This is a genomic window from Streptomyces blastmyceticus, from assembly GCF_039521185.1.
In the GTDB taxonomy this organism is placed as follows: domain Bacteria; phylum Actinomycetota; class Actinomycetes; order Streptomycetales; family Streptomycetaceae; genus Streptomyces; species Streptomyces blastmyceticus.
Window position 1 is genome coordinate 1,053,137 of the sequence record NZ_BAAABW010000026.1, and the last position, 46,442, is coordinate 1,099,578.

Sequence of the window (46,442 nt, forward strand, 5' to 3'; positions counted from 1 at the left end):
CGTGAATTCCTCTCCGCGGAGCTGGGGTTCTCCCGGGCGGACCGGGACACCAATGTGCAGCGGATCGGCTTCGTCGCCCAATTGCTCGCGGCGCACGGCGTGAAGGTCCTGGTGCCGGTCATCGCCCCGTACGCGGACTCGCGCGAAGCGGTCCGCAAGCGCCACCAGGAACAGGGCACCGGCTATGTGGAGGTGCACGTGGCGACGCCGGTGGACGTGTGCTCCGTAAGGGACGTGAAGGGTCTGTACGCGAAGCAGGCCGCCGGGGAGATCGCCGGGCTGACCGGTGTGGACGACCCGTACGAGGAGCCGGCCGACCCGGACCTCCGCATCCGGGCGCACGAGCAGAGCGTCGACGAGTCGGCGGCGGCCCTGCACGCCCTGCTGAGCGAGAGGGGACTGGCGTGACCGGGATACCCGACAACAGCCTCTACGCGCTGTCGCACCTTGACACCCTGGAATCCGAAGCGGTGCATATATTCCGTGAGGTGGCGGGTGAGTTCGAGCGGCCGGTGATCCTGTTCTCCGGCGGCAAGGACTCCATCGTGATGCTGCACCTGGCACTGAAGGCGTTCGCGCCCGCGCCGGTGCCGTTCGCCCTGCTGCATGTGGACACCGGGCACAACTTCCCCGAGGTGCTGGAGTACCGCGACCGCACGGTCGCCGAGCACGGTCTGCGGCTGCACGTGGCGTCGGTGCAGGAGTTCATCGACGACGGCCGGCTGCGGGAACGCCCGGACGGCACGCGCAATCCCCTCCAGACCGCGCCGCTGCTCGAGGCGATCGAGCGGAACCGCTTCGACGCGGTCTTCGGCGGCGGGCGGCGCGACGAGGAGAAGGCCCGCGCCAAGGAGCGCGTCTTCTCCCTGCGGGACGAATTCGGCGGCTGGGACCCGCGGCGCCAGCGGCCCGAGCTGTGGAACCTCTACAACGGCCGGCACGCGCCCGGCGAGCACGTCCGCGTCTTCCCGCTGTCCAACTGGACGGAACTGGACGTGTGGCAGTACATCGCCCGCGAGAAGATCGAACTGCCCGGTATCTACTTCGCCCACGAGCGCGAGGTCTTCGCACGCCAGGGCATGTGGCTCACGGCCGGCGACTGGGGCGGCCCCAAGGACACCGAGCCGGTGGAGGTGCGCCGGGTGCGCTACCGCACGGTGGGCGACATGTCCTGCACCGGAGCCGTCGACTCCGACGCCGTGACCATCGAGGACGTCATCACCGAGATCGCCGTGTCCCGGCTGACCGAGCGGGGCGCCACGCGCGCCGACGACAAGATGTCCGAGGCCGCGATGGAAGACCGCAAGCGCGAGGGGTACTTCTAGCCATGACAGCGATCGACTCCATGACCGACACGGCCATGGCCACCACCTCACTGCTGCGCTTCGCGACGGCCGGGTCCGTGGACGACGGGAAGTCCACCCTGGTCGGCCGGCTGCTGCACGACTCCAAGTCCGTCCTGGCCGACCAGCTCGAAGCCGTCGAGGACGCCTCACGCCGGCGCGGCCAGGAGACACCCGACCTGGCGCTGCTGACGGACGGGCTGCGGGCGGAGCGGGAGCAGGGCATCACGATCGATGTCGCGTACCGCTATTTCGCCACCCCGCGGCGGCGGTTCATCCTCGCCGACACCCCCGGCCACGTGCAGTACACCCGCAACATGGTGACGGGTGCGTCCACCGCCGAGCTGGCCGTGGTCCTGGTCGACGCCCGCAACGGCGTCGTCGAGCAGACCCGCCGCCACGCCGCCGTCGCCGCCCTCCTGCGCGTGCCGCATGTGGTGCTGGCCGTCAACAAGATGGACCTCGTCGATTACGCCGAGCCCGTCTTCGCCGCCATCGCCGCCGAGTTCACCGCCTACGCCGCCTCGCTCGGCATCCCCGACGTCACCGCCATCCCCATCTCCGCGCTCGCCGGCGACAACGTCGTCGAACCCTCCGCGCACATGGACTGGTACGGCGGCCCCACCGTCCTCGAACACCTGGAGACCGTGCCCACCGGCCACGACCCCTCCACCGACCCCGCACGCTTCCCCGTGCAGTACGTGATCCGCCCGCAGTCCGCCGAACACCCCGACTACCGCGGCTACGCCGGCCAGATCGCCTCCGGCGTCCTGCGCGTCGGCGAGCCGGTGACCGTGCTGCCCTCGGGCCGTACCAGCACGATCGCCGGGATCGACGCCCTGGGACGCAGCACCGACATCGCCTGGGCGCCCCAGTCCGTGACCGTCACCCTCACCGACGACATCGACGTCTCCCGCGGCGACACCATCGCCCCCACCACCGGCGCCCCGCAGGTGACCCAGGACGTCGAGGCGACCGTCTGCCACGTCGCCGACCGGCCCCTGGCCCCCGGCCAGCGGGTCCTGCTCAAGCACACCACCCGCACCGTCAAGGCGATCGTGAAGGCCATCCCCTCACGCCTGACCCTCGACGACCTCTCCCAGCACCCCGACCCCGGACAGCTCACCGCCAACGACATCGGCCGCATCACCCTCCGCACCGCCGAACCCCTCGCCCTCGACACCTACGCCGACTCCCGCCACACCGGCTCCTTCCTCCTCATCGACCCCGCCGACGGCACCACCCTCGCCGCCGGCATGGCGGGCGAGGCGTTCGGCGGCAGCCGGGGCGGCATCGGCCGATGTGCCGGCCGATGACCGTGCTCCCGCCGCTTGCCCGTCCCCGAAGACCCGCAGCACCGCCGGGCGTGTCCTAGCCGTACGCCCGGTCCGTCGAGAGGAACCGCCCCGTGCCTGCCGCCGCTCGTCCCGCCGCCCGCCGCCTCGTCGCGGCCGCTGCCGCCGTCCCCCTGCTGATCGGCGCACTCGGCGCCTGTGGTTACGGCTCGCAGAAGGACTCCGGGAGCTCCCCGGGCAACGCCGACAAGAACACCACGGCCCGGGGCAAGGCGCTCTCGGCCGACACCGTCAGGATCGGCTACTTCCCCAACATCACCCATGCCACGCCGCTGGTGGGCGACCACGAGGGGATCATCCAGAAGGAGCTCGGGGGCACCAAGGTCCGCACGACGACCTTCAACGCGGGCCCGTCCGAGATCGAGGCGCTCAACGCGGGCTCGATCGACATCGGCTGGATCGGCCCGTCCCCGGCCATCAACGGGTATGTGAAGTCCAAGGGCAAGAGCCTGCGGATCATCTCCGGCTCCGCGTCCGGCGGGGTGAAGCTGGTCGTCGACCCCAAGAAGATCTCCTCCCTGGACGACGTCAGGGGCAAGCGGATCGCGACGCCGCAGAAGGGGAACACCCAGGACGTGGCGTTCCTCAACTGGATCGCCGAGCAGGGCTGGAAGGTCGACCCGCAGACCGGCAAGGGTGACGTCTCCGTGATGCGCATCGACAACAAGGTGACCCCGGACGCCTTCAAGTCCGGTTCCGTCGACGGCGCGTGGGTGCCGGAGCCGACGGCCTCGAAGCTGGTCACCGAGGGCGGGAAGGTGCTGCTGGACGAGTCCGCGCTGTGGCCGGACAAGAAGTTCGTGATCACCAACGTGGTCGTGTCGCAGAAGTTCCTCGACCGGCACCCCGACGTGGTCGAGGCCGTGCTGCGCGGCTCGGTGAAGACCAACGCCTGGATCACGGCGAATCCGGACAAGGCCGAGGCGTCCGCGAACGCGGCGCTCAAGCAGCTCTCCGGCACGGCGCTGCCCCCGGAGGTGCTCGACCCCGCCTGGAAGAGCATCGAGGTCACCGACGACCCGCTGGCCGCGACCCTGGACGCGGAGGCGGCGCACGCCGTCAAGGCCGGACTGCTGGACAAGCCGGACCTGTCCGGCATCTACGACCTGACCATCCTCAACAAGGTCCTCAAGGCCGAGGGCAGGCCCGCGGTCGACGCCGCGAAGCTCGGCAAGCAGTAGCAGTCGTTCACCACCGCCCAGAACCCAGGAGGTGACCGGATGGCCCCGGCACTCACCACCGACCCGTCCGGTACGGCCGTCGTCGACGACGACATACCGGCGGCCGTCCGGATAGACCACGTGCACAAGAGCTTCGGCCGCGCCGGCGCGGCCCAGCCCGTACTCGACGACATCACCCTCGACGTGCGCCCCGGCGAGTTCGTCTGCCTGCTGGGGGCGTCCGGCTGCGGCAAGTCGACGCTGCTGAACCTGGTCGCAGGTCTCGACCGGCCCACCGCGGGCACCATCGAGGTGCCCGACGGCCGCCCCGCCCTGATGTTCCAGGAGCACGCACTCTTCCCCTGGCTGACCGCCGGCCGGAACGTCGAACTCGCCCTGCGGCTGCGCGGGGTGACGAGGGCGCAGCGGCGCCCGGAGGCGGAGCGGCTGCTGGAGCTCGTACGGCTCGGCGGCGCGTACGGCAAGCGGGTGCACGAGCTGTCGGGCGGGATGCGGCAGCGCGTCGCGCTCGCCCGGGCGCTCGCGCAGGACAGCCGGCTGCTGCTGATGGACGAGCCGTTCGCCGCGCTCGACGCGATCACCCGGGACGTGCTCCACCACGAGCTGACCCGCATCTGGTCCGAGACACAGCTGTCGGTCCTCTTCGTCACCCACAACGTCCGGGAGGCGGTGCGCCTCGCGCAGCGGGTGGTGCTGCTGTCCTCCCGGCCCGGCCGGGTGGCGCGGGAGTGGGTCGTCGACATCCCGCAGCCGCGCCGGATCGAGGACGCTGCCGTCGCGGACCTGTCCGTGGAGATCACCGAAGAACTGCGTGGGGAGATCCGCCGCCATGGCCAGCACTGACACCTCTCCGCAGGCGGAGTCGCAGGACCTCGCCGGTCTGGAGGCGGGGCTCGACGCCCTGGACTCCGTACGGGTCGAGCGCACGCCCTTCACCCAGATCCTGCTGCACAAGGTGCTGCCGCCGGTCGTCGCCGTCGTGCTCGTGCTGGCCGTCTGGAAGGTCCTGGTCCTCGCGCACGTCACCGACGACTACAAGCTGCCCGACCCGTCGGCGGTCTGGCACAGCCTCCGTCAACTGTGGCTGCGGGGCACGCTCTTCGACATCATCTGGACGAGCGTCTCGCGCGGGCTGCTCGGCTTCCTCGCCGCGCTGGTGCTCGGCACCCCGCTCGGGCTGCTGGTCGCGCGGGTGCGGTTCGTCCGCTCCGCCCTCGGCCCGATCCTGTCCGGGCTGCAGTCGCTGCCGTCCGTGGCCTGGGTGCCCGCGGCGGTGATCTGGCTGGGCATCACGGACTCGGCGATGTACGCGGTGATCCTGCTGGGCGCCGTGCCGTCCATCGCCAACGGCCTGGTCTCCGGCATCGACCAGGTGCCACCGCTGTATCTGCGGGCGGGGCGCACTCTCGGTGCCACCGGCGCCCGCGGCGCCTGGCACATCCTGCTGCCCGCCGCCCTGCCCGGCTACATCGCCGGGCTCAAACAGGGCTGGGCCTTCTCCTGGCGCTCCCTGATGGCAGCCGAGCTCATCGCCTCGTCGCCCGACCTGGGTCTCGGCCTCGGGCAGTATCTGGAGAACGCCCGCACCGACTCCGACATGCCCGGCGTCCTGCTCGGCATCCTCCTCATCCTCTTCGTCGGCATCGCGATCGACCTGATCGTCTTCAGCCCGCTGGAGCGCAGGGTGCTGCGCAGTCGCGGCCTGACGGCGGCGGGCCGGTAGGGAGCCGGGCCGTGGTCCTGCTCCTCGTCGCCCACGGCAGCCGCGACCCCCGCCACGCGGCGACGGTCTCCGCGCTCCGGGACCGGCTGGCGGCCGCCCGGCCGGAGCTGCGGGTCGAGGTGGGCTATCTGGACTTCTGCGTGCCGAGCGTGCCGCGGGTGCTGGAGCGGCTCGCGGCGGAGGGCGTACGGGAGGTGGTCGCGCTCCCCTTGCTGCTGACGCGCGCCTTCCATGCCCGGACCGACATCCCGGGCGTCCTGCGCGAGGCGACGGCCGCTCTGCCCGGGCTGCGCGTGCGCCTGGCCGGGGTGCTCGGCCCGTCACCGCTGCTGACCGCGACGCTCGAACGGCGGCTGTACGAAGCCGGGGTGCGCCCCGGCGACCGGCGCTCGACCGGGGTGGTCCTGGCGGCCGCCGGCTCCTCCGACCCGGAGGCGGGCGCGGTGATCGCGGGCGTCGCGCGGGAATGGGAGCGCGCGGCGGGCTGGTTCGCGGTGCGCCCGGCCTTCGCGTCCGCGGTCCCCCCGCGTGTGGAGGACGCGGTACGGGCCCTGCGCGCGGCGGGCGCCCGCCGGGTGGCCGTGGCCCCGTACGTCATCGCTCCGGGCCGCCTGCCGGACCGCATCGCGGAAGGGGCCCGCCTGGCCGACGCCTTGGGGGACGTGCTGGGGGCGGCGGACGAGCTGGTGTCGCTGGCGCTGCGCCGCTACGAGGAGGCGCCAGCAGGAAAGCCGGCCGTCGCACCCCGTGGGGGTGGGGAACGACGGCCGGCGTGAAGCGGAGAACAGCGGGACTTACTGAACGATCTTCAGCAGCTTGTTCGGCGTGCCCGCGCCCGGGTTGGAGATCTTGTCCGGGGTGGCACCCTGCACGAGCGCCGAGGAGACCTGCTCGGGCGTGGCGTCCTTGTGCCCGCTCAGGTAGACCGCGGCGGCACCCGCGACGTGCGGGGTGGCCATGGACGTACCGGAGATGGTCTTCGTGCCGGAGTCGCTGTCGTTCCAGTCGGAGGTGATGTCCGAGCCGGGGGCGTAGAGGTCGACGACGCTGCCGAAGTTGGAGAAGTCGGACTGCTGGTCGTCCTTGGTCGAGGAGGCCACGGTGATGGCCTCCTTCACCCGGGCCGGGGAGCTCTGGCCCGCGTCCGTGGACTCGTTGCCGGCCGCGACGGCGAAGGTGACGCCGGAGGCGATCGCCTTCTGCACGGCCGCGTCCAGCGCCTCGTCCACGCCGCCGCCGAGGCTCATGTTGGCCACCGAGGGGCCCTTGTGGTTCTTGGTGACCCAGTCGATGCCCGCGACGACCTGCTCGGTGGAGCCCGAGCCCTGACCGTCCAGGACCTTGACGGCCACGACCTTGGCCTTCTTGGCGACGCCGTGCTCGGTCCCGGCGATGGTGCCCGCGACGTGGGTGCCGTGGCCGTTGTCGTCCTCGGCCTTGTCGCTCTTGTCGACGGCGTTGAAGCCGTAGGACGCGCGCCCGCCGAAGTCCTTGTGGCTGATGCGCACGCCGGTGTCGATGACGTACGCGGTGACGCCCTCGCCCGCGCTGTCCGGGTAGGTGTACTTGCCGTCGCCCTTGGTCTCGGTCTGGTCGATCCGGTCCAGACCCCAGGAGGGCGGGCTCTCCTGTGTGGCCTTGACGGTGAAGCGGTGGTTCTGGACGACCTTGTCGACGGCCGGGTCGGCGGCGAGCCGCTTCGCCTCGGTCTCGTCGAGGCCGCTGGCGGAGAAGCCGTGGACAGCCGAGTCGTACGTACGGTTGAGCTTGCCGCCGTACCGCGCGGCGAGATCCTTGCCCTTCGCCGAGACGGACTTGGCTCCGGCGCCCTGGGCGCTCGCGCCGTCCTTCAGCAGGACGATGTAGCTGCCGTCCACGGAGCCCTTGGCGCCGGCACCGTAGACGGTGCCCTCTGCGGGGGCGGGAGAGGCACCGGCGGGCAGGGCGAGCACCGTGATTCCGGCCGTGACGGCCGTCGCGGCGGATATCGCCAGAACGAGCCGTCGCTTGCCGGCGCGCTTGTGAGTTGCCATGACGAGGTTCCTCCTCGTGCGGATGTGGGGGGGGAATTGCGCGTGGGGCGCAATCGTCCGAAGTGACGGAAGACATCACTCCGGGCGCTTCGAAACCCTGTCAGGCTTGACGCGCTCAATTCAACATCCGAAGGAAGGTGTGACATACGCAACGTCTTTGCGGAAATTCAAACCCCGCTGAACGACGGCAAATTGGACAGCACACTGGCAATCGCTGCCACTATTTACTTGAAGGACATACGAGTGCCGGGGTCACAACTGGCTTTATGTGCAAGGGGTTTCACAGATGAGCCGATGACACCTGCGGTAACACCTGGACGGGGCCTGGGCGTTAGGCGCATGAGGCGACCGTCCTCTGCGGTGCACCCGGTGACCGGTCGTTTCCGGCCTCCGGCCCGCGCGGCCGCCTGTTCCGCGCCACGCGCGACCCGGTCCCGCCGAGCGCCGGGCGACAGGGGAGACTGTCAGTCGATCGGCTCGACAGCAGGTGAGGTACGACGTGGTGGAAGCGGCGGACACGGCATTCGGGGAACAGAGGGCGCGCGAGCTCCTCGCGGCGGCGGTGCCGGAGGTGGCCGCGGCGGACGCGACGCTGCTCTCCCTCGGCGAGAACGCGGTCTTCGCCGCCGGGGACCTCGTGGCCAAGGTGGGGCGCGACGCCTCCCTGCTGGACCGGGCCCGCCACGAGCTGCGCATCGCGGCGTGGCTCGCGGACAGCGGCGTCCCGGCCGTACGGGCCGCCGAACCCGCGCCCCGGGAGGCCGACGGCCACCCCGTGACGCTCTGGCACCGGCTGCCCGGGACCCTGCGCCCGGCCACCACCTCCGACCTGGCCGAGCTGCTGCGCGTGGTGCACGCCCTGCCCGAGCCGGACTTCACGCTGCCCGGGCGCGAACTGCTCGGCGGGGTCGAGCGGTGGCTGCGGCTCGCCGGGGACGCCGTCGACCCCGCCGACGCCGCGTATCTGCGCGAGCGGCGGGACGGCTTCGCGGCGGCGGCTGCCGCGCTGACCCCCCACCTGCCGCCGGGGCCGATCCACGGCGACGCCCTCCCCCGCAACGTGCACATCGGTCCGGACGGGCCGGTCCTGGTCGACCTGGAGACCTTCTCCGGCGACCTGCGCGAGCACGACCTGGTCGTGCTCGCGCTCAGCCGGGACCGCTACGGCCTGGACCCGGCGGCCTACGACGCCTTCGTACGGACCTACGGGTGGGACGTACGGGAGTGGGAGGGGTGCGAGGTGCTGCGGGGCGCGCGGGAGACGGCGAGCTGTGCGTGGGTGGCGCAGCATGCGCCGGGCAACGCGGCGGCTCTCGCGGAGTTCCGGCGGCGGGTGGCGTCGCTGCGGGCGGGTGATGCGGGGGTGCGGTGGCACGCGTTTTAGTTGACCGGGGCTGGGTGCGGCGCCGTTGCGCCTGCGGCGGGCTTGTTCCCCAGCCCCGCCCCTTCCCGAAACTGGGGCTCCGCCCCAGACCCCGAAGCACGCTGCGCGCGCTGTCCTCAAACGCCGGACGGGCTGGATTTCGCGGACCGTAGCCAGCGAAATCAGCCCGTCCGGCGCTTGAGGACGCGCCCGCAGGGCGCTCCCGCCGCAGGCGGCAGCGGACCCGCACCCGGGGGTCTACCCCACGCGCAACGGCCAGTGGGGGTCGACGACCGCTTCCGGGTTGCCCTGGCGGCGGAGCCACTTCTCGAAGTTCGTGGCCCATTCCGCGTACCAGCGCACCTGATCGGCGTGGAGGGACCAGGGCGACGCCTCCGCTATGTGCGGATACCGCTCGGCCACCGCGCGAGCGACGCGCACCGCCGCGAGCGCGTCCGCGCCCGCCTCGTGCGCGTCGTCGAGCACGACGCCGTACTCCCCGCAGACCGCTTCGAGGGTGCGCTTGCCCTTGCGGTAGCGGTCGACGGCGCGGTCCATCGTGTACGGATCGACGACGGGACCGGTCTCCCGGCCCGCCGCTGCCTCGCCCAGGCGCTCGCCCAGCGAGGGCAGGCCGTGCCGCCGCAGCTCGGCGGCCAGCAGGGAGAGGTCGAAGCAGGCGTTGTAGGCGACGACCTGGGCCCCGGCCGACCAGTGAGCGGTCAGGGTGGCCGCTATCTCCTCGACCACCTCGCGCGCCGGCCTGCCCAGCGCCGCGCGCTCGGTCGTGATGCCGTGCACGGCCGCGGCCTCGGCCGGGACGGGCACGCCGGGGTCGGCCAGCCATTCCCGGCGGCCGATCGGCTCACCGACCTTGGTCTCGACGACGGCCGCCGTGACGATCCTCGCCTCGGCCGGATCCGTGCCCGTGGTCTCCAGGTCGAAACCGATCAGCAGCTCCTGGTGCCACCCCATCGCGGTCCCCCTTCGTGGTGCTTCCCCCGACTGGTCCCCAGCGTCGCACGCACCACTGACAACGCCCCACCGGGCCCGCGCGCCCCACGGGACGTCAGTTCCCTTACCGGCATTCAGGACACAGGGCGCGAATCCACCCAAATACTGTCGAATTCCTCGCGGTAGGTCTCGAAGAGCCCGTGCTCGGGCTCCCGCCCCTCCCGCACCACATTGCCGCCGCCGCGCAGCACCAGCACCGGTGCCTCCATGCCGCGCGCCTTGCGCAGGTACGACTGGACCACGGCGAGCCCGTCGGAGCCGTCGCCGTTGACGAGGTAGGCGGTGAAGCGCGGGGTCTCGTCGAAGACCCGGATCTCGAAGGCCGCGGTGTCCCGGAGCCGGTCCCGGACCCGCCGCATGTGCATGATGTTCATCTCGACGGACCGGCTCATCTCGCCCTTTTTGATGCCCAGTTCCCGCTCCCTGCGGCGCACGGCGCTGCTGGCGGGGTTGAGGAAGAGCAGCCGGGCCCGGCAGCCCGCCTCGGCGAGCCGGACCAGTCGCCTCCCCGAGTAGTTCTGCACGAGGAGGTTCAGGCCTATGCCCACCGCGTCGAGGCGGCGGGCGCTGCCGAAGAGGTCCTCCACGGGCAGCTGGCGCTGGAGCCGCACCCGGTCGGGGTGGACGCCCACCACATCGGCGTAGCGGTCGCCCACGAGGTCCTCGACGGCGTCGATGGGCAGCCGGTCGGCCGACGGGCTGCCCGCGCCGCTGCCGCCGCCGAGGATGTTCAGCAGTCGCGCGGAGGCCCGCTCGGCCTGGGCGAGGACCGTCTCGGAGAGCGCGCGGTTGCGGGAGACGACGTTGCGCGTCACCTCCAGCTCGTCCAGTGCCAGTTCGAGCTCGCGCCGGTCGTCCAGGTACGGCTCGAAGCACGGCCAGTGCTGGACGAGCAGTTCGCGCAGCTGAGGGAGGGTGAGGAAGCTCAGGACGTTGTCGTCGGCCGGGTCCAGCAGATAGCCCTTGCGGCGGCTCACCTCCCGGACCGCCACGGCCCGCTGGACCCACTCCTGCCCGGCCGGGCCGGCCGCGGCGACGACCCACTCGTCCTCGCCGTGCACCGGCTCGTAGACGGGCCGCAGCACGGCGGCGACGACCGCGCGCAGCCGCTGCTCCACCAGGTTCAGCCAGATGTAGGCCCGGCCGGCCCGCCGGGCGCGGGTGCGGACCTCGCTCCACGCCTCCGCGTCCCAGTCCAGGGCCGCCCCGATCTCCACGGGACGCGCCAAGGACACCGCGCCGGGTGGTGTGTCGGCCGAACCGTCAACCCCGGGACAGCCGTCTCCAGGGGGCAGCTCCAGCCCGCCCGAGCTCACCAGTGCACCGCCTTCCGCCCCCGTCCAACGATCAAGGCAGACTACTGCGCGGGCGGGAGGCGCTGCACCCGGACACGGCTGGCCTTCCGTCAACTCTCCCGCTCCGGGTAGGTGTTGTGAGCGGCCCGCGCCGGAGGAGTGAGCCGTTTCATAGCCGTGGGGGGCGCGCGGTCGCCCCGACGCGTCCCGATACGCCCCGGATGCCCCCGGGAGGCGGGCCGCGCACCGGAACCGGCCATTACGGGTCCGATACCGGCCGGTCACCCGGTTGGACGAGCCGAAGAGAGCCGTGGTTGCGCTCCTTTTGGGGAAGATCTGGCGAAAGGGCGGCTCGGCGGCCACGGTTGGGCGAGGATGCCGGTTCGGCTCCGCACCGGAGCCCACGGCGGTGTCGTGGCAGGAGCTCGTGGCGCCCGCGCAGAGCCCGAAGAGCAGAGCCCGAAGAACCGTCAGAAAAGTGGAAGAGTCGACTCATGCAAGTCTGGCCGGGACAGGCGTACCCCCTCGGCGCCACGTACGACGGCGCCGGCACCAACTTCGCGGTCTTCTCCGAGGCCGCCGAGCGGATCGAGCTGTGCCTGCTGCACGACGACGGCTCGGAGACGGCGGTGGAGCTCCGGGAGAGCGACGCGTTCGTGCGCCACGCCTATCTGCCGGGCATCATGCCGGGCCAGCGGTACGGCTTCCGCGCGCACGGCCCGTACGAGCCGGACCGGGGCCTGCGGTGCAACTCCGCCAAGCTGCTGCTCGACCCCTACGCACGGGCGGTGAGCGGCGCCGTCGACTGGGGCGAGGCGGTCTACGGCTATCCGTTCGGGCGGCCGGAGAAGCGCAACGACATGGACTCCGCCCCGCACATGATGACCTCGGTCGTGGTCAATCCGTACTTCGACTGGGGCGACGACCGGCCGCCGCGCACCGACTACCACCGGACGGTCATCTACGAGGCCCACGTCAAGGGCCTGACGATGCGCCACCCGGCGCTGCCGGAGGAGGTGCGCGGGACCTACGCGGCGCTGGCCCACCCGGCCGTCATCGAGCACCTGACGGAGCTGGGGGTCACCGCCATCGAACTGATGCCGGTCCATCAGTTCGTCGACGACCACCGGCTGTCGGACGCGGGGCTGGCCAACTACTGGGGCTACAACACCATCGGCTTCTTCGCCCCGCACAACGCCTACGCCTCCTGGGGCGACCGGGGGCAGCAGGTCCTGGAGTTCAAGTCGGCGGTGCGGGCGCTGCACGCGGCGGGCATCGAGGTCGTCCTCGACGTGGTCTACAACCACACGGCCGAGGGCAACCACCTGGGGCCCACGCTCTCCTTCCGGGGGCTCGACAACGCCTCGTACTACCGGCTGGCGGAGGATCCGCGCTACTACACGGACACCACCGGCACCGGCAATTCCCTGCTGATGCGCAGCCCGCACGTGCTCCAGCTCATCATGGACAGCCTGCGCTACTGGGTGACCGAGATGCGGGTGGACGGATTCCGGTTCGACCTGGCGGCCACGCTGGCCCGGCAGTTCCACGAGGTGGACCGGCTGTCGTCCTTCTTCGACCTGGTGCAGCAGGATCCGGTCGTCAGCCAGGTGAAGCTGATCGCCGAGCCGTGGGACGTCGGGGAGGGCGGCTATCAGGTCGGGAACTTCCCGCCCCTGTGGGCCGAGTGGAACGGGAAGTTCCGGGACACCTCCCGGGACCTGTGGCGCGGTGAGCCCGCCACCCTGGCGGAGTTCGGCTCCCGGCTGACCGGCTCGTCCGACCTCTACCAGGGCGACGGCAGGCGGCCGCTGGCCTCCATCAACTTCGTCACCTGTCACGACGGCTTCACCCTCCACGACCTGGTGGCGTACAACGACAAGCACAACGAGGCCAACGGCGAGCAGAACCGGGACGGCGAGAGCCACAACCGGTCCTGGAACTGCGGGGCCGAGGGCGACACGGACGACCCCGGGGTGCTGGCCCTGCGCGAGCGGCAGATGCGGAACTTCATCGCCACGCTCCTGCTCTCGCAGGGGGTGCCGATGCTCAGCCACGGGGACGAGTTCGCGCGCACCCAGCACGGCAACAACAACGCGTACTGCCAGGACAACGAGACCTCCTGGGTGCGCTGGCCGCGCCCGTCCGACGGTTCCTGCGAGCGGGCGCGCCGGATGCTGGCCTTCACCCGTGCGATGGTCTGGCTCCGCCGCGACCATCCCGTCTTCCGGCGCCGCCGCTTCTTCCACGGCCGCCCGGTGCAGGGCACGCACGACGAGCTCTCCGACATCGCGTGGTTCACCCACGAGGGTGAGGAGATGCGGGACGAGGACTGGCACGCGTCCCACGCGAAGTCGCTGACCGTCTTCCTCAACGGCAGCGCGATCTCCGAGCCCGGGCCCCGGGGGGAGCCGGTCACCGACGACTCCTTCCTGCTGATGTTCAACGCGCACGACGAGCCGCTGGATTTCGTCGTGCCGGTGAATCACGGCCGGCAGTGGCAGATCGTGGTCGACACGGCCCGCCCGGAGGGCGTCGCGACGGACGGCCCGAAGGTCCGCGCGGGTGACAGCCTGACGCTGACGGACCGCAGCCTGGCCGTGCTGCAGCGCCCCGCGTAGACCGGGGCCGGGGCCCGCCGGAGCACGGCCCTGCAGCATGACCCGCCGTTGTGGGTACGTACGTTCCCATGAGGCAAGAGAGCGCGCTCCCGACCGCCACCTACCGGCTCCAGCTCCAGCCGGGCTTCCCCTTCCGCGCCGCCGAGCGGGCGGTGCCGCGTCTCGCCTCCCTCGGGGTGTCCCATCTGCATCTGTCGCCCGTGCTGGAGGCCGTGCCCGGCTCCGGCCACGGCTACGACGTCGTCGACCACTCGGCCGTACGGGCGGAACTCGGCGGCGAGGAGGGGCTGCGCGCCCTGGCCCGCACCGCCCGGTCGCACGGGCTCGGCCTGATCCTCGACATCGTCCCCAACCACATGGCCGTGCCCGCGCCCGTCCGGCTCAACGGCCCGCTGTGGGAGGTCCTGCGGGACGGGCCCGCTTCCCCGTACGCGCGCTGGTTCGACATCGACTGGTCCGAGCACGGCGGGAAGGTGCTGCTGCCCGTGCTGGCCGGGCGGCTCGGTGACGAGCTGGAGCGCCTCACGGTGGCGGACGGCGTGCTGCGGTACGGCGACCACGCCTTCCCCCTGCGGCCCGGCTCCGAACGGCTGCCGCTGCCCGAGCTGCTGGACGCCCAGTGGTACCGGCCCGCCTGGTGGCGGCTGGCCCGCACCGAGCTGAACTACCGCCGCTTCTTCACCGTCTCCGAGCTGATCGCCGTCCGGGTGGAGGATCCGCAGGTGTTCGCCGCCACCCACGCCAAGGTGCTGGAACTGCTGCGCGACGGGGTGATCGACGGGCTCCGCGTGGACCACCCCGACGGGCTGGCCGACCCGGCCGGCTACCTCCGCCGGCTCGCCACGGCCACCGGCGGCCGGTGGACGGTCGTCGAGAAGATCCTCAGCGGTGACGAACGGCTGCCCGCGGACTGGCCCGTCGCCGGGACGACCGGCTACGACGCCCTGCGCCACCTCGACGGGCTGTTCGTCGACCCGGAGGGCGCCGCGGAGCTCGGCGCGCTCTACCGCGCGTTCACCGGGCTGCCGCCCGACCGCGGGGGCGACTGGCCCGCGACCGTGCGGCGTGCCGCCTACCGGGTGATCACCCATGAGCTCGCGGCGGAGGTCGAGCGGCTGGTGCGCGGCGCCGTGCGGGTCTGCGAGAGCGCGCACCGGCTGCGCGACCACGCCCCCTGGGCCCTGCGCACCGCCCTGCGCGAGATCCTCGTCAGGCTGCCCGTCTACCGCCCCTACGCCGTCCCCGGGGTCCCCGCCGCGCCCGTGGACGCGGTGCTGCTCGACGAGGCCGCCCAGGGGGCGCGTACGGCCTTCGCCCTGCCCGAGGAGGCCCAGGTGGTCGAGGTCGTGCGCGACGCGGCGCTCGGCCGCCTCGGGGACGGCCCCGACCAGCGGGACTTCTGCGCGCGGTTCGCGCAGACGGCGTCCGCGCTGCGGGCCAAGTCCGTCGAGGACACCGCCTTCTACCGCTACGCGCCCCTGCTGTCGGCCACGGAGGTCGGCGGCACGCCCGACCGGCCCGCGGTCGGCCCGGCGGACTTCCACGCCTACTGCGCCCGCCTCCAGCGCGACTGGCCCGCCACCGGCACCGTCCTGTCCACCCACGACACCAAGCGCAGCGCCGACGTGCGGGCCCGGATCGCCGCGCTGACCGAACACCCGCGCCGGTGGGCCGAGCTGATGGACCGGCCGGCGGGCGATCAGGCGCCCGACCCGCATGTGGCGTGGGTGGCCTGGCAGAGCGCGTTCGGGCTGGGCGCACCCGATGCCGGGCGGCTCGCCCCGGCGGTGCTCAAGAGCGTGCGGGAGGCCGCGCTGCGCACGACCTGGACCGAGCCCGACGCCGCGTACGAGGAGGCCGTGCGCGCCTACGTCACGGCGGGCCCCGGCGGGCCTCGGCACGCCGCGCTCGCACCGCTGGAGGAGGCCGTCGCGGCGTCCGTGCGGGCCAACACCCTCGGCGCGGCACTGCTGCACCTGACGATGCCGGGCGTGCCGGACCTCTACATGGGCACCGAGCGGACGTACGCCGCACTGGTCGACCCGGACAACCGGCACCCGCCGTCCTTCCCGGACGAGGAGCCCACCGGGCTGTCCGCCGAGAAGCTGCGCCTGACGCGCACGGCGCTGCGGCTGCGCCGCGCGCATCCGGGTTGGTTCGGCACCACCGCGACGTACGAGCCGCTGCAGCCGCTCGGCCCGGCCGCCGGCCACTGCACGGCCTTCGTCCGCTCGGGCGAGGCCGTCACCGCGGTCACCCGCCTCCCCGGCAGGCTGGCCGGTGCGGGCGGGTGGCGCGGAACGGCCCTGGAACTGCCGGGCGACGGCCGGTGGCACGACCTGCTGACGGACCGGGTGCACGAGGGGCGGGTGGCGCTGGCGGAGCTGCTGACCGACTGGCCGGTGGCGCTTCTCGTACGGGGGTGACGGGCGCGCGTCAGGTGTCCGGGAAGGCCAGCTCCCGGCAGAGGGCGACGAAGGCGGCGGCCATCCCGGTGAGTTCGACGCGGGAGAAGGCCGCGTGCGGGCGCCGCCAGGGCCGGTCCACGGCGAGGACGGCGGCACCGGGCAGGTCGCGGGCCATGTGCGCGGGCGCGGCGACCAGTCCCACTCCGGCCACCGCCATCCGTACGGCGGTGGAGGAGTGCTCGGTCCACAGGGCCGTCCGTGGGGTGAAGCCGGCCTCCGCGCAGACCCGGTCCAGCCAGCGCTGTCCCTGGACCACCGGTTCCAGGGCGCAGCGCACCCACATCCGGTCCGCGATGTCGGCCAGCCGCACCGGCTCCGCGCCGGCCGCGAGGGGGTCGTCGGCGGAGGTGACGAGGCCGATCTCCTCGTCGCCGAGCGGCACCACCGGGCCGTGCCAGGCGTCGGGGCGGGGGCCGAGCGCGATGTCGGCCACGCCGCGCTCCATGTGGTCGCGCAGTTCCTCCGTGGTCGCGTACTCGTGCAGGCGCAGCCGTACGCCGGGAAACTCGCGCCGCCAGCGTGCGCACACGGCGGGCAGCACGCCGACGGCGACGGCGTGCAGGGTCGCGATGTGCAGTTCGCCGCCGACCGCGCCGGCGGCCGCCTTGGCCGCGCGGCGGGCCTGTCCGGCACTGCGGACGGCGAGTTCGGCGTGCGGGAGGAAGGCGCGGCCCATGGGGGTGAGCCCGATGCCGCGCGGGAGGCGCTCCAGGAGCGGTCCGCCGACCTCGCGTTCCAGGGCCTTGATCTGGTGGGAGAGCGCGGACTGCGTCACGTTGAGCGTCTCGGCGGCGCGGGTGAAGGACTCCTCCTCGACCACCGCGACCAGGTACTCCATCTGTCGCAGGCTCATCGGTCCCCCTCATGAACGGTCGTCATCGAAGCGATCGAAACATTGCGTTGGACCCATGATCCCTGGCGGGCGCAGGGTGAATCCATGAGAGACGGCGGACAGGAAACAGACGTCATCGTCATCGGTGGCGGGACCGGCGGCTACAGCACGGCGCTGCGGGCCGCGGCGCTCGGGCTCGATGTGATCCTGGCGGAGCGGGATCTGGTCGGCGGCACGTGTCTGCACCGCGGCTGCATCCCGAGCAAGGCGATGCTGCACGCGGCGGAGCTGGTCGACGGGATGGTCGAGGCGCGCGAGCGCTGGGGCGTCAAGGCGTCGCTGGAGGAGGTCGACTGGTCCGCGCTGACGGCGACCCGGGACGACATCGTCTCCCGCAACCACCGGGGTGTGGAGGGAAACCTGGCCCACGCGCGGGTGCGCGTGGTGCGCGGTTCCGCCTCGCTCACGGGTCCGCGCACGGTGCGCGTCGACTCCGGGGCCGAGGCCGGGGCGCGGTGGACGGCCCGGCGGGGGATCGTGCTGGCCACCGGCTCCCGGCCGCGCACGCCGCCGGGGCCGGCACCGGACGGGCGGCGGGTCGTCACCAGCGACGACGCGCTGTTCGCCCCGGGGCTGCCCGGCTCGGTGCTGGTGCTGGGCGGGGGCGCGATCGGGGTCGAGTACGCCTCGCTGCACCGCTCCATGGGGGCCGAGGTGACGCTGGTGGAGGCCGCCGACCGGCTGCTGCCGCTGGAGGACTCCGATGTGAGCCGCCATCTGACGCGCGGTCTGAAGAAGCGCGGCATCGATGTGCTGGCGGGCGCGCGGCTGGAGGACGCCCAGGTGCACGAGGGCGGGGTGCGGGCGACGGTCCGTACGGCGCGGGGCGAGGTGCACGTGCGGGAGGCGGAGCGGCTGCTGGTGGCCGTGGGCCGGGTCCCGGTCACCGACGGCCTGAACCTGTCGGCGGCCGGGCTGGCGACGGACGCGCGCGGGTTCGTCGCCCCGGCCGACTGGGCGCGGCTGGAGACCGCCGTGCCGGGCATCCACGTGGTCGGCGACCTGCTGCCGCCGCCCTCCCTGGGGCTGGCGCACGCCTCTTTCGCCGAGGGGCTGCTGGTCGCCGAGACGCTCGCGGGCCGTACGCCCCGGCCGGTCGACTACGCGGCCGTACCGCGTGTCACCTACTCCAGCCCGCAGACCGCGTCCGTCGGCCTGTCCGAGGCCGAGGCCCGCGACCGGGGTCACGAGGCCGAGGTGAACACCATGCCGCTGACGGCCGTCGCCAAGGGCATGGTGCACGGGCAGGGTGGCCTGGTGAAGGTCGTGGCGGAGAAGGGCGGCCGGGTGCTGGGCGTGCATCTGGTGGGCCCGCACGTCTCGGAGATGATCGCGGAGAGCCAGCTGATCGTCGGCTGGGAGGCGGAGGCGGCCGACGTGGCCCAGCACATCCATCCGCACCCCACCCTGTCGGAGGCGGTCGGCGAGGTCTTCCTGTCGCTGGCCGGGCGCGGGCTGCACCAGCGTTAAGTGCCGCGGCCGGGAAAAGAGTTGGACGCGGTGGCGGCGGTCGCTCTACCTTTCCGGTGCTGTCCACCGAAAGGGCATACATGACCGAGCTGGTCGTCCGCGCGCTCGCCGAGCACGAGACCTCTCTCTTCACCACCCTGGCCGACCCCGGCCTCGTCGGCCGCGCCGCCTTCGGCCACAGCTATGTGCCCGTGCACGAGGGCGGCGACTACCGCCCGGAGTGGACCTGGGTCGCCCTGCGCGGCGGCGAGGTCGTCGCCCGTGCCGCCTGGTGGGGTGCGCCGGGCGACGAGGCGCCGATGCGCCTGGACTGGTTCGACTTCGCCGACGGGGAGGCCGCGGCGGCCGCCGAGCTGCTGCGCACGGCCCCGCTGTCCGCGGAGTACAGCATGATGGTGCCGCCGGGGTGGCGCGAGCGCCCGGAGATACGGGCCGCCGCCGAGGGCCGTGTCGCGGCGGCGGAGGCGGCGGGCATGCGGCGGCTGGTCGAGCGCTACCGCTATGTGTGGACGGCCGGGTGCGGGCTGCCGGAGCGCCCCGGGCGGCTGGAGTTCCACCCGGAGCCCGACGACGCCGTCGTGCGGGACGTGCTGCTGCGGGTCTTCGAGGGTTCGCTCGACGCGCACGACGGCAAGGCCATCGCGGAGTCCGGTCCGCGGGCCGCGCTGGACGACCTGTGGGGTTTCCTGCAGTGGCTGCCCTCGCCCCGCGCGTGGTGGAAGATCGCCCGTACGCCCGAGGGGGAGACCGTCGGCATCCAGGTGCCCGCCCACAACCCCAGTGGGCCGTGCGTGGGTTACATCGGTGTCGTGCCGGAGCAGCGCGGTCACGGCTATGCGTACGACCTGCTGGCCGAGTGCACCCACGACCTGGTGGCCGAGGGCGCGACCCGGATCGCCGGCGCGACCGACCAGGGCAACTTCCCCATGGCGGCCCACTTCGCGCGGGCGGGTTACCCGATCGCGCAGGAGCAGATCGACCTCGTTCCTTAGCCGGTTTCGGGCACCATGGGCAGCACCGCCGTCGAGGGGAGCCGTCAGTGCTGTTCGAGGTGTGGGCGCCGGAGGCCGGTCAGGTCGTGCTGTGCGCGGACGGGCCGGCGCGTGCGATGGAGCGCGATCCCGGGCGCGCCGGCTGGTGGCGGTGCGAGGCCCCGGCCGCCGAAGGGACGCGGTACGGCTTCGCCCTGGACGGCGGGCCGGTGCTGCCCGACCCCCGTTCGCGGCGGCAGCCGGACGGGCCGGACGGGCTCAGTGCGGTCGTCGGCCTCTCCGTCCCGCCGGGCCCGGAGGAGTGGCCGGGCGTGCCGTTGCCGGGCGCGGTCCTCTACGAGCTGCACATCGGCACGTTCACCCGGGAGGGCACCTTCGACGCGGCCGTCGGGCGGCTGCCGCACCTGGTGGACCTGGGGATCACGCATGTGGAGCTGATGCCGGTGTGCCCGTTCCCGGGCACGCACGGCTGGGGGTACGAGGGCGTGTCGCCCTGGGCGGTGCACGAGCCCTACGGCGGCCCGGCGGGCCTGCGGCGCTTCGTGGCCGCGGCGCACGGGCTGGGGCTCGGGGTGGTCCTCGACGTGGTGCACAACCACCTGGGGCCGTCCGGCAACCACCTGCCCGCGTTCGGCCCGTACTTCACCGACACCCACCACACGCCGTGGGGCGCGGCCGTCAACCTCGACGCCCCCGGCTCCGACGAGGTCCGCGCGTATCTGACGGGCAGTGCGCTGGCGTGGCTGCGGGACTACGGGCTGGACGGGCTGCGGCTGGACGCGGTGCACGCGCTGGCCGACACCCGGACCCCGCACTTCCTCGCCGAGCTGTCCGCCGCCGTGGACGGGCTGGGCGCGCGGCTGGGGCGGCCGCTGTTCCTGATCGCCGAGTCCGACCGGAACGACCCGGCCGCGGTGACGCCGCGTCAGGCGGGCGGCCTGGGCCTGCACGCGCAGTGGAACGACGACTTCCACCACGCCCTGCACACCGCCCTGACGGATGAGTCCCAGGGCTACTACGCCGACTTCGCCGCCGATCCGGCCGCGGCGCTCGCCAAGACGCTGCGCGGCGGCTTCTTCCACGACGGCACGTACTCCTCGTTCCGCGGTCGCCACCACGGGCGGCCGCTCGACGCGGGCGCGGTGCCCGCGTACCGCCTCCTCGGCTACGCCCAGAACCACGACCAGATCGGCAACCGGGCGCTCGGCGACCGGCTGTCGGCCCGCCTCTCCCCCGGGCTGCTGGCCTGCGCCGCCGCGCTCGTGCTGTGCGGGCCGTTCACCCCGATGCTCTTCATGGGCGAGGAGTGGGGGGCCCGGACGCCGTGGCAGTTCTTCACCGACCACACGGATCCGCAGCTGGCCGAGGCGGTACGCACCGGCCGCCGGCGCGAGTTCGCCGCGCACGGCTGGACCGCCGAGGAGATCCCCGACCCCCAGGACCCGGCCACCCGCGCCCGCTCCTGCCTGGACTGGGCGGAACCGGGGCGGGAGCCGCACGCGGCGCTGCTCGCCTGGCACCGGCGGCTGATCGCGCTGCGGCGCGGCGAGCGGGACCTGGCGCGGGCGCCGCTCGCCGCGACGGACGTCACCGTCGCCGGTGACCTCACCACCGTGCTGCGGCGGGGGTCGCTGTGCGTCGCCGTCAACCCGACCGGCGGCCCGGCCACGATCCCGCTCGGCACGGCCACGCGCCCCACCGGGATCCTGGCCGCGTGGCAACCGGTGGACCTGCCGGGCGCGGACGGGGTGCTCACGCTCCCCGCGGAGTCCGCCGCCGTGCTGCGCTGTGGCGGCTGAGGCGCGCTCAGTCCGTCACCGGCTCCAGCGTCAGTGAGATGGAGTTGATGCAGTAGCGCTGGTCGGTGGGCGTGGGGTAGCCCTCGCCCTCGAAGACGTGGCCGAGGTGGGAGCCGCAGCGTGCGCAGCGGACCTCCGTGCGGAGCATGCCGTGCGAGCGGTCCTCGATCAGCTCGACCGCGGCGGAGTCCTTCGGGTCGTAGAAGCTCGGCCACCCGCAGTGGCTCGCGAACTTCTCCGTGGAGCGGAACAGCTCCGCCCCGCAGGCCCGGCAGGAGTAGACCCCGGCCGTCGTGGTGTCGGTGTACTCACCGCGGAAGGCGGGTTCCGTGCCGGCCCGGCGGAGCACCTGGTACTCCGCCGGGGTCAGCTCCGCGCGCCACTGCTCGTCCGGCTTCTCGACCTCGTACGACATCTCGCCCCTCTCGGGCAGTTCGGTCAGCTCTCCAGGCGGGCCAGGATGCGCGGACCGAGGTCGGTCACATCGCCGGCGCCCATGGTGAGAACGAGATCACCGGGCCGGGCCATTCCCGCGATCACGTCGGGCACGGCGGCCATGTCGTGCTCGGGGCGGACGTCGGCGCCCCCGGTGCGGGCCGCGTCGATGATCAGGGTGCTGGTGATGCCGGGGATCGGGTCCTCGCGGGCGGGGTAGATGTCGAGGACGACGGAGGAGTCGGCCAGGGCCAGCGCCTGCCCCATCTCGGTGCCCAGCTCCTGGGTGCGGCTGAAGAGGTGCGGCTGGAAGACGACGAGGATGCGCGAGCCGGCGTCGGCCGCGCCGCGGATGGCCTCCAGGTCGGCGGTCATCTCGGTCGGGTGGTGGGCGTAGGAGTCGATGACCTGGACGCCGTTCGTCTCGCCCTTGAGCTGGAGGCGGCGCTTGACGCCGGTGTACTTCCCGAGCGCGGAAGCCAGGTTGTGCAGCGGGAGGCCGAGGGCCACGCCCGCGGCGAGGGCGGCGACGGCGTTGTGCGCGTAGTGGCTGCCGGGGACGGAGACCGTGAAGGTGAGCATCTTGCCGCCCAGGAGGACGGTGACCTCGCTGGTCAGGCCGCGGGGGTTGACCTTCAGGACCCGGACGTCCGCGTCCTCGGCCGCGCCGTAGGTGACGACCTCGATGTCGTGGCGGCCGGAGATGCGCTCCGTCAGCTCGCGCGCGCCCGCCTGGTCGGCGGAGACGACGAGGGTGCCGCCGGGGCGGATCCGGCCGACGAAGGTCTCGAACGACTCGTAGATCTCGTCCATCGACGCGTAGTTCGCGTGGTGGTCGAGCTCCACGTTGAGGATGATGGCGACCTCGGGCGCGTACTTGTGGAAGCTGCGGTCGCTCTCGTCCGCCTCCGCCACGAAGATCTCGCCCGCGCCGTGCCGGGCGTTGGAGCCGGGGGCGTCGAGGTCGCCGCCGATGGCGTACGACGGGTCGAGGCCCAGGGAGTCGAGGGAGACCGCGAGCATCGAGGTCGTGGTCGTCTTGCCGTGCGTGCCCGCGACGGCGATCGGACGCAGGCCGTCCATCAGCCGGGCCAGCGCGTCGGAACGGTGCACGACGGGGATGCCGCGCTCGGCCGCGGCCGCCAGCTCGGGGTTGTCGGCGCGGATGGCGCTGGAGACGACGACGCAGGTGGCGTCCTCGGCGAGGTGCTCCGCCGCGTGCCCGATGTGCACGGTGGCACCGAGGGCGCGCAGGGCGTCCGCGGTCGCGGACTCCTTGGCGTCGCTGCCCGCGACGCGCGCGCCGCGCTGCGCGAGGATCTTCGCGATGCCCGACATTCCGGCGCCGCCGATGCCGATGAAGTGCGGTCGGTCCATCGTCGTGGGGACGGCCGGTGCCATGTGCGGTGCTCCCTGAGGTCTGGATAGCTGGGTCTGAGGAGTGATTCTTGCACCCGCCGCCGACACTGCGTCCCCCGGTTGCCCCATATCCGTCATACCGGGCGGATCAGGCCCTGCGCCAGGCCCGCCGCGATGGCCGCTGTGCGGCTGTCCACGCCGAGCTTGCCGTAGATGTGCACGAGGTGGGTCTTGACCGTGGCCTCGCTGATGAACAGCCGCCGGGAGATCTGCTTGTTGGCCAGGCCCTCGGCGAGCAGCCCGAGGATCTCGGCCTCGCGCGGCGAGAGGGCGGGCCGCCCCGCCCGCACCCGGCCGAGCAGGCGGGCGGCGACGGGCGGGGCCAGGACCGTCTCGCCGCGGGCGGCCGCGTGGACGGCGGCCGCGACATCCTCCGGCGGCGCGTCCTTGAGGAGGTAGCCGGTCGCCCCGGCCTCGACGGCGGCGAGGATGTCGGCGTCGGTGCTGTAGGTGGTCAGGATCAGCACGGCGGGCGGATCGGGCAGGGCCGTGATGCGGCGGGTGGCCTCGACGCCGTGCATCCCGGCGCCCATCTGGAGGTCCATCAGCACCACGTCGGGCCGGGCCCCGCCGTCGAGGAGGCGCAGCGCCTCGGCGCCGTCGGCGGCCTCGCCGACGGCGCTCACCTCGGGCAGCTCGTCGACCATGGCGCGCAGCCCGCGCCGTACGACGGGGTGGTCGTCGACCAGGAGTACGCGGATCACCGGGCACCCGCCTTCGCCGGGGCGTCAGGAGCGGGCCGGGGAGCCGGTACGGGTGTCCGCACCGGCAGTGCCGCGGCGACGGCGGTGCCCTCCCCCGGCGCGGACTCGACGGTGAGCGTGCCGCCGAGCTCGGCGATGCGTTCGCGCATGCCGTGCAGGCCGAACGTCCGGCGCCCGTCGGCGGGCCCGTCGCCGGGGGCGAAGCCGACGCCGTCGTCGTAGATGTCGAGGGTGACCTGGCCGTCGAGGTAGGCGAGGGTCACGGCGGCGCGGTCGGCGCGCGCGTGCCGGGCCACGTTGGCGAGCGCCTCCTGGGTGAGGCGCAGCAGGGCCACCTCGCTCTCGACGGGCAGCGCGCAGGGCTCGCCGTCGAGGTGGAAGGCGGCCGTGGGGACGGTCCGCGCGGTGACCCGGCGCAGGGCCTCGGGCAGGGGCGCGTCCTCGAGGGCGGGCGGGGTGAGGGCCTGGACGAAGCGCCGGGCCTCGGCGAGGTTGTCGGACGCCGTCCGGGCGACCTCGCGCATCCGCGCGCGTGCCGCGCCGGGGTCCGCGGTCTCGGCTGCGCGGGCGAGCAGGACGATGCTGGACAGGCCCTGCGCGAGGGTGTCGTGGATCTCGCGGGCCAGCCGCTGCCGTTCGGCGAGCCGCCCGGCCTCCCGCTGGGCGGCGGCCAGCTCGTCCCTGGTCCGCACGAGGTCGTCGATCAGGCGCTGCCGACGGCGGGTCTCGCGGTAGAGCGCGGCATAGCCGTACGCGGTCAGGACGGCGACGGCGGCACCGGCGACCGGGCCGATCACCTTGGCGGCGGTGAGCCCGCCGGGGGCGGCCGCCTGGGCCGCGACGACCGCTGCGGTGGCGGCGGCGACCGCGGGCAGGGACCAGCGCACGGGCAGGGCGTGCAGGAACAGGAAGAAGAGCGGGAAGGCGACGTAGCTGAAGCCGTGGTCCATGCACAGGAGCACGAGCCACAGCGCGGTGACGGCGGCGAGCCACAGCCGCCCCGCGCGGGCGGAGAATCCCGCCACGCCGATCGGCGCGCCCCTGTCGGCGCCTGTCGTGCGCCCGGGCCCGCGGACGACGGCGAGGCCGTAGACGGCGGCCAGCGCGAGGCCGGGTGCGAGCAATGCCAAGGGCTTGGCCCCGACGGCGACCGGCCCGAGGGCGACGCCGAGCAGCGCGTAGAACGACCCGTGCAGGGCGAGCCGCACCAGCCGCAGCGAGGGGGCGTCCGAGGCGGGGTGGGGGCGGCCGTCGGCCTCCGCAGGGGCTCCGGGCGGGTGCGCGGCGACGTCGGAGCGGCTGTTCGGGGTCACCCCATCGAGCGTACGGCTCCGCGCGTGGCACCCCGTTTCGCGGGCCCTCAACCGTTCGATTGATTTTGGGGTGCACCGGACGGGCGGGGCGAGGAGCAGTCCTTGCCCTGATGGCGGCGGGCGCCCGGTGCGGGAGCGTGGTGGGGTCCTGATCAGGTCCCTGGAGGGTTCCCTTGTTCGTCGCGCTCCGTGACATCCGTTTCGCCCGGGGGCGGTTCGCCCTGATGGGCTCGGTCGTCGCGCTCATCACCACGCTGGTGGTCTTTCTCTACGGCCTGACCGACGGGCTGGCCCGCGAGGCCACCTCGGCCGTCGCGGGGCTGCCGGCGGACCGGATCGTCTTCGGGGCGCCGAAGGGGGCCGAGCCGGAGGTGTCGTTCTCCGGCAGCAGCGTCGACGACGGGCAGCTCGCCGCGTGGCGCGCGGCGCCGGAGGTGACCTCCGCCGAGCCGTTCGGCGTCGCGATGACCCGGCTCACCGCGGCCGGGAAGGCGTCGTCGGTGAGCGCGTTCGGGGCGTCCGGGCGGCTGCTGCCGCCACTGCGCTCCGGCTCGGCCCCCGGGGACGGCGGAGTGGCGGTCGGCGAGCGGCTGGCCCGCGAGAGCGGCGTACGGGTGGGTGACCGCGTCACCCTCGGCGCCGAGGAACTGACCGTCTCGGGCATCACCGCCGACCGGAGCCACGGGCACGCCCCGAGCGTGTGGACGACGCTCACGGCCTGGCAGCGGGCGGCCCACCAGCAGCAGCCGACCGCGCTCGCCGTGACCGGCACCGGCCGCCCGGACGGGCCCGCCGCCCGGACCACGGAGGCCGCCGGGACCGGCGCGGCGCTGGAGGGGATCGACGGTTACGCGGCGGAGCACGGCACGCTCCAGCTCCTCCAGGGCTTCCTGTTCGTGGTGAGCGCGCTGGTGGTGGGGGCCTTCTTCACGGTGTGGACGGTGCAGCGGCGCCCCGATGTCGCCGTGCTCAAGGCGGTGGGCGCGAGCAGCGGCTATCTGGTGCGGGACGCCCTCGGGCAGGCGGCCGCCGTGCTGCTCGCCGGGGCGGCCCTGGGCGCGGCGGCGGGCGCGGGCGGCGGGGCGCTGGCCGCGGCCGCGGTCCCGTTCGAGCTGAGCGCGGCCACCGTGGCCGTACCGGTGGGGGCGATGGTCCTGCTGGGGCTGGCCGGTTCCGCACTCGCCGTCCGCCGCATCACCTCCGTCGATCCGCTGACCGCACTGGGAGCGTCCCGTTGAACACCTCTTCCGTTCTGTCGCTGGAAGCAGTGAAACTCACCTATCCGGATGGTGATCGCAGGCTCACGGCCCTGGACGGCGTCTGTCTGGATGTGGCGCCCGGAGAGCTGGTGGCGGTCGCCGGGCCGTCCGGCTCGGGAAAGTCGAGCCTGCTGGCGGTGGCGGCGACCCTGCTGCGCCCGGACGCGGGCCGGGTGGTCCTGGCCGGGCGGGACACGGCCGCGATGAGCGACAGGGAGCGTACGGCGCTGCGGCGCGAGCGGATCGGCATCGTGTTCCAGCAGGCGAACCTGCTGCCGTCCCTGACGGCCGAGGAGCAGCTGCTGGCGGTCGCGCACCTGCGGGGCGGAAGCGTACGGGCCGCCCGGCCGCGCGCGGCGGAGCTGCTGGAGTCGGTCGGTCTGGACGCGGCGAAGCGGCGCCGCCGCCCGCACCAGCTGTCCGGGGGCGAGCGGCAGCGCGTGAACATCGCCCGCGCGCTGTCCGGCAGTCCTTCCGTCCTGCTGGTCGACGAGCCGACCTCCGCGCTGGATCACGAGCGGGGCGAGCAGGTCGTGGAGCTGCTGGCCGAGGTGACCCGCCGGCATCGCACGGCGACGGTGCTGGTCACCCACGACCGGGCGCTGCTCGGAGCTGCGGACCGGGTGCTGTCGATGGCCGACGGGCGGCTGGGCGGGGGCTGAGCGGGCGGGGGCGGGAGGCGGTCAGCCCTCGTCCTCGTCGTTGTGGGCGTAGAGCTTGAGCACGGGCACGCCGACCTTGTGGCGGGCGCGGGAGGCCCAGTCGCGGTGGAAGAACTCCTCGACCAGGTGCGGGGCCGTCAGCACGATCACCTCGTCGGCGTGCGTCTGGTCGACGACGGACCGCAGCAGGTCGAGCGGGTGCCCGTCGACGAGCTGGCCGACGGCCTCGGACCCCGCGGAGCGGAGCGACTGGAGCGAGTGTTCGAGTGCGAGTGCCGCGGGCCGGCGGGCCTCCTCCCCCTCGGGCTCGTCGGCCTCGTGGACCGCTTGTTCCAGCTCGCCGAGCGCGACGTCGTCGATGGCGCGCAGCAGCCGGTCCTCGGCGCCTCTGGGCTGCATCAGGACGACGAAGGACATCTGGTCGTCGTGAAGGGTGGTGACGAAATCGACGTCTGCGGCGGACAGCGGCTGCTCGATCATCAATACGCTCGTGAACACGGTGGGAGCCCTTCTCCTTCGTGGGCCACCGGGCCCAACAGAAACCATCCTGCGCGTGCCCCCCTGGGCCCGCCTGTTCTGATCACGTTCCCCTGAGGGGGCGTCCGACTCAATTCTGCCCACCGAGAGGTAACCGGAGTGGAAAATTCCGCCGATTGTCAGACCCTTCGGTACCTCGTGAAGAGAAATCCCGCCTCTTCGAGGACCGAAGCCAGGACGAATCGTTCCGGCACCGCCATCGACGGTCCGTTCACAATGCGCGGCGAGGTGCCGGAGGCGACCAGAGGGGCCAGTGAGAGACACATCTCGTCCAGTACCCCGGCGGACGCGAACTGACCCAGCAGCACCGGACCGCCCTCCGTCAGCAGCCGCACGAGCCCCCGCTCGGCCAGCACCCCGGGCACCCGCGCCGGGTCCACCCGGCGCCCCTCACCGGCCACGATCACCTCGGCGCCCGCCGCCCGCGCCGCCGCGACGCGGTCCGCGGGCGCGTCCTCGCCGGTCAGCACGAGGGTGGGCACCAGCGGCCGGGTGAACAGCGGAAGCGAGAAGTCCAGGTCGAGACCGGCGCTCACGATCGCGATCACCGGCGCGGGCCCCTGGCCGAGCGCCGCGCGCCGCGCCGCGAACGCCTCGCGCGCCCGCGCGGGCCGGTAGCCCTCCTGCCGTACGGTCTCCGCGCCCACCACCACGGCGTCCGCGAGACCCCGCAGCGTGCCGAAGATCCGCATGTCGGCGTCGGAGGACAGCGGCTGCGAGCGCCCCTCGTGGTGGGCCGCCCCGTCGAGGGACGAGACCATGTTGGCCCGCAGCCAGGCGCCGCCCGTGGTTTCGGGGTAGGCGTAGGCATCGGCGAGCTCGTCCAGGTCCCAGGTGCGTTCCTCGGTGTCGGACGGGGTGGGCGGAGAGGGGAACAGGCGTCGCATAGGCCGCAGTGTGACATGCCTCGCCTTTCCGGTGGCCGGTGCGGGGCGGACAGCGACTAGGCTGGACGGTTGTGTCAGCCTCCACTGCATCCGCTTCCGGCGCGGCAGCCCCGGCAGCCTCCTCAGCCCCGGCCCCGGCCGACCCCTCGGGTCCGATAGCCGGGCAGGGCGCCGGTTCGCCGATCGCCCTGACCTCGCGTGCCCCGCACGTACCGGCCGACCGTCTGGTCGCCGAGATGGTGCCGCCGCCGCGCTTCGACGCGGTGCGCTTCGACACCTACATACCCGACGCCAAGCAGCCCAGCCAGGCCGAGGCCGTGCGCGTGCTCGACGCCTTCGCGGCCGGGCTGGGCGGCGCGAGCGCGACCGGCACCGGTCGCAAGCGCTGGTTCCGGCGCGAGGCGAAGCCCGCCGCCGACGGGCCGCGCGGCGTCTATCTCGACGGCGGCTACGGCGTCGGCAAGACCCACCTGCTGGCCTCCCTCTGGCACGCCACACCCGCCGCGCCGGAGCAGAAGGCCTTCGGCACGTTCGTGGAGCTGACCAACCTGGTCGGCGCGCTCGGCTTCCAGCAGACCGTGCAGACCCTCGGCGGGCACCGGCTGCTGTGCATCGACGAGTTCGAGCTGGACGACCCGGGCGACACGGTGCTCGTCTCGACCCTCCTGGGCAAGCTCGTGGACGCGGGCGTGGCGCTCGCCGCGACCTCCAACACGCTGCCGGGCAAGCTCGGCGAGGGCCGGTTCGCCGCCGCGGACTTCCTGCGCGAGATCCAGGGCCTGTCCGCGCGCTTCCGGCCGCTGCGCATCGACGGCGAGGACTACCGCCACCGGGGGCTGCCGCAGGCGCCCGACCCGCACAGCGACGACATCGTCACCCGTACGGCGTACGCGACGCCGGGCGCCTCGCTCGACGACTTCCCCTCGCTGCTCGACCACCTCTCCAAGGTCCACCCGAGCCGTTACGGCGCGATGTGCGACTCGGTCCGCGCGGTGTGCCTGACCGGCGTCGAGCCGGTGCCCGACCAGTCGACGGCGCTGCGCCTCGTGGTCCTGGCCGACCGGCTCTACGACCGTGAGATACCCGTGCTGGCCTCCGGGCGCCCGTTCGACGAGCTCTTCGGCGAGGAGATGCTGAACGGCGGCTACCGCAAGAAGTACTTCCGCGCCATATCCCGGCTGACCGCCCTGGCCCGCGACGCGAAGTCGCTGGTCGCGAACGGCTGACCCCTGCAGCTCGGGCCGGGGCACGCACAGCGACCGCATCCGGGCAGCCGAATCGGGCCCGTCCGGCGATTGAGGACAGCGGTTCGCCCGGTCCGGGGTGCACCGCGGTCCGCTGCCCCATCGGGCTGAGAGGATTTGACGTGCTCTCGTCCCGACGTTTCGCCCAGTCCATAGCCGTCGCCGCCCTCGTCGGCACGGTCGCCGCGTGCGGCGGCGGTGCCGGGAAGACCCCGGCCCCGCCATCCGGTGCCCCCTCCACAGCCGCGGCCCGCACGGCCCCCTCTCCCCCGCCCTCCGCCGCGCCCACCCTGCCCGCCGGGGCGGGCGGCCTCACCCCCGTCTTCGCGCACGGCAGGCGCGACGGGGCCAAGCGCGTCGCACTGACCTTCGACGCCGACATGACCGCCGATCAGGACAAGCGGGCGGCCCGCGGCGAGCGGTTCGACAACCCCGAGCTGATCGCGACGCTGCGCAAGCTGGACGTGCCGGCCACCGTCTTCATGACCGGCAAGTGGGCGGACCAGTATCCGGACGAGGCCAGGTCCATCGGGGGCGACCCGCTCTTCGAGGTCGCCAACCACTCCTACACCCACCACGCGTTCGCCTCGCCGTGCTACGGCCTGCCGGCCGTCGCCCCCGGCTCCGCGCGTGATGACGTGGAGCGCGCGTTCGCGGCGTTCAAGCGCGCCGGGGTCGCGCACACGGTCCCGTACTTCCGCTTCCCGGGCGGGTGTTACGACGACGCCGCCCTGCGGGTCATCGCTCCCGCCAGGGTGACGGCCGTGCAGTGGGACGTGATCAGCGGCGACGCGTTCGCCAAGAAGTCGGCTCCGGTGGTGGAGCAGGTGCTGTCCCAGGTGAAGCCCGGTTCCGTCGTGGTGATGCACTGCACGCGCAGCGCGGCGCCGGTCGCGGAGGAGGCGGTACGGAAGATCGTCCCGGAACTGCGGGCCCGCGGCTACACGTTCGTACGTGTCTCCGACATGATCGCGGGCCGCTGAGCCCGGTCAGCCGGAACAGGCCGTCCGCTGTGCCTCCTGCCACTCGCAGACGGGGCACAGCGTGATGCCGGGCCGCCGGGCCGGGTGTTCGGTGGGCTTGCCGCAGTGCACGCAGTCGGCGAAGCCGTCGTGCCGCTCGTCCTGGTGTGCGTCCATGCCCCCATGGTCGCCCATGCCCGCCCGGCGGCGGGCGTCACGTCCGCCGGGAGCTGAGCGCGCAGGCCACGGCGACGGCCCCCGCCGTGAGCACGGCGGCCCCGGCGAGGGGCAGCAGGGACACGTCCACCGTGCCGTCGCGCGAGCCCGAGACCAGCCCCGTCACGGCGGCGTTGGCGGGCGACATCCCGGCGAGGAGCACCAGGAACGCGGCGAGCACGGTGGACGGCACGGCCCACGCGGTGCTGCGCAGCAAGGGCCTGTTGCACAGGGCCCCGACGCCCGTGCCGAGCAGGGCGCACGAGGCCGCGGCCACCAGCCCCTGCGCGGTCGCGGGCCACAGCGGGACGTCCACCTGGTGGTCGGCGCTGCGGGGGTCGCCGATCCCGGCGACGACCGCGGTGGCGGCGACGGCGAGCACCGTGGAGGCGGCCAGCGCGGTGAGCACGGCGGCCAGGTGCACCCGCCACGGCCCGGCCGCTGCGGCCGCGCAGTCCCGGGCGGCCGCGGGCTCGTTGGTCACGCACACCCGCACCAGCCACGCGGCCACCGGCAGCAGGCCGGCCGACGCGTAGCCGAAGGAGTCCAGGACCGGCTGCCCGGACTGCACGCCGACGGCCATGAAGGCGCCGTAGACCAGCAGCGGCGGGAGCCAGCGGTGCGAGCGCAGCAGCAGGGCGGCCTGATAGCGGAGCAGTGCGGTCATCGGCCGGGCTCTCCTCGGTCGTTTCCGTGCGGGTGTACGGGGTGCGCCGGTGTCACGGTGCGGATGTGCCAGGCGGGGCGGGCGGCGAGCAGGGCCCGCAGGAGGGCGTCCGAGTGCGCGGCGGCGACGGTCAGCCGGAGGCCGGCGGGTGCGGCGGGTGCCACGTCCGGCCCGCCGGGCAGTGCCTCCGGCAGCCGTGCGCCGGGCGGGCCCTCCACCTCGATCCGCACGCGCGGACCGCTGTCGGCGGCCGGCTGCCCGGCCACGGCGGTCAGTCGCGCCGACTCCACGCGGTGGACCGCGTCCGGCTTCCCGGCCAGCCGCCGTGGGTCGTGGTCGACGAAGACGACCGTGCCCCCGGCGGCGACGCGCTCCGCGACCGCGCCGTCGAGCACGATGCGGGAGGCGCGGTCGAGCCCGGTCCACGCCTCGTCGAGGACCAGGAGGCCGGGTGCGGCGAGCAGGCCCTGGGCGACGGCGACCTTCTGACTGGTGCCCTTGGAGAGTTCGGACAGCGGGGTGCGCGCGTGCTCGCCCGCCCCGAAGCGCTCCAGCCACACCCGCGCGCCGTGCGCGGCGGCGGAGCGGCTCAGGCCATGGACGCGGCCGAGGTCGGTGAGATAGCCGAGGGCGGTGAACGGCAGGGCCGCCGGGAACCGCTCGGGGACGTACGCGGTGCGCGGGCGGCCCGTGATCCGTCCCGCAGTTGGCGCGTCGAGGCCGGCGAGCAGGCGCAGGAGCGTCGACTTGCCGCTGCCGTTGCCGCCCTCGACGCGCAGCAGCGCGCCCTGCGGCACCTCCAGGTCGATGTCGCGCAGCACCCACGGCCCGCGCGGTCCGTAGCGGCGGCCGACCCCCCTGAGTCTCATGCGCTCACGGTAGCGGGCCCTGCCATGCACCCATCAGGCTGCTGGCAGACTGTGGGGGTGACCAGTTCTGACACCGCTTCCGACACCGCGACCGACGTCCCCGTGGAGCTCCGGGACGAGGCGCCGGAGTTCGTCCTGCCGCTCGTCGTACGGATCGAGAAGGACGAGCCCCCGGCCCGTACGGACGCCCTGGAGACCGCGGCGCGGGCGGTGCTCACGCTGCTGTCGGACGAGCGGGCCCGGACCGTCGACGGGATCGACGGCGAGTGGGCGCGGGCCGTGCGGGACTGGCAGGACTCCCGCATCCGCAAGGTGGTGCGGCGGGCGCGGGGCAAGGAGTGGCGCAAGGCGACGGCGCTGCCGGGCATCACGGTGACCGGTGAGCGGGCCGAGGTGCGGGTCTTCCCGCCCGTGCCGCTGGACGGCTGGCCCAAGGAGCTGGCGAAGCTCCAGGTTTCGGGCACGGAGCTGGACGAGCCCGTGCCCCCAGCCGCGCCGGAGCCCGGGACTCCGGTGCTGTGGCTGAACCCCGGTCTCGCGATGTCGGCGGGCAAGGCGATGGCGCAGGTCGGGCACGGCGCGCAGCTCGCGTGGTGGATGCTGTCCGACGAGGAGCGCGAGGTCTGGCGGAAGAGCGGCTTCGCCCTCACCGTGCGGACGGCCGGCCGGGAGCACTGGGCGGAACTGACCGCGGGCGGGCTGCCGGTGGTCCACGACGCCGGGTACACCGAGATCGCGCCCGGTTCCTGCACGGTGGTCGGGGACCACCCGGCCCTGCGGGGCCGCGCGGGCGACCTGTGATACTTGCCGCCAGAACATCTGTTTACGGCGCCAGGGGGTAAGTACCTTGTCGAAAAGGACCTTGCGGGGCGGGACGGCTCTGGTCACCGCGGGCGCTGTGACCGCCCTCGCGCTGGGGCTGTCGGGCTGCGACTCCGGCAAGAGCGACGACGCCAAGGGCTCCTCCCCGTCCGCTTCCGCACCCTCGAAGGACAAGGCGAAGAACGTCCCGGAGGGCGAGTCCGAGGGCAGCAAGAAGCCCGAGGAGAAGTGGGACGGCAAGATCCGTGTCCTCGGCGACGGTTCGACGTCCGACACCGGTCCGCAGCCGAACCAGCCGAAGCCGGAGAAGCTGAAGCCGGGCGAGAAGCCGCCGCAGTTCGTGGTGTTCTCCTGGGACGGCGCGCTGGAGGGCGACGACCACCAGCTCTCGCACTTCCGGGAGGTCGCCAAGGACAACAACGCGAAGATGACGTTCTTCCTGAGCGGCATGTACCTGCTGCCGAAGTCGAAGGCCTCGCTGTACAAGCCCCCGCAGCACAAGCCGGGCGAGGCCGCGATCGACTTCGCCACGGACCCGCACATCAAGGACACCATCGAGCAGATACGCGGCGCCTGGCTGGACGGCAACGAGATAGGCACGCACTTCAACGGCCACTTCTGCGGCGCCAAGGGCGGCGGCGACTGGAGCCCGGCGGAGTGGAAGAGCGAGATCGAGCAGTCCTACTCCTTCGTGGAGAACTGGAAGACGAACACCGGCCTGACGGACCTCCCGCCGCTGCCCTTCGACTACAAGAAGGAGCTGGTGGGCGGCCGTGCCCCGTGTCTGGAGGGGCAGAAGACGCTGATACCGGCGGCGAAGCAGTTCGGCTGGCGGTACGACGCGAGCTCGCCCGGCGACTTCCAGATCTGGCCCTCGCAGATCCAGGGCATCTGGAATTTCCCGCTGCAGCTGCTTCCGTATCCGAAGAGCGAGAAGCAGGTCCTGTCGATGGACTTCAACTTCCTCTACAACCAGTCCGGTGACAACACCAAGGGCGATCCCGCGAAGTACGAGGAGTGGCGGAAGCTGACGCGCGACGGCTATCTGAACGGCTTCCAGCGCGTCTACAACGGCAGCCGGGCGCCGATGTTCGTGGGCAACCACTTCGAGGACTGGAACGGCGGCATATACATGAAGGCCGTCGAGGACGTCGTGAAGTCGGTCTGCAAGCGGGACGGCGTGCGCTGCGTGTCCTTCAAGGAGCTCGCCGACTGGCTGGACGTACAGGACCCGAAGGTGCTGACGAAGCTGCGCGGGCTGGACCCGGCGCAGTCCCCGGACTGGGCGACGTTCGTCAAGTAGGCGTTCTTCCGGTCGGCGCCGGACCTCGAAGGTCCGGCGCCGCACGGGGCCTTCAGCTCTTCTGCCCCTTCATGTACGCCGACCAGATGTCGATCGGGTACGGGCTGCCGGCCGCGGACTTCGCGGCGCCGCCGAGGCCGTCCAGCGGGAGCAGCTCCTGCGTCTTCGGGTCGATGCGGCAGAGCGAGACGGCGGTGGAGAGCTTGCCCTGGTAACCGACGTACCAGGACGACTTGTTCTTCTCCTCCGTGCCGGTCTTGCCCGCCGAGCCCGGTGCGGCCGCCCCGGCGGTGGTCGCGCTGCCCTTCTTGACGGCGTCGTGCAGCGCGTCGTCCACGGCCGCCGCGACGCGCTGCGGCAGGGCCCGCTCGGCCGTCGGCTTCTCCACGGTCACGGCGTTGCCGTTGCGGCTGAGCTTGTCCACGGAGTAGGGCTCGCTGTGCATGCCCTGGGCGGCGAACGTCCCGTACGCCCCGGCCATCCGGATGGCGCTGGGCGTGGTGTTGCCCAGGGAGAAGGCGGGCACCTTGGTGCCGAGGCTGTCCGCGAGCAGGCCCGTCCGCACGGCGGTGCTGCCGACGCGGTCCAGGCCGACGTCCATGCCGAGCTGCATCATCGGGGTGTTGACCGACTGGGCGACGGCGTCCCGCAGGCTGATCTTCCCCCAGGACTTCCCCCCGTCGTTCGTGCCCTTCACGATCTTCCCCGCGCGGTCCCAGTAGGGCCCTTCGGGGGTGAGCAGGGACACCTGGTTGTCGCCGTCGTAGACGGTGGAGGGGGAGACGGGGGTGCGGGGCTTGTCGCGTTCGCGCTGGATGCCGTCGCCGAGGGCGGCGGCGTAGACGAAGGGCGTGAAGGCCGTGCCGGCGGGGACGACAGCGGAATTCGCGTCGTTGAACCCCTGCTTGAGATAGCCCGGGCCGCCGTGCAGGGCCACGATCCGCCCATCAGTGGTGACGGAGGCCGCGCCGATGCGCACGTCCTTGTCCGAATCCCGCTTCTCGGGGTCGAGCTTGCCCCGCACCTCCTGGACGGCCTTGTCGAGGGCGTCGACCTTGGCCTTCTCGAAGGTGGTGCGGATCTGGTAGCCGCCGAGGTCGAAGTCGTGGTCGGTGACCTCGGTGTGGGCGCTGACGTAGGCCCGCGCCGTCTCCACCAGATAGCCGGTCTGCCCGGTCAGCCCGGCGGGCTTCGGCGGGGCCTGCGGCTCGGGGAAGGTGGTGTAGCGGGCCCGCTCCTCCTTGGAGAGCTTGCCGGTGGTGACCATCCGGTCGAGGATCCACTTCCAGCGCTCCACGGCGCGCGCGTGGTTCTTGGCGCCGAGCGACGGGTCGTAGAGCCCGGCTCCCTTGAGCAGCGAGGCGAGGAAGGCGCCCTCGCTCGCGTTGAGCTGGGAGACGTCCTTGCCGTAGTAGGCGTGGGCGGCACGCTGGATGCCGTAGGTGCCGCGCCCGAACCAGCTGGTGTTGAGGTAGCCCTCCAGGATGTCGTCCTTGGACATCCGGTTGTCCAGCTTGATGGCGATGAACATCTCGGTGAGCTTGCGGGAGAAGGTCTGCCGCTGGTTGAGATAGGCGTTCTTGACGTACTGCTGGGTGATCGTGGACCCGCCCTGGGTGCTGCCGCCCGTCACCATCTTGGTGACCGCGCGCGTCATCCCGCTCACCGAGATGCCGCTGTCGGAGTAGAAGGTCTCGTTCTCGGCCGCGAGCGCGGCCCACCGCACCTTCTCGGGGATCTTCTCCAGCGCGGTGTCCTGCCGGTTGACCTCGCCGGTGCGGGCCATCTCGGTGCCGTCGGCCCAGTAGTAGACGTTGTCCTGCTGGGTGGCGAAGGCGTTGAGGTCGGCGGGTATGTCGGTACGGACGTACATGATCGCCACGAGGGCGGTGAGCAGCCCTCCGGCGGAGAGGAAGAGCCCCAGTGTCTGGCGCCACGACGGCACCCAGCGCCGGAAGCCCTGCCGCCCCGGCCGCGGGTAGGCAGGACGCAGCCTGCGCTTGCGGGGAGCGGCGCGTCTCCGGCGGGACGGGGCGGCGTGGTCCCGGGCGTGCGCCCCTTTTCGTCGTTCGAACACTGCTCGACCCTACGACCTGTGGGGCGGTGCGGGCACCCAAGATGTCCGTGGATTCCGAATCAGGCGGCCTGTTCGGGTACCGTAACGTTTCTACACCCCTGTAAAAGCAGTGGATCTTGGGCAGAAGGAACACCCTCCGCATGGACACAGCCACACCGACCTCCGTCGTGCACCGCGGCCGACGCCGCGCGAACGGAGCGCTGGAGGGCGAGGTGCTCGCCGCGCTGCAGCGTGCCGAGGGGCCGCTGACCCCCCGCGAGGTCCAGGGCCGGCTGGCGGGCGAGCTGACGTACAGCACGGTGGTGACGATCCTGTCCCGGCTGCACGGCAAGGAGGTGCTCTCGCGCACCCCGCGGGGGCGCGCGTACGCCTATGCGCCGGTGGCCGACGAGGCGGGGCTGGCGGCGCGGCGCATGCGCAAGATCCTGGACGGGCTCGCGGACCGCGAGGTCGTCCTGACGCGCTTCGTCGCGGAGCTGCCGCCCTCCGACGAGGCGCTGCTGCGCTCGCTCTTCACCAGCGCGTTCCCGACCGCGCGCTGACGGACCGCTTCAGCGGCGGCCACGGCCACGGCGGAGCAGCAGTGTCGCCGCCACCCCCGTCGCGGCGACGGCCGCCCCCACCACGAAACCCACCGGCACCCCGGATCCCGGCCCGGAGGGCGTGGGGCCCGGCACTGCCTGCGGTCCGGCGTCCCCTTCCGTCACCCTCGCCATCGCCGCTCCCCCGTCCCGCACCGATCCGTCCTTGTCGAGCAGCACCCGCTCCTCGTGCGGGTGCTCGAAGTCGAAGAGGTTCAGCAGCGACCCGGCCCGCTGGTCGAAGGACGAGTCGCCGATCGGGGCGGTGTGCCAGTTCCACTCCACGAACTTCAGGACGGAGGTCTGCTCGGTCGGCGTGTGGTCGACCGTGCCGGCCCTGCTGTACGGCGAGATCACCAGCAGCGGCTGCCGCGGGCCGGGCCCGCAGCGGTCGGCGAGGCCCCCGGCCGGCGCGGGTGCCGTGCGGCAGGCCGGGCTGTCGACCGTCCGCCCCCTGGGGCCCTTGGCGCGGTCGCCCGAGCCGTTGAGCGGCTTCGCGTACGCGTGGTCGTACCAGCCGTCGGAGTCGTCGTAGGCGATCACGACGGCGGTGTTCCGCCACTCCGGCGCGCTCTGGATCTTGTTGATCCACTCCACCAGGAAGTGCTGTTCGTCGAGGGGGTCGGAGTATCCGGCGTGGCCGTCCTGGAAGGCCGGGGCCTTCAGGAAGCTCACCGCGGGCAGCCGTCCGGCGCGCAGGGCCGCGTCGAAGTCGGTCAGGTCGTACTGGTGGTTGGCCGGCCCGTCGTGGCCGATCTCGGCGACGGAGCGCGGCGGCAGGTGGTGGGGGTTCGCGGTCGAGGCGTAGTACTGGAACGGCGCGTGGTGCGGGCTGTAGTCGACCACGCGCTCGCCGCCGACGTTGGCGTGGGTGCTGCCGGAGCACTTCGCGTAGTGGCCGCGGCGGCCGTCCCAGGGGGTGCTCGGCCGGAAGCCGCCCTGGAACCAGCCCCAGGAGACGCCCTCCTCGCCGAGCCGGTCCCCGATGTTGGCCCCCTTGAGGGCGGCCAGCGGGCTCTTGGCGGTGTGGTCCTTGTCCGAGCAGTCGTCGTAGGCCGGTTCCGGGTCGTTGATGAGCGTGCCCACGCCGTCGGCGCCGGGCGAGGTGACGGCGTACGGGTCCGGTTTCGGCGTCCGGCGCGGGTGTTCCGTGCCGGACGCGGGGTCGGTGGAGATCACTCCATGGGTCTGGCCGGAGACGAGGTTGACCGCGCCGGGCGTGGACGGGCCGTAGGTGGTGCCGAAGGAGCGGTCGCTCATGCTGAAGTGCTGGGCGTAGTTCCACAGCGCGGTGACGGTGTTCCCGTCGTAGTAGTCCATGACGAGCCCGGGCTCGCCGAACAGCTTGCCCGAGCACTTCCCGGAGTCGGTGTTCTGGACGTAGCGGTCGGCCCGGCCGCCGTCGGCGGCGTACTGCTCGGGGCTGTAGGAGTGGTTCTGGTCGCAGGTCATCGCCTGCCGCGGGCCGAGCCGCTTCGGCGCGTACTGGTTGGGATTCTTCGCGAGCAGGCCCGCGGTGCGCAGGTTGTCCACGCGGGCGGCGGTGTCGCGGGCGGGGGTGAAGCGGGTGCCGTCGGTGTTGGCGGCCCTGGGGTAGGTGGCGAAGTAGTGGTCGAAGGAGACGTTCTCGTCGAAGACGACCACCAGGTGCTCGACGGGCGACGCGGTGTCCGCGGCCCGCGCGGGGACGGCCGGTGCCACGGCCAGCGCGGCGGCGCCGAGCGCGGCGACGACGGCGGGACACCGGGTGACGGTGCCGTTGCGGACGGCACGGGCGATACGGGTGTTACGGGGCATGCGCGGTCCCACTCTCGTCCATCAAGGCGCGGCCGTACCAGTCCGCGCCGTCCCGCACCCCGGGCAGCGCGAAGAAATAGCCGCCGCCGAACGGGGTGACGTAGTCGGTCAGCGGCTCGCCCGCCAGGCTCCGCTGCACGGCGGTGAACTGACGGTCGAGGTCCTGCTGGTAGCAGCAGAAGAGCAGCCCCATGTCGAGGTTGCCGTTGCGGTCGGTCCCCCGGTCGTAGTTGTACGAGCGGCGCAGCAGCCGCCGGTCCTCCGCTTCGGGGGTCCGCGGACCGGCCACCCGGATGTGGCTGTCCAGCGGGGTCACCTCGCCCTTGGGGTCGAGGGCGTAGCGCGGGGCGTCCAACTCCCGGTCGCCGTCCAGCGGTGCGCCGGTGTCGCGGTCGCGGCCGAGGATCCGCTCCTGCTCGGTGCGGGGGACCCGGTCCCAGAACTCGACCAGCATCCGGATCAGGCGCACCACCTGATAGCTGCCGCCGGTCGTCCAGCGGGGCTCGCCGGAGCGGGTGCCGGTCCACACGAGCCGGTCCATCAGGCGGGTGTCGCGGGGGTTCGGGTTGGCGGTGCCGTCCTTGAAGCCGAAGAGGTTGCGGGGGGCGCCGGTGGGGCGGGGCGGGGCGGTGAAGCCGTCGAGCCGCCAGCGGATCTGGAGGCCGCCGCGCGTGTGCCGGGTCAGGTCGCGCAGGGCGTGCAGGACGGTGTCGGTGCTGTCGGCGCACAGCTGGACGCCGAGGTCGCCGTGGCACCAGGCGGGGTCGAGGTCGTCGTCCGGGAAGGGCGGCATGGTCCGCAGCCGGCGCGGGGCGTGGCCGGACAGCCCGAAGCGGCCGTCGAAGAGCGAGGAGCCGGCGGCCACGGTCACGCGGAGCCCGCCGTCGGCGGGGACGCCCGGGCCGAGGAGCCCGGAGTCGGAGGGCGGGCCGGTGATGCCGACCGGGGGCGGTGTGCCGCCGGCCGTGAGGAAGCGGGCCCGCGCGGTGAGCGCGCGCAGCAGGTCGGCGAGTTCGGCCCGGTTGTCGGCGGTGACGTCGAAGGCCACGAAGGCGGTGTTCCGGGCGGGCGGGGTGAGCAGGGCGGCCTGGTGGGTCCCGTGGAAGGGGGCGGTGGTGTACGGGCCGGGGGGCGCGGCACCGGCGGTGGCGCCGACCGGGCGCTGCCTGTCGCCGGGCCCGGCGCCGTGTTCGAGCAGGCCCCCGGCCATGGCCCCGCCGAGGCTCATGGCGGCTCCCCGCAGCAGCCCGCGCCGCCGGGGCCACGTCATGGTGCCCTCCGGGGTTCGCAGAGGGCCGCGACGGGGGCCAGGCGTTCCACGAGGTCGGCGACGGCGGCGTCGAGGCGTTCGCGGTCGGTGCGGGCGAGGCGGGCGAGCGGGGTCCAGCGGGGGTGTCCGGGGCGGGGGCCCTGGCGGTCCAGCAGGGCGCCGGCGCGGGCGATGCGCCGGTCCAGCCCGTCGAGGCCGGGGTAGCGGCCGCGCAGGAGCGGGCGGAGGCGGTCGAGGACGGCGCGGGTGCCGTCGAGGTTGGCGCGGGCGGTGGCGAGAGTGCTTCCGCTGCCGTAGTCGGTGCGGCCGGTCAGCTCGTGCTCCAGGGTGTCCTCCAGGATCTCGTGGGCGCGCAGCCCGAGTTGGGCGGGGTCCATGCGGGACTGCTCCCAAGTGGCGCGCAGCGTACGGACGTCGGTGTCGAGGCGGTGCGCGGCCCGGCGCAGGTCGGGCCCGTGCTCGCCGTGCCACAGGCCGTGCTCGACGCGGTGGAAGCCGGTGAAGCCGGGGTCGCGCACTCCGCCGGGGAGACCGGCGGTGGTGCCGTCGACGGCCCGACCGGCGTCCCCGAAGGCGCCGTAGGCGGCGCCCATCCGCTCGTAGTCGAGGTGGGCGGGCAGCCAGGCCGCGCGGGCGGCGGCCGTATCGCCGCTGTCGACGGCCGCCCGCAGGGCGTCCGTCGCCGTCACGAGCCCGTCCATCCGCGCGCCGATCCACCGCTGGTAGTCCAGGGCGGGCGGGATCAGGTCGTCGAGCCGGACGGGGACGGCGGCGGGCCCGCCGCCGCTCCCCCGGACGGGGGCGGTGATCCGTACGGTGGGGCCGGTGACGGCGTCCGCGTCGTCGGGCAGGCAGACGAAGGCGTACGAGCCGGGGCCGAGCCGGGCGCGCAGCTGCCGGTGGGTGCCGGGGGCGAGGGCTTCCGCCTCGGCGTGGACGGCGCCTGCGCGGTCCACGAGGCGGGCCTCGGTCGCGGTGGCGGAGGTGTTGTGCAGGACGAAGGTCTGGGTGCCGGGGTGGGGGTGGGGCCAGGGGGTGCCACAGGCGCCGGGGGAGATCTCGACGGTGGTGGGGGGCTGCGGGGGGCGGGCGGTCGTCGGCGCGGCGACGGCGAGCACGGCGGCCAGGGCGAGGGCGGCTCTGGGCACCGGGCCGGCGACCCTCAAGTGCCGCACCGGCCACGGCCGTTGACCGGGCTCCCCTGCCGCGTCAAGCGCGCCCGGGGTTCGAGGACGACCGGGGCCCGGTTCTGGCACTGCGACGGCTCCCTACGGCAGGCGGACGCACACGTCCCGCCCATGCTGGCACCGGCCCGTGCGCCCGCACCGGGTCACCGCACCGCGCACCCCGAAAGAGGCCGAGGATTCACCCGGGTGATGACATGTCACGCCCACAGCCAGACGCGGCGGTTGCGGGCCACGGTGTGGATGCGGTCGGCGCGGCTCGGGTGCAGCACCCCGCCTGCCGCGCCGAGCGCGGCCGCCTGCGCCTCCTCCAGCACCTGGACGTCCTCCAGCGCCGGTGACACCTCCACGCTCCCGGCCCCCACGAGCACCAGGACCGGCCGCACCTGGACGAGGAAGCCGCACCCGCGCGAGAGGACGAGCGAGGCCCGCACGCAGTCGTGCCGGATCTCGCGCACGTACGGGCGCGGGTGCCGCTCGCGGGAGACGCGCACCAGGGTCTCACCGACCTGGACCCGGGCCTTGTGGGCGGGCTTGGCGGCGACGCCGAAGACCCCGCCGGGCCCGATGAGGAGGTGGGCGATGACGGCGTCGCCGGGCAGGACGATCGAGTGGACCACGTCCCAGCCGCCCGCCGTCAGCTCCTCCAGGGCCGCGCCGACGGCCTGTTCGGCCGCGAGCGCGCGGCGCCAGGCGTCCTCGACGGGGCGCCGGCCGAGGCAGCGGGCGAGCGCCAGCGCCACGCGGCCGGTGCCGGAGGCGTCGAGCCGGGCGCGGAGCGTCTCGCCGGGCCGGTTGGGGGCGAGGTCGTCGTCGGGCGGCAGGAACAGCCGCTCCGGGTCGTACGCCTTCCCGTTGGCGCTCGTCTTCCTGGCCGCTTTCCCGCCGATTCCGTCGTTCGCTTCGTTCGCGTCGTTCCCGTCCGGCCGCTCGCGCACGCCCACCACCCCCCACCCGCCATAGTGCCGCAGAAGCGGGGGAACCAACCCGCCCGGCCGCCCGTTGAACCGGTGAGGCCCCGCGACATCCCCCCGATCGCGGGGCCTCACCAGTGCCCGGGGCCTTGCGGGAGCGCGGTGCGGAACCCGTCAACGTACCAACCGCCCCACCCGGCACGGGCGACCTTCCGCCCGCAGTGACGCAGGCCACATCCGCGCGCCGGATCCCGGGAAGCGGGCAAAGGTCCAGGCCGGGCCCCGGTTCGGGGGCGGCCCCCGGCGGGCGGGCTCGCCGAACCTCCTTGTGGATCAGCGCGAAGGGCCTACGGTGCGGTGCCGCACGAGGAGGCATCATGCGATCGTTCACCGGCACCGGCCTGGTCGTCACCGCGCTCACGGCGACCGTCGCCGCGCTGCTCTTCCCCCTCTGGTCCTACCGCGACCGCACCGGCACCGGAGCCGTCGACCTCACCGCCGGGTCCGTGGCCACGCCGTACGGACCGCTGTCCGCGCTCGACCGCGACTTCGTCGACCGCGTGCGGCTGGCCGGGCTCTGGGAGCTGCCCGCCGGGCAGCAGGCCGAGCAGCGCGGCACCACGGCCGGGGTGCGGCGGGCGGGCGAGCACCTCGTCGAGGGCCACACCGCGCTCGACCGGCACGTCCGCGAGGTCGCGGACCGGCTGGGCATCGACCTGCCCAGCCAGCCCAACGCCCAGCAGCGGCAGTGGCTGACCCGGCTCGGGGCGGCGCACGGCGACGCGTACGACCGGGAGTTCACCAACATCCTGCGGCTCGCGCACGGCACGGTCTTCACGGTCGTCGCCCAGGTGCGGGCCACCACCCGCAATTCCGCGGTGCGGGAGCTCGCCGACGACGCGAACACCACCGTCCTCGACCACATCAAGGTGCTGGAGGACACCGGCCTGGTCGACTTCGACGGCATCGCGGCGCACACGAAGCTCCAGCAGCCGCCCCCGCCGACCGCCGTTCCCTCGGGCATCCGCCCGCCCAGCGCCTTCCCGCTCCCTCCGGCCGCCACCCGGCCCGAGCCGTCCCCCGCCACCCCCTCGTCCCCCGGACCGTCGGAGAAATGAGTTCCCGCGCCCGTACATCCGGACCGAATAATCGTCCACATGTCGGCACAACCGATGGCGGGATCACGGGACGGTCGAGTACACATCCTGTATGTGGGTCATTCTGCTGCTCGTCGCCTGGGCCGCGGCGTTCCTCACCTGCGGCCGCCTCTGTCTGGCCGCGGCGGCCGCCGGGCAGGCCCCTGAGCGCGCCCCGGACGGCGCCCGGCCGCAGACGCTGACGCTCTACGAGGCGGCATTCCTGGCCGGCGGCCCGCACCGGGTCACCGACCTCGCGCTGGTCACGATGGGCCGGCAGCACCGCCTGCTGCTGGCCCACACCGGCTGGGCGACGGTCGTCGACCCGGTGGGCCGCGACGAGCTGGAGCGCTCGGTGATCACCGCCATAGGGCCGGAGGGCCAGTCACCGGTGCCCGCGGTGCGCACCGCGCACGCCGCCGCCGACGCCGTACGGGCGCTGGCCGACCGGCTGACCGCGGCCGGGCTCGCGGTGCCCGCCCCGGCCCGTACGCACATGTCCGCCGCGGTCCGGCAGGTGCGGGCGGCCTGCCTGCTGATCGTGGTGACCGGTGCCACGGCCGTGCTGTTGACGCCGCCGGAGGCGCACCAGGGGCAGGTGGCGGCCTGGTTCTCGCTGCCGCTGCTGCTGACCGGCGCCTGCCTGGCGATCGCCCGGATCGAGGTCCACCCCTATACGAGCTGGGCCTCGCCCGCGGGACAGGAGCTGCTGGGCCGGATCTCCACCGGGCTGCCCGGCCGGAGGCTGCGCGCGCCCCGCGGCGGCGCCGGTGACCCGGGCGACGACGCGGGCCTGCTGACCGCGCTCGCCATAAGGGGCCGCAGGGCCCTGGCCGACCCCGAGCTGCGCTCCGCCCTCTCGGCGACGCTGCGCGACCACCGCTGCTGACCATCCGCAGGACCGGCCCCCTCCCCCGCGCCGCTGAGCCCATCGTGCCCAATGCGCCCGACACCGGGCGTGGGTGCTGTACTTCACCCACCACCGAACCAATTATCCCTTTTGTCGGATTAACACCGCGAAGGGATGGCCAGTGAGATCAGCAGCCTTGTACGGAGCCCTCGGATCCCTGGTCCTCACCGCGCTCACGACGGCCCCCGCACCGGCCGACGGCCTCGGCCGGGCGAAGCCGCCCGGAGGCGGCACCGAGGCCCGCGGGGTCGCCCTCGCCGCCCGGGAGGCGGCCGACAGGGGGATCCGCTTCGGCGCGTGCCCGGCCTCCGAACAGCTGCCCGCACCCGTGCAGTGCGGCACCGTCTCCGTCCCGCTGGACTACGCCCGCCCCGAGGGCAAGCACATCGGCCTCACCGTCAGCCGCGTCCGGTCCACCGGCACCCGCGCCGAGCGCCAGGGCTCGCTCGTCTACAACCCCGGCGGGCCGGGCGGCTCCGGCATGTTCTTCCCGCTGCTCAGCGCGGTCAAGCAGTGGCAGACGACGGCCAGGTCGTACGACTTCGTGGGCTACTCGCCCCGTGGCGTCGGCCGCTCGGCGCCGCTGTCCTGCGCCGACCCGGCCCGCTTCACCAAGGCCCCCACCCAGGCCCAGGAGCACCCCACCGCCGCGTACAAGAAGCAGCGGATCGCCGAGGCGAAGGCGTACGCGCAGGGCTGCGCGCGCCGGGCCGGGCGCGACCTGCCCCACTTCACCAGCCTCAACAACGCCCGCGACCTGGACGTCCTGCGCGCGGCGCTCGGCGACCGGAAGCTCAACTACATGGGGGCCTCGTACGGCACGTACTTCGGCGCGCTCTACGCCACGCTGTTCCCCGGGCACGTGCGCCGGATGGTCTTCGACAGCGTGGTCGACCCGGCCGGGCAGAAGATCTGGTACGAGAGCAACCTCGTCCAGTCCGCGGCCTTCGAGCGGCGCTGGGGCGACTGGCAGCGCTGGGTGGCCAAGCACGACGCGGTCTATCACCTGGGGCACAAGCCGCAGCAGGTGGCCGCCGCCTACGAGCGGGCCCGGCAGCGGCTCGCCCGGCGGGCCGCGGGCGGCAGGGTCGGCCCCGGGGAACTGCACTCGGCCTTCCTCCAGGTCGGCTACAGCGACAGCCACTGGGCCCGGAGCGCGGACGCGCTGGCCGCGTATCTGCGCGGTGACGACAGGGCGTTGCGCACCCTCGCGGCGCCCGACCCGGCGTCCGCGCGGGCGAGCGAGAACTCCAACGCCGTCTACACCGCGGTCGAGTGCAACGACTCCCCGTGGCCGCGCTCCTGGTCGGTGTGGGACCGGGACAACACCCGGCTCGCCCGCCGCGCCCCGTTCGAGACCTGGCAGAACGCCTGGATGAACCTGCCGTGCGCCTTCTGGACCGCGCACCAGCAGCGCCCGCTCGACGTCGGGGCGGCACGGCACGCGCTGCCGCCGACGCTGCTGCTGGCCGCGGAACGGGACGCGGCGACGCCGTACGAGGGGGCGGTGGAGCTCCACCGGAGGCTGCCGGGCTCGTCGTTGGTCACCGAGCGCGGTGCGGGCACGCACGGGATCGCGTACGGGCCGAACGCGTGCGTCAACCGGCATGTGGAGACGTACCTGCTGACCGGCGCGGTGCCGTGGCGCGACGCGTCCTGCGCGCCGCGCCAGGAGCCCGTGGCGACGACCGGCGCGAAGACGAGCGATGGCGTAGCGGGCTGAGG

General features: G+C 73.6%; 41 protein-coding genes (1 of these 41 cut by a window edge). 23 read left to right on the forward strand and 18 right to left on the reverse strand.

Annotated elements, in window-relative coordinates:
- The 7 genes from cysC to ABD269_RS27045 form a co-directional block, all read left to right on the forward strand.
- On the forward strand, positions 1-408 hold the 3' portion of the coding sequence (cysC, locus tag ABD269_RS27015) for an adenylyl-sulfate kinase (RefSeq protein ID WP_301891599.1). 126 nt of this gene lie to the left of the window's left edge; only the last 408 of its 534 coding nucleotides appear in the window; the start codon falls outside the window, past its left edge; its stop codon occupies positions 406-408.
- Positions 405-1,325: a sulfate adenylyltransferase subunit CysD gene (gene cysD, locus ABD269_RS27020; RefSeq protein WP_344121895.1), complete on the forward strand. Its 921-nt coding sequence runs from the start codon at positions 405-407 to the stop codon at positions 1,323-1,325. The genes cysC and cysD overlap by 4 nt, the downstream gene beginning before the upstream one ends.
- Before the next feature lie 2 nt (positions 1,326-1,327).
- Positions 1,328-2,659: a sulfate adenylyltransferase subunit 1 gene (locus ABD269_RS27025; RefSeq protein WP_344121897.1), complete on the forward strand. Its 1,332-nt coding sequence runs from the start codon at positions 1,328-1,330 to the stop codon at positions 2,657-2,659.
- 92 nt (positions 2,660-2,751) lie between these two features.
- Positions 2,752-3,879: an aliphatic sulfonate ABC transporter substrate-binding protein gene (locus ABD269_RS27030; RefSeq protein WP_344121899.1), complete on the forward strand. Its 1,128-nt coding sequence runs from the start codon at positions 2,752-2,754 to the stop codon at positions 3,877-3,879.
- 39 nt (positions 3,880-3,918) lie between these two features.
- On the forward strand, positions 3,919-4,722 hold the full coding sequence (locus tag ABD269_RS27035; protein WP_301891605.1) for an ABC transporter ATP-binding protein: 804 nt from the start codon (positions 3,919-3,921) through the stop codon (positions 4,720-4,722).
- Positions 4,709-5,602: an ABC transporter permease gene (locus ABD269_RS27040; protein ID WP_301891606.1), complete on the forward strand. Its 894-nt coding sequence runs from the start codon at positions 4,709-4,711 to the stop codon at positions 5,600-5,602. Before ABD269_RS27035 ends, ABD269_RS27040 begins: the two co-directional genes overlap by 14 nt.
- Positions 5,603-5,613: 11 nt before the next feature.
- Positions 5,614-6,378 carry a sirohydrochlorin chelatase gene (locus ABD269_RS27045; protein ID WP_301891607.1) on the forward strand — a complete coding sequence of 255 codons (765 nt, stop codon included), beginning with the start codon at positions 5,614-5,616 and terminating at the stop codon, positions 6,376-6,378.
- A gap of 18 nt (positions 6,379-6,396) precedes the next feature.
- On the opposite strand, the gene ABD269_RS27050 is transcribed toward ABD269_RS27045, so the two are convergent.
- Entirely contained in the window at positions 6,397-7,635 is a 1,239-nt protein-coding gene (locus ABD269_RS27050) for a S8 family peptidase (RefSeq protein ID WP_344121903.1), read from the reverse strand.
- Between the two features lie 499 nt (positions 7,636-8,134).
- Here ABD269_RS27050 and ABD269_RS27055 point away from each other — a divergent pair, with 499 nt between their 5' ends.
- Positions 8,135-9,019 carry a phosphotransferase enzyme family protein gene (locus ABD269_RS27055; RefSeq protein ID WP_344121905.1) on the forward strand — a complete coding sequence of 295 codons (885 nt, stop codon included), beginning with the start codon at positions 8,135-8,137 and terminating at the stop codon, positions 9,017-9,019.
- Between the two features lie 237 nt (positions 9,020-9,256).
- Here the strand turns inward: ABD269_RS27055 and ABD269_RS27060 are convergent, their stop codons facing one another.
- Complete coding sequence (locus ABD269_RS27060) at positions 9,257-9,973, reverse strand: 3'-5' exonuclease (protein ID WP_344121907.1); 717 nt, start codon at positions 9,971-9,973, stop codon at positions 9,257-9,259.
- A 113-nt stretch (positions 9,974-10,086) separates the two neighbouring features.
- Positions 10,087-11,328, reverse strand: a complete 1,242-nt coding sequence (locus tag ABD269_RS27065) for an SAV2148 family HEPN domain-containing protein (protein ID WP_116214464.1) — start codon at positions 11,326-11,328, stop codon at positions 10,087-10,089.
- 473 nt (positions 11,329-11,801) lie between these two features.
- Here ABD269_RS27065 and glgX point away from each other — a divergent pair, with 473 nt between their 5' ends.
- Positions 11,802-13,928 (forward strand): glycogen debranching protein GlgX, encoded by a 2,127-nt coding sequence (gene glgX / locus ABD269_RS27070; RefSeq protein WP_344121911.1) that lies wholly within the window; start codon positions 11,802-11,804, stop codon positions 13,926-13,928.
- 68 nt (positions 13,929-13,996) lie between these two features.
- Positions 13,997-16,354, forward strand: coding sequence for a malto-oligosyltrehalose synthase (gene treY, locus ABD269_RS27075; RefSeq protein WP_344121913.1), 2,358 nt, complete (start codon positions 13,997-13,999; stop codon positions 16,352-16,354).
- Between the two features lie 10 nt (positions 16,355-16,364).
- Here treY and ABD269_RS27080 read toward each other — a convergent pair whose 3' ends face one another.
- On the reverse strand, positions 16,365-17,249 hold the full coding sequence (locus tag ABD269_RS27080; protein ID WP_344121915.1) for a LysR family transcriptional regulator: 885 nt from the start codon (positions 17,247-17,249) through the stop codon (positions 16,365-16,367).
- A gap of 84 nt (positions 17,250-17,333) precedes the next feature.
- On the opposite strand from ABD269_RS27080, the gene lpdA reads away from it, so the two are divergent.
- The 3 genes from lpdA to treZ all read left to right on the forward strand — a co-directional run bounded on the left by lpdA (position 17,334) and on the right by treZ (position 21,549).
- Entirely contained in the window at positions 17,334-18,758 is a 1,425-nt protein-coding gene (gene lpdA, locus ABD269_RS27085) for a dihydrolipoyl dehydrogenase (RefSeq protein WP_344121917.1), read from the forward strand.
- An 80-nt stretch (positions 18,759-18,838) separates the two neighbouring features.
- Complete coding sequence (locus ABD269_RS27090; RefSeq protein ID WP_344121919.1) at positions 18,839-19,750, forward strand: GNAT family N-acetyltransferase; 912 nt, start codon at positions 18,839-18,841, stop codon at positions 19,748-19,750.
- A 47-nt stretch (positions 19,751-19,797) separates the two neighbouring features.
- Positions 19,798-21,549, forward strand: a complete 1,752-nt coding sequence (treZ, locus tag ABD269_RS27095; RefSeq protein WP_344121921.1) for a malto-oligosyltrehalose trehalohydrolase — start codon at positions 19,798-19,800, stop codon at positions 21,547-21,549.
- Between the two features lie 7 nt (positions 21,550-21,556).
- On the opposite strand, the gene msrB is transcribed toward treZ, so the two are convergent.
- The 4 genes from msrB to ABD269_RS27115 all read right to left on the reverse strand — a co-directional run bounded on the left by msrB (position 21,557) and on the right by ABD269_RS27115 (position 25,420).
- Positions 21,557-21,964: a peptide-methionine (R)-S-oxide reductase MsrB gene (msrB, locus tag ABD269_RS27100; protein WP_344121923.1), complete on the reverse strand. Its 408-nt coding sequence runs from the start codon at positions 21,962-21,964 to the stop codon at positions 21,557-21,559.
- Positions 21,965-21,987: 23 nt separating this feature from the next.
- The gene (gene murC, locus ABD269_RS27105; RefSeq protein WP_344121925.1) at positions 21,988-23,385 is read right to left on the reverse strand and encodes a UDP-N-acetylmuramate--L-alanine ligase; all 1,398 of its coding nucleotides are present in this window, start codon (positions 23,383-23,385) and stop codon (positions 21,988-21,990) included.
- A 92-nt stretch (positions 23,386-23,477) separates the two neighbouring features.
- On the reverse strand, positions 23,478-24,107 hold the full coding sequence (locus tag ABD269_RS27110; protein WP_301891619.1) for a response regulator: 630 nt from the start codon (positions 24,105-24,107) through the stop codon (positions 23,478-23,480).
- The gene (locus ABD269_RS27115) at positions 24,104-25,420 is read right to left on the reverse strand and encodes a sensor histidine kinase (protein ID WP_344121928.1); all 1,317 of its coding nucleotides are present in this window, start codon (positions 25,418-25,420) and stop codon (positions 24,104-24,106) included. Before ABD269_RS27115 ends, ABD269_RS27110 begins: the two co-directional genes overlap by 4 nt.
- Before the next feature lie 173 nt (positions 25,421-25,593).
- On the opposite strand from ABD269_RS27115, the gene ABD269_RS27120 reads away from it, so the two are divergent.
- Positions 25,594-26,658: an ABC transporter permease gene (locus ABD269_RS27120; protein WP_344121930.1), complete on the forward strand. Its 1,065-nt coding sequence runs from the start codon at positions 25,594-25,596 to the stop codon at positions 26,656-26,658.
- Positions 26,655-27,341 (forward strand): ABC transporter ATP-binding protein, encoded by a 687-nt coding sequence (locus ABD269_RS27125; RefSeq protein WP_344121932.1) that lies wholly within the window; start codon positions 26,655-26,657, stop codon positions 27,339-27,341. The genes ABD269_RS27120 and ABD269_RS27125 overlap by 4 nt, the downstream gene beginning before the upstream one ends.
- A gap of 21 nt (positions 27,342-27,362) precedes the next feature.
- Here the strand turns inward: ABD269_RS27125 and ABD269_RS27130 are convergent, their stop codons facing one another.
- The gene (locus ABD269_RS27130; RefSeq protein ID WP_301891625.1) at positions 27,363-27,839 is read right to left on the reverse strand and encodes an indole-3-glycerol phosphate synthase; all 477 of its coding nucleotides are present in this window, start codon (positions 27,837-27,839) and stop codon (positions 27,363-27,365) included.
- 158 nt (positions 27,840-27,997) lie between these two features.
- On the reverse strand, positions 27,998-28,765 hold the full coding sequence (locus ABD269_RS27135) for a pyrimidine reductase family protein (RefSeq protein WP_344121935.1): 768 nt from the start codon (positions 28,763-28,765) through the stop codon (positions 27,998-28,000).
- 155 nt (positions 28,766-28,920) lie between these two features.
- On the opposite strand from ABD269_RS27135, the gene zapE reads away from it, so the two are divergent.
- Together zapE and ABD269_RS27145 are read left to right on the forward strand one after the other, a co-directional pair.
- Positions 28,921-29,991, forward strand: coding sequence for a cell division protein ZapE (gene zapE, locus ABD269_RS27140; RefSeq protein ID WP_344122102.1), 1,071 nt, complete (start codon positions 28,921-28,923; stop codon positions 29,989-29,991).
- 140 nt (positions 29,992-30,131) lie between these two features.
- Positions 30,132-30,992 carry a polysaccharide deacetylase family protein gene (locus ABD269_RS27145; RefSeq protein ID WP_344121937.1) on the forward strand — a complete coding sequence of 287 codons (861 nt, stop codon included), beginning with the start codon at positions 30,132-30,134 and terminating at the stop codon, positions 30,990-30,992.
- A 6-nt stretch (positions 30,993-30,998) separates the two neighbouring features.
- Here the strand turns inward: ABD269_RS27145 and ABD269_RS27150 are convergent, their stop codons facing one another.
- From ABD269_RS27150 to ABD269_RS27160, 3 genes are read right to left on the reverse strand one after another with little or no spacing between them, the layout of a single operon-like run.
- The gene (locus ABD269_RS27150) at positions 30,999-31,148 is read right to left on the reverse strand and encodes a hypothetical protein (protein ID WP_344122109.1); all 150 of its coding nucleotides are present in this window, start codon (positions 31,146-31,148) and stop codon (positions 30,999-31,001) included.
- 37 nt (positions 31,149-31,185) lie between these two features.
- Positions 31,186-31,854 (reverse strand): ABC transporter, encoded by a 669-nt coding sequence (locus ABD269_RS27155; RefSeq protein WP_344121939.1) that lies wholly within the window; start codon positions 31,852-31,854, stop codon positions 31,186-31,188.
- Positions 31,851-32,723 carry an ABC transporter ATP-binding protein gene (locus ABD269_RS27160; RefSeq protein ID WP_344121941.1) on the reverse strand — a complete coding sequence of 291 codons (873 nt, stop codon included), beginning with the start codon at positions 32,721-32,723 and terminating at the stop codon, positions 31,851-31,853. Before ABD269_RS27160 ends, ABD269_RS27155 begins: the two co-directional genes overlap by 4 nt.
- A gap of 24 nt (positions 32,724-32,747) precedes the next feature.
- On the opposite strand from ABD269_RS27160, the gene ABD269_RS27165 reads away from it, so the two are divergent.
- A complete protein-coding gene (locus tag ABD269_RS27165; protein WP_425572978.1) occupies positions 32,748-33,524 on the forward strand; it encodes an aminoacyl-tRNA hydrolase in 777 nt (258 codons plus the stop codon).
- Between the two features lie 46 nt (positions 33,525-33,570).
- Positions 33,571-34,848 carry a polysaccharide deacetylase family protein gene (locus ABD269_RS27170; RefSeq protein WP_301891634.1) on the forward strand — a complete coding sequence of 426 codons (1,278 nt, stop codon included), beginning with the start codon at positions 33,571-33,573 and terminating at the stop codon, positions 34,846-34,848.
- Between the two features lie 52 nt (positions 34,849-34,900).
- On the opposite strand, the gene ABD269_RS27175 is transcribed toward ABD269_RS27170, so the two are convergent.
- A complete protein-coding gene (locus ABD269_RS27175; protein WP_344121947.1) occupies positions 34,901-36,925 on the reverse strand; it encodes a transglycosylase domain-containing protein in 2,025 nt (674 codons plus the stop codon).
- Between the two features lie 140 nt (positions 36,926-37,065).
- Between ABD269_RS27175 and ABD269_RS27180 the strand changes: the two genes are divergently transcribed.
- The gene (locus tag ABD269_RS27180) at positions 37,066-37,467 is read left to right on the forward strand and encodes a BlaI/MecI/CopY family transcriptional regulator (protein WP_301891637.1); all 402 of its coding nucleotides are present in this window, start codon (positions 37,066-37,068) and stop codon (positions 37,465-37,467) included.
- Positions 37,468-37,476: 9 nt separating this feature from the next.
- On the opposite strand, the gene ABD269_RS27185 is transcribed toward ABD269_RS27180, so the two are convergent.
- The 4 genes from ABD269_RS27185 to ABD269_RS27200 all read right to left on the reverse strand — a co-directional run bounded on the left by ABD269_RS27185 (position 37,477) and on the right by ABD269_RS27200 (position 42,695).
- A complete protein-coding gene (locus tag ABD269_RS27185; RefSeq protein ID WP_344121950.1) occupies positions 37,477-39,303 on the reverse strand; it encodes a phospholipase C in 1,827 nt (608 codons plus the stop codon).
- Positions 39,293-40,573 (reverse strand): iron uptake transporter deferrochelatase/peroxidase subunit, encoded by a 1,281-nt coding sequence (gene efeB, locus ABD269_RS27190; RefSeq protein WP_344121951.1) that lies wholly within the window; start codon positions 40,571-40,573, stop codon positions 39,293-39,295. Before efeB ends, ABD269_RS27185 begins: the two co-directional genes overlap by 11 nt.
- The gene (locus ABD269_RS27195) at positions 40,570-41,721 is read right to left on the reverse strand and encodes an EfeM/EfeO family lipoprotein (protein ID WP_425572979.1); all 1,152 of its coding nucleotides are present in this window, start codon (positions 41,719-41,721) and stop codon (positions 40,570-40,572) included. The genes efeB and ABD269_RS27195 overlap by 4 nt, the downstream gene beginning before the upstream one ends.
- Positions 41,722-41,957: 236 nt before the next feature.
- On the reverse strand, positions 41,958-42,695 hold the full coding sequence (locus ABD269_RS27200; protein ID WP_344121952.1) for a nuclease-related domain-containing protein: 738 nt from the start codon (positions 42,693-42,695) through the stop codon (positions 41,958-41,960).
- Positions 42,696-43,048: 353 nt separating this feature from the next.
- Between ABD269_RS27200 and ABD269_RS27205 the strand changes: the two genes are divergently transcribed.
- From ABD269_RS27205 to ABD269_RS27215, 3 genes are all read left to right on the forward strand, one after another.
- Positions 43,049-43,789, forward strand: a complete 741-nt coding sequence (locus ABD269_RS27205; RefSeq protein WP_344121954.1) for a DUF4142 domain-containing protein — start codon at positions 43,049-43,051, stop codon at positions 43,787-43,789.
- A 91-nt stretch (positions 43,790-43,880) separates the two neighbouring features.
- Positions 43,881-44,696 (forward strand): TIGR04222 domain-containing membrane protein, encoded by an 816-nt coding sequence (locus ABD269_RS27210; protein WP_344121956.1) that lies wholly within the window; start codon positions 43,881-43,883, stop codon positions 44,694-44,696.
- A 142-nt stretch (positions 44,697-44,838) separates the two neighbouring features.
- Positions 44,839-46,440, forward strand: coding sequence for an alpha/beta hydrolase (locus tag ABD269_RS27215; RefSeq protein ID WP_344121958.1), 1,602 nt, complete (start codon positions 44,839-44,841; stop codon positions 46,438-46,440).
- The last annotated feature ends 2 nt before the right edge of the window (positions 46,441-46,442 follow it).

Excerpts from the sequence above, each read along its gene's own strand:
- ABD269_RS27025 (WP_344121897.1), top strand. The coding sequence starts at position 1,328 with ATGACAGCGATCGACTCCATGACCGACACGGCCATGGCCACCACCTCA.
- ABD269_RS27035 (WP_301891605.1), top strand. The coding sequence starts at position 3,919 with ATGGCCCCGGCACTCACCACCGACCCGTCCGGTACGGCCGTCGTCGAC.
- ABD269_RS27040 (WP_301891606.1), top strand. The coding sequence starts at position 4,709 with ATGGCCAGCACTGACACCTCTCCGCAGGCGGAGTCGCAGGACCTCGCC.
- ABD269_RS27050 (WP_344121903.1), bottom strand. The coding sequence starts at position 7,635 with ATGGCAACTCACAAGCGCGCCGGCAAGCGACGGCTCGTTCTGGCGATA.
- ABD269_RS27060 (WP_344121907.1), bottom strand. The coding sequence starts at position 9,973 with ATGGGGTGGCACCAGGAGCTGCTGATCGGTTTCGACCTGGAGACCACG.
- glgX (WP_344121911.1), top strand. The coding sequence starts at position 11,802 with ATGCAAGTCTGGCCGGGACAGGCGTACCCCCTCGGCGCCACGTACGAC.
- treY (WP_344121913.1), top strand. The coding sequence starts at position 13,997 with ATGAGGCAAGAGAGCGCGCTCCCGACCGCCACCTACCGGCTCCAGCTC.
- ABD269_RS27080 (WP_344121915.1), bottom strand. The coding sequence starts at position 17,249 with ATGAGCCTGCGACAGATGGAGTACCTGGTCGCGGTGGTCGAGGAGGAG.
- lpdA (WP_344121917.1), top strand. The coding sequence starts at position 17,334 with ATGAGAGACGGCGGACAGGAAACAGACGTCATCGTCATCGGTGGCGGG.
- ABD269_RS27090 (WP_344121919.1), top strand. The coding sequence starts at position 18,839 with ATGACCGAGCTGGTCGTCCGCGCGCTCGCCGAGCACGAGACCTCTCTC.
- msrB (WP_344121923.1), bottom strand. The coding sequence starts at position 21,964 with ATGTCGTACGAGGTCGAGAAGCCGGACGAGCAGTGGCGCGCGGAGCTG.
- murC (WP_344121925.1), bottom strand. The coding sequence starts at position 23,385 with ATGGCACCGGCCGTCCCCACGACGATGGACCGACCGCACTTCATCGGC.
- ABD269_RS27135 (WP_344121935.1), bottom strand. The coding sequence starts at position 28,765 with ATGCGACGCCTGTTCCCCTCTCCGCCCACCCCGTCCGACACCGAGGAA.
- ABD269_RS27150 (WP_344122109.1), bottom strand. The coding sequence starts at position 31,148 with ATGGACGCACACCAGGACGAGCGGCACGACGGCTTCGCCGACTGCGTG.
- ABD269_RS27155 (WP_344121939.1), bottom strand. The coding sequence starts at position 31,854 with ATGACCGCACTGCTCCGCTATCAGGCCGCCCTGCTGCTGCGCTCGCAC.
- ABD269_RS27160 (WP_344121941.1), bottom strand. The coding sequence starts at position 32,723 with ATGAGACTCAGGGGGGTCGGCCGCCGCTACGGACCGCGCGGGCCGTGG.
- ABD269_RS27165 (WP_425572978.1), top strand. The coding sequence starts at position 32,748 with ATGCACCCATCAGGCTGCTGGCAGACTGTGGGGGTGACCAGTTCTGAC.
- ABD269_RS27180 (WP_301891637.1), top strand. The coding sequence starts at position 37,066 with ATGGACACAGCCACACCGACCTCCGTCGTGCACCGCGGCCGACGCCGC.
- ABD269_RS27185 (WP_344121950.1), bottom strand. The coding sequence starts at position 39,303 with ATGCCCCGTAACACCCGTATCGCCCGTGCCGTCCGCAACGGCACCGTC.
- efeB (WP_344121951.1), bottom strand. The coding sequence starts at position 40,573 with ATGACGTGGCCCCGGCGGCGCGGGCTGCTGCGGGGAGCCGCCATGAGC.
- ABD269_RS27205 (WP_344121954.1), top strand. The coding sequence starts at position 43,049 with ATGCGATCGTTCACCGGCACCGGCCTGGTCGTCACCGCGCTCACGGCG.
- ABD269_RS27210 (WP_344121956.1), top strand. The coding sequence starts at position 43,881 with ATGTGGGTCATTCTGCTGCTCGTCGCCTGGGCCGCGGCGTTCCTCACC.